The organism is Chryseobacterium artocarpi, assembly GCF_001684975.1.
GTDB classification, from domain to species: domain Bacteria; phylum Bacteroidota; class Bacteroidia; order Flavobacteriales; family Weeksellaceae; genus Chryseobacterium; species Chryseobacterium artocarpi.
The window spans coordinates 461,373-519,043 of sequence record NZ_MAYH01000034.1 but is presented as its reverse complement, the minus strand read 5'-3'; the positions used below and the strand labels follow the sequence as shown (position 1 = coordinate 519,043).

At 35.7% G+C, this 57,671-nt stretch carries 54 protein-coding genes, 1 tRNA gene and 1 riboswitch (1 of these 56 only partly in view); of the genes, 32 read left to right on the top strand and 23 right to left on the bottom strand.

Features of this window, described 5'->3' with window-relative positions; all coding sequences use genetic code 11:
- The 23 genes from BBI01_RS13900 to BBI01_RS13790 form a co-directional block, all read left to right on the top strand.
- Positions 1 to 180 carry the end of an efflux RND transporter periplasmic adaptor subunit gene (locus BBI01_RS13900; protein WP_065395258.1) on the top strand. The gene continues 906 nt to the left of window position 1, outside the view, so the window shows 180 of its 1,086 coding nt (coding positions 907–1,086); the start codon falls outside the window, past its left edge; the stop codon is at positions 178 to 180.
- Positions 181 to 241: 61 nt separating this feature from the next.
- Positions 242 to 3,343: an efflux RND transporter permease subunit gene (locus BBI01_RS13895; protein ID WP_065395257.1), complete on the top strand. Its 3,102-nt coding sequence runs from the start codon at positions 242 to 244 to the stop codon at positions 3,341 to 3,343.
- Between the two features lie 263 nt (positions 3,344 to 3,606).
- Positions 3,607 to 4,812, top strand: a complete 1,206-nt coding sequence (tuf, locus tag BBI01_RS13890; RefSeq protein ID WP_045501120.1) for an elongation factor Tu — start codon at positions 3,607 to 3,609, stop codon at positions 4,810 to 4,812.
- Positions 4,813 to 4,866: 54 nt separating this feature from the next.
- Positions 4,867 to 4,937 (top strand) — tRNA-Trp (locus BBI01_RS13885).
- A 12-nt stretch (positions 4,938 to 4,949) separates the two neighbouring features.
- Positions 4,950 to 5,156, top strand: a complete 207-nt coding sequence (secE, locus tag BBI01_RS13880; RefSeq protein ID WP_002976410.1) for a preprotein translocase subunit SecE — start codon at positions 4,950 to 4,952, stop codon at positions 5,154 to 5,156.
- A 21-nt stretch (positions 5,157 to 5,177) separates the two neighbouring features.
- Positions 5,178 to 5,720 (top strand): transcription termination/antitermination protein NusG, encoded by a 543-nt coding sequence (gene nusG, locus BBI01_RS13875; protein ID WP_065395256.1) that lies wholly within the window; start codon positions 5,178 to 5,180, stop codon positions 5,718 to 5,720.
- Positions 5,721 to 6,353: 633 nt separating this feature from the next.
- The gene (locus BBI01_RS13870) at positions 6,354 to 6,974 is read left to right on the top strand and encodes a hypothetical protein (protein WP_065395255.1); all 621 of its coding nucleotides are present in this window, start codon (positions 6,354 to 6,356) and stop codon (positions 6,972 to 6,974) included.
- Positions 6,975 to 6,991: 17 nt separating this feature from the next.
- Complete coding sequence (locus BBI01_RS13865; RefSeq protein WP_065395254.1) at positions 6,992 to 7,636, top strand: hypothetical protein; 645 nt, start codon at positions 6,992 to 6,994, stop codon at positions 7,634 to 7,636.
- Positions 7,637 to 7,642: 6 nt separating this feature from the next.
- Positions 7,643 to 8,311 (top strand): hypothetical protein, encoded by a 669-nt coding sequence (locus tag BBI01_RS13860; protein ID WP_065395253.1) that lies wholly within the window; start codon positions 7,643 to 7,645, stop codon positions 8,309 to 8,311.
- 359 nt (positions 8,312 to 8,670) lie between these two features.
- Positions 8,671 to 9,117, top strand: coding sequence for a 50S ribosomal protein L11 (rplK, locus tag BBI01_RS13855; protein ID WP_065395252.1), 447 nt, complete (start codon positions 8,671 to 8,673; stop codon positions 9,115 to 9,117).
- A gap of 12 nt (positions 9,118 to 9,129) precedes the next feature.
- Positions 9,130 to 9,822 (top strand): 50S ribosomal protein L1, encoded by a 693-nt coding sequence (gene rplA / locus BBI01_RS13850; protein WP_047099699.1) that lies wholly within the window; start codon positions 9,130 to 9,132, stop codon positions 9,820 to 9,822.
- Positions 9,823 to 9,839: 17 nt separating this feature from the next.
- Positions 9,840 to 10,427, top strand: coding sequence for a 50S ribosomal protein L10 (rplJ, locus tag BBI01_RS13845; protein ID WP_065395251.1), 588 nt, complete (start codon positions 9,840 to 9,842; stop codon positions 10,425 to 10,427).
- 46 nt (positions 10,428 to 10,473) lie between these two features.
- Positions 10,474 to 10,842, top strand: coding sequence for a 50S ribosomal protein L7/L12 (gene rplL, locus BBI01_RS13840; protein ID WP_065395250.1), 369 nt, complete (start codon positions 10,474 to 10,476; stop codon positions 10,840 to 10,842).
- Positions 10,843 to 11,199: 357 nt separating this feature from the next.
- Positions 11,200 to 11,622 carry a hypothetical protein gene (locus BBI01_RS13835; RefSeq protein ID WP_123862151.1) on the top strand — a complete coding sequence of 141 codons (423 nt, stop codon included), beginning with the start codon at positions 11,200 to 11,202 and terminating at the stop codon, positions 11,620 to 11,622.
- A 131-nt stretch (positions 11,623 to 11,753) separates the two neighbouring features.
- A complete protein-coding gene (locus BBI01_RS13830) occupies positions 11,754 to 12,884 on the top strand; it encodes a phage tail-like protein (RefSeq protein ID WP_123862150.1) in 1,131 nt (376 codons plus the stop codon).
- Positions 12,885 to 12,920: 36 nt separating this feature from the next.
- Positions 12,921 to 15,518, top strand: coding sequence for a T9SS type A sorting domain-containing protein (locus BBI01_RS13825; protein WP_065395247.1), 2,598 nt, complete (start codon positions 12,921 to 12,923; stop codon positions 15,516 to 15,518).
- Positions 15,519 to 15,972: 454 nt separating this feature from the next.
- Positions 15,973 to 19,794 (top strand): DNA-directed RNA polymerase subunit beta, encoded by a 3,822-nt coding sequence (gene rpoB / locus BBI01_RS13820; RefSeq protein WP_065395246.1) that lies wholly within the window; start codon positions 15,973 to 15,975, stop codon positions 19,792 to 19,794.
- Between the two features lie 122 nt (positions 19,795 to 19,916).
- Positions 19,917 to 24,182: a DNA-directed RNA polymerase subunit beta' gene (gene rpoC / locus BBI01_RS13815; RefSeq protein WP_065395245.1), complete on the top strand. Its 4,266-nt coding sequence runs from the start codon at positions 19,917 to 19,919 to the stop codon at positions 24,180 to 24,182.
- A gap of 87 nt (positions 24,183 to 24,269) precedes the next feature.
- Positions 24,270 to 24,575, top strand: coding sequence for a DUF3467 domain-containing protein (locus BBI01_RS13810; RefSeq protein ID WP_002976436.1), 306 nt, complete (start codon positions 24,270 to 24,272; stop codon positions 24,573 to 24,575).
- 147 nt (positions 24,576 to 24,722) lie between these two features.
- Entirely contained in the window at positions 24,723 to 25,316 is a 594-nt protein-coding gene (locus BBI01_RS13805; protein WP_065395244.1) for a GrpB family protein, read from the top strand.
- 11 nt (positions 25,317 to 25,327) lie between these two features.
- Positions 25,328 to 25,723, top strand: a complete 396-nt coding sequence (locus BBI01_RS13800) for a cytidine deaminase family protein (RefSeq protein ID WP_065395424.1) — start codon at positions 25,328 to 25,330, stop codon at positions 25,721 to 25,723.
- Between the two features lie 19 nt (positions 25,724 to 25,742).
- On the top strand, positions 25,743 to 26,579 hold the full coding sequence (locus BBI01_RS13795; RefSeq protein WP_065395243.1) for a GNAT family N-acetyltransferase: 837 nt from the start codon (positions 25,743 to 25,745) through the stop codon (positions 26,577 to 26,579).
- Between the two features lie 95 nt (positions 26,580 to 26,674).
- Complete coding sequence (locus BBI01_RS13790) at positions 26,675 to 27,958, top strand: alkaline phosphatase family protein (protein ID WP_065395242.1); 1,284 nt, start codon at positions 26,675 to 26,677, stop codon at positions 27,956 to 27,958.
- A 110-nt stretch (positions 27,959 to 28,068) separates the two neighbouring features.
- Here BBI01_RS13790 and BBI01_RS13785 read toward each other — a convergent pair whose 3' ends face one another.
- Positions 28,069 to 28,947 (bottom strand): NAD(P)H-binding protein, encoded by an 879-nt coding sequence (locus BBI01_RS13785; protein WP_065395241.1) that lies wholly within the window; start codon positions 28,945 to 28,947, stop codon positions 28,069 to 28,071.
- Positions 28,948 to 29,102: 155 nt separating this feature from the next.
- Here BBI01_RS13785 and BBI01_RS13780 point away from each other — a divergent pair, with 155 nt between their 5' ends.
- Complete coding sequence (locus tag BBI01_RS13780) at positions 29,103 to 29,486, top strand: winged helix-turn-helix transcriptional regulator (RefSeq protein ID WP_065395423.1); 384 nt, start codon at positions 29,103 to 29,105, stop codon at positions 29,484 to 29,486.
- Between the two features lie 132 nt (positions 29,487 to 29,618).
- Here BBI01_RS13780 and BBI01_RS13775 read toward each other — a convergent pair whose 3' ends face one another.
- Positions 29,619 to 30,671 (bottom strand): NAD(P)-dependent alcohol dehydrogenase, encoded by a 1,053-nt coding sequence (locus BBI01_RS13775; RefSeq protein ID WP_065395240.1) that lies wholly within the window; start codon positions 30,669 to 30,671, stop codon positions 29,619 to 29,621.
- A gap of 74 nt (positions 30,672 to 30,745) precedes the next feature.
- Positions 30,746 to 31,111, bottom strand: a complete 366-nt coding sequence (locus tag BBI01_RS13770; protein WP_065395239.1) for a cupin domain-containing protein — start codon at positions 31,109 to 31,111, stop codon at positions 30,746 to 30,748.
- A gap of 128 nt (positions 31,112 to 31,239) precedes the next feature.
- Here BBI01_RS13770 and BBI01_RS13765 point away from each other — a divergent pair, with 128 nt between their 5' ends.
- From BBI01_RS13765 to BBI01_RS22835, 3 genes are all read left to right on the top strand, one after another.
- Positions 31,240 to 32,142, top strand: a complete 903-nt coding sequence (locus BBI01_RS13765; protein ID WP_065395238.1) for a helix-turn-helix domain-containing protein — start codon at positions 31,240 to 31,242, stop codon at positions 32,140 to 32,142.
- Positions 32,143 to 32,425: 283 nt separating this feature from the next.
- On the top strand, positions 32,426 to 33,769 hold the full coding sequence (locus BBI01_RS13760) for a carboxylesterase family protein (protein WP_083190107.1): 1,344 nt from the start codon (positions 32,426 to 32,428) through the stop codon (positions 33,767 to 33,769).
- A 148-nt stretch (positions 33,770 to 33,917) separates the two neighbouring features.
- Positions 33,918 to 34,085, top strand: a complete 168-nt coding sequence (locus BBI01_RS22835; protein ID WP_165602251.1) for a hypothetical protein — start codon at positions 33,918 to 33,920, stop codon at positions 34,083 to 34,085.
- 55 nt (positions 34,086 to 34,140) lie between these two features.
- Here BBI01_RS22835 and BBI01_RS13755 read toward each other — a convergent pair whose 3' ends face one another.
- The 6 genes from BBI01_RS13755 to lpxK all read right to left on the bottom strand — a co-directional run bounded on the left by BBI01_RS13755 (position 34,141) and on the right by lpxK (position 39,921).
- On the bottom strand, positions 34,141 to 35,613 hold the full coding sequence (locus BBI01_RS13755) for an alpha-amylase (RefSeq protein WP_065395237.1): 1,473 nt from the start codon (positions 35,611 to 35,613) through the stop codon (positions 34,141 to 34,143).
- 43 nt (positions 35,614 to 35,656) lie between these two features.
- A complete protein-coding gene (gene dinB / locus BBI01_RS13750) occupies positions 35,657 to 36,754 on the bottom strand; it encodes a DNA polymerase IV (protein ID WP_065395236.1) in 1,098 nt (365 codons plus the stop codon).
- A gap of 100 nt (positions 36,755 to 36,854) precedes the next feature.
- Positions 36,855 to 37,310 carry a GNAT family N-acetyltransferase gene (locus tag BBI01_RS13745; protein WP_065395235.1) on the bottom strand — a complete coding sequence of 152 codons (456 nt, stop codon included), beginning with the start codon at positions 37,308 to 37,310 and terminating at the stop codon, positions 36,855 to 36,857.
- A 72-nt stretch (positions 37,311 to 37,382) separates the two neighbouring features.
- Entirely contained in the window at positions 37,383 to 37,898 is a 516-nt protein-coding gene (locus tag BBI01_RS13740) for a TlpA family protein disulfide reductase (RefSeq protein WP_065395234.1), read from the bottom strand.
- Between the two features lie 198 nt (positions 37,899 to 38,096).
- Positions 38,097 to 38,912, bottom strand: a complete 816-nt coding sequence (locus BBI01_RS13735) for a purine-nucleoside phosphorylase (protein ID WP_065395233.1) — start codon at positions 38,910 to 38,912, stop codon at positions 38,097 to 38,099.
- Positions 38,896 to 39,921 carry a tetraacyldisaccharide 4'-kinase gene (gene lpxK, locus BBI01_RS13730; RefSeq protein WP_065395232.1) on the bottom strand — a complete coding sequence of 342 codons (1,026 nt, stop codon included), beginning with the start codon at positions 39,919 to 39,921 and terminating at the stop codon, positions 38,896 to 38,898. Before lpxK ends, BBI01_RS13735 begins: the two co-directional genes overlap by 17 nt.
- A gap of 109 nt (positions 39,922 to 40,030) precedes the next feature.
- On the opposite strand from lpxK, the gene truA reads away from it, so the two are divergent.
- The 3 genes from truA (at position 40,031) to BBI01_RS13715 (ending at position 43,040) form a co-directional block, all read left to right on the top strand.
- Positions 40,031 to 40,762: a tRNA pseudouridine(38-40) synthase TruA gene (gene truA / locus BBI01_RS13725; protein ID WP_065395421.1), complete on the top strand. Its 732-nt coding sequence runs from the start codon at positions 40,031 to 40,033 to the stop codon at positions 40,760 to 40,762.
- A gap of 24 nt (positions 40,763 to 40,786) precedes the next feature.
- Entirely contained in the window at positions 40,787 to 41,131 is a 345-nt protein-coding gene (locus BBI01_RS13720; protein ID WP_065395231.1) for a hypothetical protein, read from the top strand.
- Between the two features lie 151 nt (positions 41,132 to 41,282).
- On the top strand, positions 41,283 to 43,040 hold the full coding sequence (locus BBI01_RS13715; protein ID WP_065395230.1) for an ABC transporter ATP-binding protein: 1,758 nt from the start codon (positions 41,283 to 41,285) through the stop codon (positions 43,038 to 43,040).
- On the opposite strand, the gene BBI01_RS13710 is transcribed toward BBI01_RS13715, so the two are convergent.
- The 6 genes from BBI01_RS13710 to BBI01_RS13685 form a co-directional block, all read right to left on the bottom strand.
- Positions 43,035 to 43,376, bottom strand: coding sequence for an FEKKY domain-containing protein (locus BBI01_RS13710; RefSeq protein WP_065395229.1), 342 nt, complete (start codon positions 43,374 to 43,376; stop codon positions 43,035 to 43,037). The genes BBI01_RS13715 and BBI01_RS13710 overlap by 6 nt on opposite strands.
- Before the next feature lie 95 nt (positions 43,377 to 43,471).
- Positions 43,472 to 45,256, bottom strand: a complete 1,785-nt coding sequence (locus BBI01_RS13705; RefSeq protein ID WP_065395228.1) for a M43 family zinc metalloprotease — start codon at positions 45,254 to 45,256, stop codon at positions 43,472 to 43,474.
- A 57-nt stretch (positions 45,257 to 45,313) separates the two neighbouring features.
- On the bottom strand, positions 45,314 to 45,928 hold the full coding sequence (locus BBI01_RS13700; protein WP_065395227.1) for a class I SAM-dependent methyltransferase: 615 nt from the start codon (positions 45,926 to 45,928) through the stop codon (positions 45,314 to 45,316).
- On the bottom strand, positions 45,925 to 46,518 hold the full coding sequence (locus BBI01_RS13695) for a hypothetical protein (protein WP_065395226.1): 594 nt from the start codon (positions 46,516 to 46,518) through the stop codon (positions 45,925 to 45,927). The genes BBI01_RS13700 and BBI01_RS13695 overlap by 4 nt, the downstream gene beginning before the upstream one ends.
- Complete coding sequence (locus tag BBI01_RS13690; RefSeq protein WP_065395225.1) at positions 46,508 to 46,978, bottom strand: RNA polymerase sigma factor; 471 nt, start codon at positions 46,976 to 46,978, stop codon at positions 46,508 to 46,510. Before BBI01_RS13690 ends, BBI01_RS13695 begins: the two co-directional genes overlap by 11 nt.
- Positions 46,978 to 47,829, bottom strand: a complete 852-nt coding sequence (locus BBI01_RS13685) for an alpha/beta fold hydrolase (protein ID WP_065395224.1) — start codon at positions 47,827 to 47,829, stop codon at positions 46,978 to 46,980. The genes BBI01_RS13690 and BBI01_RS13685 overlap by 1 nt, the downstream gene beginning before the upstream one ends.
- A 392-nt stretch (positions 47,830 to 48,221) precedes the next feature.
- On the opposite strand from BBI01_RS13685, the gene BBI01_RS13680 reads away from it, so the two are divergent.
- Entirely contained in the window at positions 48,222 to 48,437 is a 216-nt protein-coding gene (locus BBI01_RS13680) for a hypothetical protein (RefSeq protein ID WP_065395223.1), read from the top strand.
- Between the two features lie 63 nt (positions 48,438 to 48,500).
- Here BBI01_RS13680 and BBI01_RS13675 read toward each other — a convergent pair whose 3' ends face one another.
- Both BBI01_RS13675 and BBI01_RS13670 read right to left on the bottom strand, forming a co-directional pair.
- Positions 48,501 to 49,793, bottom strand: a complete 1,293-nt coding sequence (locus BBI01_RS13675) for an MFS transporter (protein WP_065395222.1) — start codon at positions 49,791 to 49,793, stop codon at positions 48,501 to 48,503.
- A gap of 108 nt (positions 49,794 to 49,901) precedes the next feature.
- Entirely contained in the window at positions 49,902 to 50,654 is a 753-nt protein-coding gene (locus tag BBI01_RS13670) for a DUF3575 domain-containing protein (protein WP_065395221.1), read from the bottom strand.
- A 182-nt stretch (positions 50,655 to 50,836) separates the two neighbouring features.
- Here BBI01_RS13670 and BBI01_RS13665 point away from each other — a divergent pair, with 182 nt between their 5' ends.
- Positions 50,837 to 52,918, top strand: coding sequence for a TonB-dependent receptor domain-containing protein (locus tag BBI01_RS13665; protein WP_065395220.1), 2,082 nt, complete (start codon positions 50,837 to 50,839; stop codon positions 52,916 to 52,918).
- A 76-nt stretch (positions 52,919 to 52,994) separates the two neighbouring features.
- Here the strand turns inward: BBI01_RS13665 and ribB are convergent, their stop codons facing one another.
- The 6 genes from ribB to BBI01_RS13635 all read right to left on the bottom strand — a co-directional run bounded on the left by ribB (position 52,995) and on the right by BBI01_RS13635 (position 57,651).
- Positions 52,995 to 53,642, bottom strand: coding sequence for a 3,4-dihydroxy-2-butanone-4-phosphate synthase (gene ribB, locus BBI01_RS13660; protein ID WP_065395219.1), 648 nt, complete (start codon positions 53,640 to 53,642; stop codon positions 52,995 to 52,997).
- A 92-nt stretch (positions 53,643 to 53,734) separates the two neighbouring features.
- A riboswitch (FMN riboswitch) is annotated at positions 53,735 to 53,860 on the bottom strand.
- 193 nt (positions 53,861 to 54,053) lie between these two features.
- Complete coding sequence (locus tag BBI01_RS13655; protein WP_065395218.1) at positions 54,054 to 54,542, bottom strand: GDYXXLXY domain-containing protein; 489 nt, start codon at positions 54,540 to 54,542, stop codon at positions 54,054 to 54,056.
- Positions 54,529 to 55,596 carry a DUF4401 domain-containing protein gene (locus tag BBI01_RS13650; RefSeq protein ID WP_065395217.1) on the bottom strand — a complete coding sequence of 356 codons (1,068 nt, stop codon included), beginning with the start codon at positions 55,594 to 55,596 and terminating at the stop codon, positions 54,529 to 54,531. Before BBI01_RS13650 ends, BBI01_RS13655 begins: the two co-directional genes overlap by 14 nt.
- Positions 55,586 to 56,545: a DUF2157 domain-containing protein gene (locus BBI01_RS13645; protein WP_065395216.1), complete on the bottom strand. Its 960-nt coding sequence runs from the start codon at positions 56,543 to 56,545 to the stop codon at positions 55,586 to 55,588. The genes BBI01_RS13650 and BBI01_RS13645 overlap by 11 nt, the downstream gene beginning before the upstream one ends.
- Before the next feature lie 52 nt (positions 56,546 to 56,597).
- Positions 56,598 to 57,263 (bottom strand): DUF4272 domain-containing protein, encoded by a 666-nt coding sequence (locus BBI01_RS13640; RefSeq protein ID WP_065395215.1) that lies wholly within the window; start codon positions 57,261 to 57,263, stop codon positions 56,598 to 56,600.
- A 37-nt stretch (positions 57,264 to 57,300) separates the two neighbouring features.
- The gene (locus BBI01_RS13635; RefSeq protein WP_065395214.1) at positions 57,301 to 57,651 is read right to left on the bottom strand and encodes a DUF2200 domain-containing protein; all 351 of its coding nucleotides are present in this window, start codon (positions 57,649 to 57,651) and stop codon (positions 57,301 to 57,303) included.
- Between the last annotated feature and the right edge of the window lie 20 nt (positions 57,652 to 57,671).

The window sequence follows — 57,671 nt, the reverse complement described above, 5'->3', positions numbered from 1 at the left end:
ATTTTTGATGATAACAAAAGTTTCGTTGTGATTTTTAAATCCAGAACAGATGTGAAGGTGAGAGAGATTAAAGTACTTAAGCAGGTAGGTGATGTTACTTATATTACTGATGGGCTTAAAGAAGGTGAAGAAGTGATTACTGATAATCAGTTGTTGATATACCGTTCTCTGAACAGCTAAAAATTGTATGATTTAAAATAAATTTTTTCAACGGCTTTTTTAGGTCATCAATGTATCTATCATGAATAAATTCATTAAAAATATAATCGCTTTTTCATTAAAGAATAAAGCATTTACCTTTATCTGGGTTGCTATTTTAGCCATTGCAGGTTTTATAAGTTTCAAGAATATGCCCATTGAAGCTTTTCCGGATGTAACCAATACCCAGATTGTAATCATTACCCAATGGAACGGGCGTAGTGCGGAAGAAGTAGAACGTTTTGTCACTACACCCATAGAATTGGCGATGAGCCCGGTTCAGAAGAAAACCAGTGTGAGAAGTACTACGATGTTTGGGCTTTCCATTGTGAAGATTCTGTTTGACGACGGGGTGGATGATACTTTTGCCAGAAATCAGGTCAATAACCAATTAAGAACCATTAGCCTTCCTGATGAGGTAGATCCTGAAGTACAGCCACCCTACGGGCCTACCGGAGAAATCTTCAGATATACGCTGGAGAGTAAAACAAAAGATTCACGTAAGCTGCTTACCTTACAAAATTGGGTGATAGACCGTGCTTTAAGAGGAGTTCCCGGAGTTGCTGATATCAACGTTTTTGGTGGACAGGATAAAGTATTCGAGTTAAGTATTGATCCCAGGGCTTTGGATAAATACAATCTTACACCACTTCAGGTCTATGATGCGGTTACGAAGAGTAATCTGAACGTAGGAGGAGATGTTATTGAAAAGAACGGACAAGCATATGTTGTAAGAGGGATAGGCTTAGTAAAATCTGTTACAGATATTGGAAATATTACCATTCAGAATGATAGCGGAAACCCTGTTCTTGTTAAAAATGTGGCAGAGGTTCATGAAAGTTCTATGCCTAGAGTAGGGCAGGCAGCTTTGAATAATCATGATGATACCGTAGAAGGAATTGTTGTGATGAGAAAAGGAGAAAATCCAAGAGAAGTTCTTGTAGGTGTAAAAGCAAAAATTAAAGAACTCAACGAGAAAATCCTTCCGAAGGATGTAAAAATGGTGACTTTCTATGACAGAGATAACCTGATGGATTTTACCACTCATACTGTAATGCACAACCTTATCGAAGGAATTGTATTGGTAACGGTAATTGTTTTGATTTTTATGGCAGACTGGAGAACAACATTGATTGTTTCCATCATCATACCTTTATCCTTACTATTTGCTTTCCTATGCTTAAAACTTGCAGGAATGAGCGCCAATCTTCTTTCCCTGGGAGCAGTAGACTTCGGGATTATCATTGATGGAGCCGTCGTCATGGTCGAAGGACTCTTTGTAATGCTCGACCATAAAGCCCATAAATATGGAATGGAGAAATTCAATAAACTGGCAAAAGGAGGTTGGATCAAGCAAACCGGAACCGGATTAGGGAAAGCCATCTTCTTTTCAAAGTTAATCATCATAACCTCTTTGATTCCGATCTTCTCATTCCAGAAAGTAGAAGGTAAAATGTTTTCACCGTTAGCATTTACATTAGGATTTGCATTGATAGGCGCTTTGATATTCACTTTAACACTGGTTCCTGTACTTTCTCATCTTCTTTTAAATAAAAATGTTAAAGAAAAGAACAATCCATTTGTGAATTTTTGGGATAGAATTGTATTGAAAGGATTCAATATTACATTCAAACACAAAAAATTAAGTATGATTATTGCTACTTCGTTTTTAGCCATTACTTTATTTTCAGGAAAGTTTCTAGGAACAGAATTCTTACCACAGTTGAATGAAGGTTCACTTTGGATTACTGCTGAAATGCCGATGAGCTCATCTCTAAAAGAATCATTGAAGACAGCCAACCTTCTTAAGAAAGATATTATGAGTTTCTCTGAAGTAACCGATGTTCTGGCACAAACCGGTAGAAGTAACGACGGAACAGACCCGAATGGATTTGGTTTTGTACAGTTTGCGGTGAACCTTAAGCCACGAGAAGAATGGAAAAGAAAAATAACCTACGATGAATTAATCAATGAAATAGATAATAAACTAAGAAATTATCAGGGAATTACTTTTAATTATTCTCAGCCTATTTCAGATAACGTAGCAGAAGCTGTAGCAGGATTTAAAGCAGAAAACGGGATCAAAATATACGGTGATAATCTGGAGACACTTGATAAATTGGCTCATGAGGTATTGGCAAAAATTAAAAATGTAGACGGAGTAAAAGATCCGGGTATCATTAAAAACATAGGTCAGCCCGAGGTAAGTGTAGTTTTGGATAGAGATAAAATGGCAGCTTACGGAGTAATGCCTGATGATGCACAATCTGTTTTGGAAATGGCATTTGGAGGAAAAACAGCTTCAGAAATGTTTGATGGCGAAAGAAAATTCCCGATCCGTCTTCGTTATTCCGAAGAATACAGAAAAAATGAAAATGATATTGCCTCATTGATGGTTCCTACTCAGGATGGTGCAAAAATCCCTTTAAAAGAGATTAGTACTATTGTTAAAGATAATGGAGCAGCCTTTATTTACAGAGATGATATTAAAAGATATATCGGTATAAAATTTTCTATTCGAGACAGAGACTTGGGAAGTACAATTGCCGATGCACAGAAAAAAGTAGAAACTATAGAATTTCCAGACGGTTATTCTGTTGGATGGACAGGGCAGTTTGAAAACCAGCAGCGTGCTTCACATAGGTTGGCTCAGGTAGTTCCTGTGAGTATTCTAATGATTTTCTTCCTTTTATTTATTCTTTTTGGAAATATGAAAGATTCACTTCTTGTACTGGCGAATGTCCCTTTCGCATTGATTGGCGGAATTATTGCGCTCCATGTTACAGGAATGAATTTCGGGATTTCTGCAGGAGTAGGAATGATAGCCCTTTTAGGAATCTGTATACAGAATGGAGTAATTCTCATCACAGAATTCCATCAGAATGTTAAAAACGGACTGGATATAGATAATGCTATATTAAGTGGAGTGAAATCAAGAACCAGACCGGTAATCATGACCGCTCTTATGGCATCTATAGGATTAATGCCGGCAGCTCTATCCACAGGAATCGGTTCTGAATCTCAAAAGCCATTAGCTATTGTAATTATTGGAGGACTTATTACGGCAACAGTACTAACTCTGCTTATTTTTCCAATTATTTTCTGGATCTTTAACATGACAAAAAGGCTAAGTACAGTCTCATAATCTTTCATTTTATATATTAATTGAGCCTGGAATATTCTGTATTTCAGGCTTTTTCATGAAAGGTCATATAAAAGGTCTAAGAAAGATTTTTTCAATCCGGAAAAATGTGTAAATTTGCAGTCTCAATGCATCGAAATATAAGGTTTGTCCTTCATCGGATGAGAATATTGAAAGTTTTTTGAATAAAAAGTTTTTGGTATTTAAAAATTCATTATATTTGCACACCGAAAATTTGAAAAACAATAAATAAATAATTTTAAATCATGGCAAAGGAAACGTTTAATCGTAACAAACCACACTTGAACATTGGTACTATTGGTCACGTTGACCATGGTAAAACTACTCTTACAGCTGCTATTTCTGCTGTATTAGCTAGCAAAGGTCTTGCTGAGAAAAAAGACTTCTCTTCAATTGACTCTGCTCCAGAAGAAAAAGAAAGAGGGATCACTATCAATACTGCTCACATCGAGTATGAAACTGTAAAAAGACACTATGCTCACGTTGACTGTCCAGGTCACGCCGACTATGTTAAGAACATGGTAACTGGTGCTGCTCAGATGGATGGAGCTATCGTAGTATGTGCTGCAACTGATGGTCCAATGCCTCAAACTAGAGAACATATCCTACTTTGCCGTCAGGTAAACGTACCTAAGATCGTTGTTTTCATGAACAAAGTTGACATGGTGGATGATCCAGAATTGTTAGAGCTTGTTGAAATGGAACTTAGAGATCTATTAGCTACTTATGACTTTGATGGAGATAACTCTCCAGTAATCCAAGGTTCAGCTCTTGGAGCACTTACTGCAGCTACTAACGGTGACTCAGAAGATAAGTGGTTCAAAACTGTTGAAGCTCTTATGGATGCAGTTGATGAGTGGATCGACGAGCCAGTAAGAGATACTGACAAGCCATTCTTGATGCCAATCGAAGACGTATTCTCTATTACAGGTAGAGGTACTGTAGCAACTGGTAGAATCGAGGCTGGTGTTATCAACACTGGAGATCCAGTTGATATCGTTGGTATGGGTGAAGAAAAATTAACTTCTACTATTACAGGAGTTGAGATGTTCAGAAAAATCCTAGACAGAGGTGAAGCTGGTGATAACGTAGGTCTATTGTTGAGAGGTATTGAAAAAACTGACATCAAGAGAGGTATGGTAATCGCTAAGAAAGACTCTGTGAAACCTCACAAGAAATTCAAAGCATCTGTTTATATCCTTTCTAAAGAAGAAGGTGGACGTCACACTCCATTCCACAACAAGTACCGTCCTCAGTTCTACGTAAGAACTACTGACGTTACAGGTGAGATCTTCTTACCAGAAGGTGTAGAAATGGTAATGCCTGGTGATAACTTAGAGATCACTGTAGAATTGTTACAACCAATCGCTCTTAACGAGGGTCTTAGATTCGCGATCAGAGAAGGTGGTAGAACAGTTGGTTCAGGTCAGGTTACTGAAATCTTAGACTAATCATCTTAAAATAAATTAAGCTTCCGAAAGGAAACTCTCGGAAGCTTTTTAACTACGGGCATCGTCCAATGGTAGGATACCGGTCTCCAAAACCGTTGATCAGGGTTCGAATCCTTGTGCCCGTGCAAATATAAATTATGAGTTCATTTGTCGATTTTTTAAAAGGTTCTTATAACGAATTCAGACATAAAGTTGAATGGCCGAAATGGGCTGACCTTCAGTCTTCTACAATTGTAGTGACTATTGCGACAGTGATCTTGGCTTTATTTACTTTTGGAGTTGATGAATTGTTTTCAAAAGCAATTAGCAACATCATTGGTATGCTAATCAACTTGTTCAATTAATTATAAAAGTATTTTCCCAAAATGAGCGAATTGAAATGGTATGTGCTGAAAGCTATCAGCGGACAGGAAAATAAAGTGAAAAACTATATTGAGACAGAAATCAAACGTTTAGGGTTTGAGCAGTACGTTACTCAAGTGGTTATTCCTATGGAAAAGGTAATCCAGATTAGAAACGGAAAAAAAGTTCCTAAAGAGAGACCTTACTATCCTGGATACTTGATGATTGAAGCTGAACTGATGGGAGAGATTCCTCACGTTATCAAAAACATCCCTGGTGTTATTTCTTTCTTAAGTTTAACTAAAGGTGGAGATCCTGTTCCAATGAGAAAATCAGAAGTGAACAGAATGCTTGGAAGAATGGATGAACTTTCAGAATTCGCAAGTGATGTTGAAATTCCTTATGTAGTAGGTGAAAACGTAAAAGTGATCGATGGTCCTTTCAACGGATTCAATGGTACAGTTGAAAAAATACTTGAAGATAAAAAGAAAATTGAAGTTTCTGTATTAATCTTCGGTAGAAAAACTCCAATGGAATTAAGCTACATGCAAGTAGAAAAAGTATAAAATCAATACTTTATAAAATATAAAAAGACTGCTATTTAAGCGGTCTTTTTTTGTTTATAAATTTTGTGTAATGCGATCAGTTTAATCAGTTCATTTGTTTTTTTAGAAATATTACTTATTACAAACATATAATTTCATGTATGTGATGTGAAAAATAGGTTGTAGGTATACAGCTTAGATTAGGTTATCATTCATTGATTTCTAATCATGTTCAAGCATATATATGAACAAAATTTAGTAAGATTCAAAAGTTTAATTTTCTATAATAATTAATTATTGAAAAAAAACAGATATATTTTTTAGTGTTTATTTAATTTTAAATAATTTTTTAAATATTTTTTTATTAAAAATTTAAAAACTAAACTAAAGTGTAGTGCCTATACAAAGGGATTAGATGATATTTATTAATCACATAGTTGAGATAAAATTATATTTTCCTTTATTCATGGACTTTCCTAGGCTTTCCTTTCCTATATATGGCATGCTTATTGCAACTTACTCGATAATTAACCCATAAAACTTTCTATTTTCTCATTTAGTACATGGCTCAGCACATGTACGGAACATTCTTGAGTTTTAAATTTAAACCATGGTGTTTTTAAGAGAAACGTTAAAAATTAAACACACTACACAATGACAAAAATTATTTCGACGATTCTTTTTATGAGTACAACAGTATTCATGAGTGCTCAAGTTGGTATTAATACTGAAAAACCGGAAAAGGAACTTACTGTTAATGGGACCATGAAAACGTCAGGAATGGTTTTCAAAAAGCCAATGGAAAAACTGGGTGCTAGCGAAAACTATACTTTCATTATCAAATCCCCGGTACCAGAGAATAAAATTACAGCATATAATGACTCTTTTGTTCCTAATTCACCGGCACCTATTAATATTATTCAGTTTAAGATTGCTTGTGATCCTTCAGATAAAGATTGGGTAAATGAATTTGATACCAAAATTAATTCTAAAAAATTTCTGGTCGTAATCTCTTCTTTCGGATTTACTCAACCAATAAGAACCAATACTGCAGATTGGGTTACTCCGGTACCTCAGATATTTGCTTATTCAACAGGGACAACCTGGAAATTAAAGGCAGATTATGAAGGTTTTTCTCCAGCATCTACATTGCCTACCGGAGAATGGACTCTGAACCTATTGGTTTATGATAGATCATATGCAAGAGAAGTTAATTCTACTCAAGATATGAAAGCTTCCACAACAGGTGCAGCAGCTGCTCCTTTAATTCAATAAAAAAACATAATATCATAATGAAAAAAATTACCGCATTATTCTTTGTGGCTGTTGCCTCTTTTGGCTTAAAAGCTCAGGTTGGAATTAATACAGCTAATCCAAAAGGAACTTTAGATGTTGAAGGTGAAACCTTAGTAGAATCTTATTTAGTGGATACTGAAAATACTACAGCAAAAGGAAATTATTTATTACTTACTCGTTCAAAAGACAGCTCACCAGTAGGAAAAGTTAAACTATTGGATATTACCCTTCGTAATGTAGCTCCGGTAAATATGTATACCGTTGTTTTGAAAAATGTAAAACAAGATGAAGTTGTCAATCTAAATACCGGATTGGATGCTGATAAATATGTAGTTGCTATTACAGGAGCTGTTTTTTCTGATGCCGTATCAGCTACTACTAATTCTACCTCAAGATTATATGGTGCATATTCTACTGAGGTAACAAAAGTACAGAAAGATGGAAAAACTTATCAGGCTATTAATTTAAGTTTTAAAGGAGCGGGTACAGTATCTGCACAAAACGGAACATGGACTCTTACCTTAAATGTATTTGAAAAATCATTGATAAAAGATTGGGGAACAGTTACTGGCTCAGTTTCAGCATCAGCATCACCTTCTTTTTCCGGAGTATCAACCAATACGCCTCTTGGGCTTCAATAATAAAACATGATAAGAAAAATTTATATTACAATGATGATAGGGTTGGGTGTATTTTTCAATGCCCAGACCGGTAGAGTAGGAATCAAAACAGATAAACCTACAGAAACACTTGATGTAAATGGTAAAACATATACTAATTCCTTATACCTTAGAAATCCTGGAGAACCTACGATGACTGGAGGAAGTTTTTTGGCTACATCAGAAAATGCATTACAAATTTATGATCCGAATTTAGAAAGCAGTGGATTATTCAATTATATTAAACTTACCCTTACGAATGTTTCAGGAGACGGTATTGCAGATTATGATACAAAAATAGATACGAATAATTTCCTGGTTGTGCTTCATAACTATTCTTTCAAACTTAATAATTGGAATACAAATGTGATGCTTGATTATGGTAATAATGGAGTGAATGATAATAAACAGGGGTCTCCTGATGTTGTAGCATTCAAAAGTAATGGAACCTGGCATATCAGAGCTAGATTTACAGACAGTAGAATTATTGCCAATACATCTGCAGGTCTGCAAAGAGATTATAACAATTTTACAGTGGATCTTTATCTGATGGTTTATAAAAGATTGATTACAAAACATAACATTAATGATATCAATGCAGATCTGAAAGGAACTGATGGATCAACACAAACTATTAATAAACCATCCGGTTTTTAAATAGGAAAACACAAAAACAAGTATAAAGGAAAAAGCCAGGCTATTGAAAAGTAGTCTGGCTTTTTAATGTAAATAATTGTCACGTCCTAAAATAGCGTTAGATAATTCAGGTAATGTTATGATTTTTTAATTTCACTTCTGAATACTAAACCATAGAGCTTATAAACTATTGAGCTTGAAAATGATTTTCAGAAAAAAAACATAAAACTTTTTAAAAATCAGCGTTATCCGTTTGTAGTTTCAAAAATATTTTATACTTTTGCAGTCCAAAAAGTAGGCTTATCATAGGTGAGTAAGATAACCTGCTGAATAATAAATGCTTCCAAACTCATTAATTATTCAAATTTAAAAAACAAACAATGGCTAAGAAAGTCTTTAAAATGGTAAAGCTTCAGGTGAAAGGTGGCGCAGCTAACCCTTCTCCACCAGTAGGTCCAGCATTGGGTTCTGCAGGTGTGAACATCATGGAGTTTTGTAAGCAATTTAACGGAAGAACCCAAGATAAGCCAGGGCAAGTTTTACCTGTAGTAATTACAGTATACGAAGACAAATCTTTTGAATTCGTTATTAAAACTCCACCTGCAGCGATCCAGTTAATGGATGCGGCTAAAATCAAGGGAGGTTCTGGTGAACCAAACAGAAACAAAGTAGGTTCTGTAACTTGGGAACAAGTAAAGAAAATCGCTGAAGATAAAATGGCGGATCTTAACTGTTTCACAATGGACTCTGCGGTTTCTATGGTTGCAGGTACTGCTAGATCTATGGGATTAAGAGTAACAGGAGCTAAACCAACTTTTAACGCTTAAAACTATTTAGAAATGGCAAAATTGACTAAAAAGCAAAAGGAAGCTTTAAGCAAAGTAGAAAAAGGAAGAATCTATAACCTTGAAGAAGGTTCAGCTCTTGTAAAAGAAGTGAACACTACAAAGTTTGATGCTTCAGTAGATATCGCTGTAAGATTAGGAGTAGACCCTAGAAAAGCAAACCAAATGGTAAGAGGTGTTGTATCTCTTCCTCACGGTACTGGTAAAGATGTTAAAGTTTTAGCTTTAGTAACTCCAGATAAAGAAGCAGAAGCTAAAGCTGCTGGTGCTGATTATGTAGGTCTTGACGAATATTTACAAAAAATTAAAGAAGGTTGGACAGATGTTGACGTTATCGTTACTATGCCAGCTGTAATGGGTAAATTAGGTCCATTAGGTAGAGTGTTAGGTCCAAGAGGTCTAATGCCAAACCCTAAATCAGGAACTGTAACAATGGAAATTGGTAAAGCAGTAACTGAAGTGAAAGCAGGTAAAATTGATTTCAAAGTAGACAAGTATGGTATCATCCACGCTGGTATTGGTAAAGTATCTTTCGATGCTGCTAAGATCAAAGAAAATGCGCAGGAATTGATCTCTACATTGATCAAAATGAAGCCAACTGCTGCTAAAGGAACTTATGTGAAGTCTATCTATTTGTCTTCTACAATGAGCCCAGGTATTGCAATTGATACTAAATCTGTTAACTAATAATAATCCTTAAGACAATGACAAAAGACCAAAAAGTTGTAGCAATACAAGAGATCAAAGATTTGCTTCAGGATGCAAAAGTAGTATACGTAGCAGATTTAGACGGTTTGAACGCTGGTAAATCTTCTGACTTCAGAAGACAGGCTTTCAAGCAAAATATCAAAGTAAAAGTTGTAAAAAATACACTTTTACAGAAAGCAATGGAACAAATTGAAGGAGTAGATTACTCTGAAATGTTCCCTACTTTCAAAGGAAACTCAGCGTTGATGATTGCTGATACAGCAAACGCTCCTGCTAAGTTAATCCAAGGATTCAGAAAGAAAGAAGAAAAGCCAGCTTTAAAGTCTGCTTTTGTTCAGGAAACTTTCTACTTAGGTGACAACAACCTAGACATGTTGGCTAACATCAAGTCTAGAGAAGAAATGATCGGTGAAATCATCGGATTACTTCAGTCTCCAATCCAAAGAGTTGTTTCTGCTCTTCAAAACAAACCTGAAACTGTAGAAGCTAAAGCTGAAGAAGTTGCTCCTGTAGTTGAAGAAACTCCTGCTGCTGAAGCTCCTGAAGCTGCTGCAGAAAGCACTGAAGAAACAAGTGCTGAATAATTATACTCAAAAAATTAAATAAATAATCAACAAAAACATTACAACAATGTCAGATTTAAAAAATTTAGCTGAAACGCTAGTAAACCTAACTGTAAAAGACGTAAACGAATTAGCTACTATCCTTAAGGATGAGTACGGAATTGAGCCAGCTGCTGCTGCTGTAGTTGTTGCTGCAGGTGGAGCAGGTGAAGCTGCTGAAGAAAAGACTGAATTCGACGTAATTCTTAAGTCTGCAGGTGCTTCTAAATTAGCTATCGTTAAATTAGTAAAAGATTTAACTGGTGCTGGTCTTAAAGAAGCTAAAGACATCGTAGACGGTGCTCCTGCTCCAATCAAAGAAGGAGTTTCTAAAGACGAAGCTGAAGCTCTTAAGAAGCAATTAGAAGAAGCTGGTGCTGAAGTAGAATTGAAGTAATTTCAATTTTATTATAAATATAAGAAGCCTGAGCAAAATGCTCAGGCTTTTTTTGTTTGTAATTTTTTAATGATAATTTATTTCTTAAATGTATTAATATATTATTGCACCTTATAATGTAATAATATATTTATTATTATTAATTAATCATTTATTCATTGTTTATTTTGTTTTTAATATTGTGTTTTTGTTTGAATCGATATGTTTTTGTTATTAAAATATTGTTTTGTTTGAAAAAATACTATATTTGTGATAGGAAAAAACACAACACAAATGGATAGAATTTATTTTTTTTCCTGTAGTAGCCTAGCACTCTTATTGCTAATGCTGACTATAGAGAAATTAAGCACTAAATTTTTGCTTGTTACAATATGCAGCTCAGAACTGCAATGCTATGCAGATGTACAAAATAATCTCACCCACTGTACCAATACCTCTTTAACAGACTCTAGAAATCTTTATCAGGGAATGAAAACTTTGAATGGTAAATATGACCAGCATAGAAGCTTTGCTAATATTTCCACTCATAAAATATCTAGTGAAACCAATATTCAGAATAACGTCCCTATTTCCGGTGATACAGAATCTGTCACATATGATCTAGATGATGCTAGATCGACACCCGATAAACAAGGATGGATATTTTTTATGGGTAGCTATTTTACAACAACCGTATTTAAAAAGATCAACAGGTTTAGTATGATTAATTTTAAACTGGTCGATGGCTTTAAATTAATCAATAAAATCCCTGATAAATCCTCGTTAGCCTTCTTAGCTTAACATCTTCTATATTTTTTACGAATCCCAAGTTGGGTTATGAATTTTTCTTTTCATTTATAATTTAAATGAAAAAAGGAGAGAATTATCTTGAAATAAAACACACACAAAAAAACAACAAATATCAACTAGTAATGAAAAACAAATTATTCACATTAACACTTTTGTCTTTTGGTCTTTCTTTAACCGCTCAAGTTGGGATCGGAACAAATGATCCTAAAACTACTCTTGATGTAGTGGGATCTCCATTAGATATTAACAAATTGGATGGTGTTATTGCACCAAGACTTACAGGAATACAGCTAAAAGCAAAGAATTATACAACTGCTCAGACAGGGGCAATTGTATATGTCACCGCAGCTGAATCATCGCCAACAGGTCAAACTGTAGATGTAGTGACTCCGGGATACTACTTTTTCAATGGTACAAAATGGGGGAATTTAAATGACAATTGGCGAACGGTGGGAAATGCCGGGACAACAGCGGCGGCGGTTTCTTTGGGTACAGATATTTCTACTGGAAATTATCTGGGAACAAGTGATGGACAGAATTTAGTGTTTGCTACCCAAAAGAATGTAAAAGGAATACTGGATGTTAATGGAACATTGCAAGGTGGAAACTCTAATAGTACAACAGGTTCTTTTGCTTCATTCACATGGGGTTCCAATAATGTTTTGACAAACAGTACATCATCCAATGTCGCATTAGGTAAAGATAATACAGTTTCTGCTCAAGGCAATTTTCCCGCAGTAGCTATCGGATTATCAAATAAGGCAAATAATGGTGCTAAAGTAATCGGTAATTCCAATACTGCAACTGGAGCCAATAATCTTGTGCTCGGAAACTCAAACATTGTGACAGGAATTACAGGTCTCACGGTTGGAAATAGCAACACGAATAATGGCGGAATTGTTATCGGAACAGGTAATACTGCTTCTACCAATAATATTGCTATTGGTACAGCAGGCAATGCTTCAGGAGTAGAAGCGATGACGGTTGGGTTTACAGGAACAGCATTAGCAGGACAAACAGTTTACGCTAATAAAGCGCATGTCTTTTTTAATAAAGGTAATACTACTAATGCTATTCTGGGAGTTAATATGATCCCTACGGCAGATACGGCTACAGGAGCGGCAATTCAGATCAAAGGAATCTCCAGCCCGTCTTCTTCATGTACAGCCGCAGATGAAGGAGCTATTCGCTATAATGTTACCGCTCATGTACATGAAGGTTGTAATGGGACATCATGGAAACCATTGTATTAATTGATAATAAACACAAACCAAATAAATAAAAAAGAAATGACCAGAAAATTATTCGAGAAATTAGCTGCAATGCTTATGACACTGGTGTTGTCAGTGGTAGTATTTGCGCAGCAAGGCTATGAGCCTATCCGAGGGATGGGAGTAGAAGCGAAACCTGTAAATAATTCAGGAATTTGCCTAGCATGTTACAATGGAAGTATGAATCCGGTGGTGGATGCCAACCTGGATAATAAGGTAAATATGGGGAACTTCGCCTCCCTTGTGAGTGGAAACGGTATATCTGTTAAAAATAACAATACATCATATCCAGCCGGTTATATTACTGGATTTAATGTTGATCTGGGAACAAGTTTTATCACAGTTGCACTTTTAAATTCGTTAAGAATCAGTACGTATAAAAATGGAGTTCTTCAGGAAACCACAACTAACAGTACTTTATTGTCCGTGCCAGCATTCGGAGGAGCGAAAAACAGAATTTTCCTGCACTTTAAAACAACAAAAGGATTTGACGAAGTGAGATTGTATCAGACTAATGTTCTTTCCATATTCAGTTCCATGAATGTATATTACGCATTTGCATTCGATCCCACTAAAGTACCCACAGAGAATAATGGTATTTGTGATGACATCATTGCGGGAAGTGGAGTAGATGGTAATATTTCTGGTGACAGCAGTTTTCTGGCACCCCTTTCCTATGTTGAAAACAAAGAAAATATAGGAGACGGAAATAAAAATTCTTTCGGAAAAATAGTTCTTCCGATTGGAATTTTAGGATCTTATTCTGTAGGTGTTTTGGATAAAAACCAAGTGTATCCTGCAGGCAACAGAACAGGTTTTGTAATAGAGCCCGACGATCAGGGGAAATTATTAAGTGCAGAATTTTTGAAAAATATAACTATTGAAACTTACTTATTCGGTGAACGTCAGGAGTCAAGGCAATTGTCTGATGGAGGCGGCTTGATTAATATTAAAGTTCTTGGCTATGGTTCAGGAAAACAAAAATTGACACTTACGACCACTAAACCATTTAATGAAGTAAGACTGAAAATTACCCAGACCATTGGATTTAATCTGGGAGCACTTAAAGTATTTTATGCCTTTGAAGAACCTATATCTTGTGAATGTGATGATAAAATCCAGACAAGCGGTTCAGCTGTGCTCGGAAATCTAGTGACAGGAGGAAGCTGGACATCAGGACCTGGATTTATAGGTCTTATTTTAGCTAAAATGGTAAATCCTGGAGCAATTGTGGATAATAACCCTTCTAATTATGCAACAGCAACGGTGCCGGCAGCTTCTATTTTCAGTATTTTCTCGGCATATACAACAGTAAGCAGCAATTCAATGTTGCCTGCAAATACAATGGCTGGCTTTACAGTAGAAAAAGCAGGGAATCTTCTCGGAGTAAGTGTTCTGGAAAATATTACAGTAACATTATACAACGGAAATACAGCAACAGATACCTTTACAAGTTCAGGAAGCTTGATTAGTGGGAACTTCTTTACAACAAATTCTAATAAGTTCTATGTAGGCGGTAAAGCTACACGACCTTTCAATCGTATGAAGATTACTTTCAATAGCGGAACAGCAGTTCGTATTCCTCAAAACTATTATATCTATAACGCTTTTGCAAGTAAAGATGATGATAATGACGGCGTTCCAAACTGCTTCGATCGTTGCCCGGGAGGAGATGATAGTATAGATAACAACGGTAATGGTATTCCTGATTGTGCAGAAGGATGTACAGTGGTAAATGATAAATCTCCGGCATTAGATACAGACGGAGACGGTATTGTAGACGCTTGTGATATGGATTCTGATAATGATGGTATTCCTGATAGTATTGAAGACTTTGATCATAATGGTAAGTTCCAGGATGATGATTCAGAAGGAAATATTATAATTACTTCGGTGCTTGGAGACTCAGTTCCGAATTATCTTGATCTGGACTCCGATAATGACGGCATTCTTGATCTTTTTGAATCCGGAATTCCAACCTCGATAATTAATCAGATCGATACAGATCGTAACGGTATTATCGATAATACCGTTGCGGTTGGTAAAAATGGTATTGCAGATATCCTTGAAACTTTCCCTGATTCCGGAGTGTTGAAATATAACATCAGAAACACAAATGGGGATGACAAACCTGATTTCCTTGATGTAATGTCAAATGGAGTAGACCTTGATCTTTATCTGATCGGAAAAGGTAATTTGGATACGTTAGGGGGTGGATTTATTTCTACGATTGATGATCAGGATAAGGACGGTATTCAGGCAGTGGTAGACACTGATCTTGTAAAAAGAGGAGCTCCAAACTCTCCACTTTCTCCATACGCAACCTTACTGAAAACAGCTGCAGCTTCTGCTAAAATTACAAATGCTACAGAAATTGCCGGAGCAGCTAACGATATTAAAATATATCCAAACCCTGTAAAAGCAGGTGAGAATCTTGTAATTTCATCTGTAGAAAAAGGTGTTTATACTTTATTCTCAACAGAAGGAAAAGTGGTTAAGACCGATAAATTTACAGCGCGTACAGGAATTGATACCTCTTCATTACCTGCAGGAATTTATATCATTAAGATTGAAACGAAATCAACGGTGAAATCTTATAAAATTATTGTTCGATAAAAAACATAGTAAAACCTAATATGGATAAGGGCTGCTCAGTAATGAACAGCCCTTTTTATGTTTTAAAACGCTCAAAATGAGGACGATTTATTTGTAATTGTGAATAAATTTTTGTATCTTTGCCCCTCTTTTGGCGCGAAAAATTGTTTGTAAATTTATAAAATACTGAAAATCAACTCTTTCATTGTGTAATAACATGGGAGAGATTTCGTGTTTGTAGATATTACGGGTAATACCGTCTCAAAAGTAAGAAAAATATTTTGCATTACGCTGTGAAAAGATATACCAGTGTTGCAGTTAGGAATAAGATCCTAAGAATTAAGAAAAAAGAATGAAGACTATTTCTAATAGCGCCAAATATTTAAGGTCTTTTATCTTTTCTCTCCTTTCTTTATTCTATTCCTGATATTTTTAAATGAATCAAAATATTTTTTAACCCTTTCTTAAAAGTTTTATGAGTAAAACAAAATCAACAACTCAAGGAAATCCGAGAATTAATTTCTCATCAGCGAAAGGAAAAATCATCACTCCAGACTTCTTGGATATCCAAATTGAGTCTTTCAGAGAATTTTTCCAGCTTGATACACTTCCTGAAGCCAGAAAGACAGAAGCTCTTTACAAGACTTTCCAAGAGAATTTCCCAATTACGGATTCAAGAAACCAATTCGTATTAGAATTCTTAGACTATCTGGTAGATTCTCCACGTTATTCAATCGATGAGTGTGTGGAAAGAGGACTTACTTATTCAGTTCCTCTAAAAGCAAGACTTAAATTGTACTGTACTGACCCGGAACACGAAGATTTCCAAACAGTGGTTCAGGATGTATATTTAGGTCCGGTTCCTTACATGACTCCTTCTGGTTCATTCATTATCAATGGAGCAGAGCGTGTAATCGTAACTCAGTTACACAGATCTCCGGGTGTATTCTTCGGACAGACTTACCACGCAAACGGAACCAAACTTTACTATTCAAGAATTATCCCTTTCAAAGGATCTTGGATGGAATTTACAACAGATATCAACAGCGTAATGTATGCGTATATCGACCGTAAGAAAAAGTTACCATTAACAACTTTATTAAGAGCTATCGGTTACGAATCTGATAAGGACATCCTTCAGATCTTCGACCTTGCTGAAGAAGTGAAAGTTTCTAAAGCGGCACTTAAAAAAGTGGAAGGGAGAACATTGGCTGCGAGAGTATTGAACACTTGGTTCGAAGACTTCGTAGACGAAGATACAGGTGAAGTAGTTTCTATCGAAAGAAACGAAATCATCTTAGATAGAGAGACTATTCTTGAAAAAGAACACTTAGATCTTATCTTGGATGCTGGTGTGAAATCTATCCTGATTCACAAAGAAAACAGCAATGAATTCTCTATCATCCAGAATACATTACAAAAAGACCCTACGAACTCTGAGAAAGAAGCAGTAGAGTACATCTATCGTCAGTTAAGAAACGCAGATCCACCAGATGAGGAAACTGCAAGAGGAATCATTGAAAAATTATTCTTCTCTGAGCAGAGATACTCTTTAGGTGAAGTAGGACGTTACAGACTAAACAAAAAGTTAGGTCTTAACATCCCAACTACAACTGAAGTTCTTACAAAAGAAGATATCATTGCAATCGTAAGACACTTAATCGAGCTTGTAAACTCTAAAGCTGAGGTTGATGATATCGACCACTTATCAAACAGAAGAATTAAAACTGTTGGTGAGCAATTAGCAGGACAGTTCGGAGTAGGTCTTTCAAGAATTGCAAGAACAATCAAGGAGAGAATGAACGTTAGAGATAACGAAATCTTTACTCCACTTGACCTTGTTAATGCTAAGACTTTAACATCTGTTATTAACTCGTTCTTCGGTACCAACCAGCTATCTCAGTTCATGGACCAAACCAACCCTCTATCAGAGATCACTCACAAGAGAAGATTATCTGCACTAGGACCTGGTGGTTTATCAAGAGAAAGAGCAGGTTTCGAGGTTCGTGACGTTCACCATACTCACTACGGAAGAATTTGTCCGATTGAAACTCCGGAAGGACCAAACATCGGTTTGATTTCATCTTTAGGTATTTATGCTAAAATCAACAACCTTGGTTTCATCGAAACTCCATATAGAAAAGTAGAAGATGGTAAGATTAATCTTAACGCTGATCCTATTTACCTTAATGCAGAAGACGAAGAAGACAAAGTAATTGCTCAGGCAAACGTTGAATTGAGTGATAATGGTGATTTCTTAACAGACAGAATTATTGCAAGATTGGATGGTGACTACCCAGTAGTTGAGCCAGCTCAGGTTAACCTTATTGACGTTGCACCAAACCAGATCTCTGGTATTTCCGCTTCATTAATTCCATTCTTGGAGCATGATGATGCGAACCGTGCATTGATGGGATCTAACATGATGCGTCAGGCCGTTCCTCTATTGAAGCCACAGGCTCCGGTTGTAGGTACAGGGCTTGAGCAACAAGTTGCAAGAGACTCTAGAATCTTAATTAACGCTGAAGGTACAGGTACTGTAGAGTACGTAGATGCTGACAGAATCGTTATTAAATATGAAAGAAGCGAAGACGAAGATTTAGTACAATTCGAGTCTGCTACTAAAACATATAAACTTACTAAGTTCAGAAAAACTAACCAGAGTACAACAATCACGCTAAGACCAAACGTAAGAGTAGGTGATGTAGTGGAGAAAGGACAAGTACTTTGCGACGGTTATGCTACTGAAAAAGGAGAATTGGCTCTTGGTAGAAACTTAGTAGTAGCGTTCATGCCTTGGAAAGGATACAACTTCGAGGATGCGATCGTAATCAACGAAAAAGTTGTACGTGAAGACTGGTTTACTTCAATCCACGTAGATGAATATTCACTGGAAGTTCGTGATACTAAATTAGGTATGGAAGAACTTACAGCAGATATTCCAAACGTATCTGAAGAAGCTACCAAAGATCTTGACGAGAACGGTATGATCAGAATCGGTGCTGAAGTGAAGCCTGGAGATATCATGATTGGTAAAATTACTCCAAAAGGTGAATCTGACCCGACTCCTGAAGAAAAACTTCTTAGAGCTATCTTCGGTGACAAAGCTGGTGATGTAAAAGACGCATCATTAAAAGCTGACTCTTCACTAAGAGGAGTTGTTATCAACAAGAAATTGTTCTCTAGAAACATTAAAGACAAAAAGAAAAGAACTGAAGAAAAACTTAAACTTGAAGAAATTGAAAACACTTACAAGGCTAAGTTTGACGAGTTGAGAAACACTTTAATTGAAAAATTAAATACACTGGTAAGCGGTAAAACTTCTCAAGGGGTACAAAACGACCTTGATGAAGAAATCATCGGTAAAGGTGTGAAGTTCACTCACAAGTTATTAACATCAGTTGAAGATTATGTAAACGTTAGTGGTGCAGACTGGACAGTTGACGCTGACAAGAATGAATTGATCAAACAATTGATTCACAATTACAAAATCAAATATAACGACATTCAGGGAGTTAAAAACCGTGAGAAATTTGCAATTTCAATCGGAGATGAGCTTCCAGCAGGTATCATGAAGTTGGCTAAAGTTTACATCGCTAAGAAACGTAAACTGAATGTAGGAGATAAAATGGCAGGACGTCACGGTAACAAAGGTATCGTATCAAGAATCGTTCGTGAAGAAGATATGCCATTCCTAGAAGACGGAACACCAGTAGATATCGTATTGAATCCACTAGGGGTACCTTCTCGTATGAACATCGGACAGATTTATGAAACAGTTCTTGGATGGGCTGGTCAGAAATTAGGAATGAAGTTCGCTACGCCAATCTTTGATGGAGCAACTCTTGATCAGATTACTGAGTACACTGAGAAAGCAGGTCTTCCTAAATTCGGTCACACTCACCTTTATGATGGTGGTACCGGAGAAAGATTTACACAGGCAGCTACAGTGGGTGTTATCTACATGCTGAAACTAGGACACATGGTTGATGATAAGATGCACGCACGTTCTATCGGTCCTTACTCATTGATTACTCAGCAGCCGTTAGGAGGTAAAGCTCAGTTCGGTGGTCAGAGATTCGGAGAGATGGAGGTTTGGGCACTTGAAGCATTCGGTGCATCTAACATCCTGAGAGAGATCTTGACTGTGAAGTCGGATGACGTGATTGGTAGAGCAAAAACTTATGAAGCAATTGCGAAAGGTGAATCTATGCCTGAACCAGGTATTCCAGAATCATTCAACGTATTACTTCACGAGTTACAAGGACTTGGATTAGACGTAAGATTAGAGGAGTAAGATATCAGATGTCAGACACAAGATGTCAGACTATGACACTCTAAGAATTTTATAATCCTTGAATTTGGAATGATGATTTCGTCTGAAATCTGAAATCTGAAATCTAAAATCTAAAAAAAATTATGTCAAATAAAAATAAATCAAGTAGATTTAATAAAATAACCATCGGTTTAGCTTCACCCGAGTCTATTTTACAAGACTCAAGAGGGGAGGTTTTAAAACCGGAAACTATTAACTACAGAACTCACAAGCCTGAAAGAGACGGGCTATTCTGTGAGAAAATCTTTGGTCCTGTAAAGGATTACGAATGTGCTTGTGGTAAATACAAGAGAATTCGTTACAAAGGAATCGTTTGTGACCGTTGTGGAGTAGAAGTTACTGAGAAAAAAGTAAGAAGAGAGAGAATCGGGCACATCAACCTTGTAGTTCCAATTGCACACATCTGGTATTTCCGTTCATTACCAAACAAAATCGGATACCTTCTTGGAATTCCTTCTAAGAAATTAGATATGATCATCTACTACGAAAGATATGTAGTGATTCAACAAGGTATTGCTAAGAAATTAGACGGTTCTGATTTCGAGAACATGGAATTCCTTACAGAAGAAGAGTATCTTGATATCATGGAAACTCTTCCAATCGAGAACCAATATCTTGATGATTCTGATCCAAACAAATTCATCGCTAAAATGGGTGCTGAAGCTGTTGAAGAATTATTAAAGAGAATTGACCTTGATGCATTGTCTTTCGACTTGAGACATAAAGCTCACAACGAAGGATCTAAGCAAAGAAGAACTGAAGCTCTTAAGAGATTGAACGTTGTAGAAGCATTAAGAGGTGCTAATACAAGAATGATCAACAGACCAGAGTGGATGATTATGCGTGTACTTCCAGTTATCCCACCAGAACTAAGACCATTAGTTCCATTGGATGGAGGACGTTTCGCAACTTCTGACTTAAATGACCTTTATAGAAGAGTTATTATCAGAAATAACCGTTTGAAGAGATTATTGGAGATCAAAGCTCCTGAAGTAATCTTGAGAAACGAGAAGCGTATGCTTCAGGAATCAGTAGATTCATTATTCGATAACACAAGAAAATCTTCTGCAGTAAAATCTGAATCAAACAGACCATTGAAATCACTTTCTGATTCATTGAAAGGTAAGCAAGGTCGTTTCCGTCAGAACTTACTAGGGAAAAGGGTAGACTACTCTGCGCGTTCGGTAATTGTTGTAGGTCCAAACTTACAGCTTCACGAATGTGGTATCCCTAAAGATATGGCAGCTGAACTTTACAAACCATTTATCATTAGAAAACTAATCGAGAGAGGTATTGTAAAAACAGTAAAATCTGCGAAGAGAATTATCGATAGAAAAGAACCAGTAGTTTATGATATCCTAGAAAACGTGATGAAAGGTCACCCTGTTCTATTGAACAGAGCACCTACTCTTCACAGACTTGGTATTCAGGCTTTCCAACCTAAGATGATCGAAGGTAAAGCTATCCAACTACACCCGTTAGTAACAACAGCATTCAACGCCGATTTCGATGGTGACCAGATGGCGGTACACTTACCGTTAGGACCAGAAGCGATCCTTGAAGCTCAGTTATTGATGTTAGGTTCTCAAAACATCTTGAACCCTGCAAACGGTTCTCCAATTACAGTACCATCTCAGGACATGGTTCTTGGTCTTTATTTCATGACCAAAGAATTAAGCTCTACAGAAGAGATGAAAGTAAAAGGTGAAGGTCTTGCATTCTATTCTCCTGAAGAAGCGGAAATCGCTTACGCAGAAGGTAGAGTTTCATTAAATGCTAAGGTAAGATGTAGACTACCAGTGAAAGAAGACGGAGTAATCGTAACAAGATTGATCGAAACTTCTGTAGGTAGAATCTTATTCAACCAAATTGTACCTAAGCAAGTAGGATATATCAATGAACTTCTTACTAAGAAATCATTGAGAAACGTTATCGGTAAGATCCTTGCTGATACAGATTTCCCTACAACAGTGAAGTTCTTGGATGCAATGAAAGATCTAGGGTATTCAAACGCATTCAAAGGAGGTCTATCATTCTCTCTTGGAGATATCGTAGTACCTGTGGAGAAAAAGCAGATGATTGCTACTTCAATTGAAACTGTAGACGAAATTAGAGCTAACTATAACATGGGTCTAATTACCGATACAGAACGTTATAACCAGGTAATCGACGTTTGGACTAACACCAACGCTGGATTAACTGAAATGATCATGAGCAGAATGAAAACTGACCAAGGTGGTTTCAACTCTGTATACATGATGCTTGACTCTGGGGCGAGGGGTTCTAAGGAACAGATCCGTCAGTTATCAGGGATGAGAGGTTTGATGGCGAAACCGCAAAAAGCTGGTTCTACCGGTGCGGAGATCATCGAAAACCCGATCCTTGCAAACTTTAAGGAAGGTCTTTCCATCTTAGAGTACTTTATCTCTACCCACGGTGCTCGTAAGGGTCTTGCGGATACCGCTCTTAAAACTGCCGATGCTGGTTACCTAACCAGAAGATTGGTAGACGTTGCACAGGACGTTATCGTTACAGAAGATGACTGTGGAACGTTGAGAGGAACAGAAGTTACTGCACTTAAGAAAAATGACGAGATCGTTGAAAGAATCTCTGAAAGAATCTTAGGTAGAGTTTCTTTACATAATATCTATGATCCTGAAAGTGATGAAATCATTATTGAAGCAGATCAGGTAATCAACGAAGCATTAGCTAAGAGAATTGAAGAAGCAGGATTGGAAGCGGTTGAAGTTCGTTCACCACTTACTTGTGAAGCTAAGAAAGGTATCTGTGCAAAATGTTATGGTAGAAACCTAGCTACTGGTAAAACAATCCACATGGGTGAAGCAGTAGGAGTAATTGCAGCACAATCTATTGGTGAACCGGGAACTCAGCTTACGTTGAGAACTTTCCACCAAGGGGGTACTGCAGGTAACGTTTCTGAAAACCCATCTATAGTTGCAAGAAGAGATGGTATCGTTGAAATGGATGAGGTAAGAACTATTAGCTCTGAAGATGAAAACGGTAATATCACTGAGGTTGTTGTTTCTCGTTCAACGGAATTCAGATTAGTTGCTGATAATGAGTCTAGAACTCCATTAATGGTAGCTAACGTACCTTACGGTTCAATATTATCTGTAAAACCAGGTGATAAAGTTAAAAAAGGAGATACAATCTGTAAGTGGGATGCGTATAACGCGGTTATCATTGCAGAGACTTCTGGTAAGGTAGAATACGAGGATATCATCCAGGGTATTTCATTCCAGTTAGAAATCGATGAAGCTACAGGATTCGAAGAGAAAGTAATCTCTGAATCTAGAAATAAGAAAGCCGTACCTACCCTGAAGGTGGTAGACTCTAAAGGAGTTGAGCAAAAAGCTTACAACTTACCGGTAGGAGCCCACTTAATGGTAAACGATGGTGAAAAAATTAAGGCTGGTAAAGTCCTAATCAAGATCCCAAGAAAATCTGCAAAAGCAGGGGATATCACCGGAGGTCTTCCGAGAGTTACCGAATTATTCGAAGCAAGAAACCCTTCAAACCCAGCGGTTGTTACTGAAATCGACGGGGTAGTTTCTTACGGAAAAATTAAGAGAGGTAACCGTGAATTGATCGTTGAAGCTAAAACTGGAGAAAGAAAAATTTACTTAGTTAAATTATCAAACCAGATCTTAGTACAGGAGAATGACTTCGTAAGAGCTGGTTCGCCACTTTCTGACGGTTCAATCACTCCAGACGATATCTTAAGAATTAAAGGTCCAACAGCTGTTCAGGAATACTTAGTAAACGAAATCCAGGAAGTTTACCGTCTACAGGGGGTAAAAATCGACGACAAGCACTTCGAAATCATCGTAAGACAGATGATGACAAAAGTATCTATCGTGGATGGAGGTGATACTCAGTTCCTTGAAGGAGCTCTTGAGCACAAATATGACTTCTTAGAAGAAAACAACAGAGTATTCGGTCTTAAAGTAGTAGTAGATGCTGGTGATTCTAAAGAATTCAAACCAGGTCAGATGATTACTGCAAGAGAATTAAGAGATGAAAACTCTAAATTGAAGCGTGAAGATCAAGCTTTAGTAGAAGTAAGAGAAGCTTTACCGGCTACTGCAACACCAGTATTACAAGGTATTACAAGAGCAGCTCTTCAAACTAAATCGTTCATGTCTGCAGCATCCTTCCAGGAAACTACTAAAGTTCTAAACGAAGCAGCTGTAGCAGGTAAGATCGATGATCTTAACGGTCTTAAAGAAAATGTAATTGTAGGACACAGAATTCCTGCAGGTACAGGTCTTAAAGAGTATCAGAACGTTATCGTTGGTTCTAAGAAAGAATTCGAAGACCTTAACTAAATTTAATGATTTGAAATTTGGGATTTGAAATTATTTTTATATTTTCACAATCTCAAATTTCGAATTTTAAAAACATAATTTATAACAATGGACAACAATCAAAATCCACAAGACGGAAACATCAACATCGAATTAAACGAAATGGTAGCTGCTGGAATCTATGCTAACTTAGCATTAGTAAACCACTCTCCATCTGAATTTGTAGTAGACTTTATTCAGTTGATGCCAGGTGTTCAGCAAGCTAAAGTAAGATCAAGAGTAATTCTTGCTCCACTTCATGCTAAAAGAGTATTAAACGCTCTTCAACAGAACATCGCTAACTACGAGCAGCAGTTCGGAGAAATCAAAGAAGTTGAGCCTTTCGTATTAGGAGGAAACAACGTACAAGCTTAAGATTTTTCTTACAATAAATAAGATACCTCGGTTTTTACCGGGGTATTTTTTTTGTGATTTATAGTTTAATTTTTTCAAACTATTGAAATTTCCTTTTCATGGCTCTATCAGAGGTTTTTCATATATTTGTTAATCACCAGAATTTCCATGAAAGTTACTTTTGAAAAATACAATCCGGTTTGGAAAGAACAATTTGAATCCATTAAAAAAGAACTGGAAAAAAGCATTGGTTTCTTACACCCGGAAATTGAACATATCGGAAGTACCTCAGTAGAGGGCTTGTCTGCAAAACCGATTATTGATATTATGATCGGTGTGAAAAATGAAACAGAATTAGATCATATTCCGCTTTTATTACAGGGACAGGATTGTATTTATTATGAAAAGTATAACGAAGAAATGCCTTACCGACGTTTTTTCATTAAACTTAAAGATAAACCCTTGTCTCTAGACTTTCCCGAAATTATTCATTCAGGTGATGAAATTCCTAAAGAACTACACAATCATGAGCTTCGTATAGCACATATTCATACAATTCTAACATCATCAGAACACTGGCTTCGTCACATTGCCTTTAGGGACTATCTTCGGTCTCATTCAAAAGTTAAAGAAGAATATCAGCAATTAAAGGAAAAACTCAGTCAGATGGAATGGATTGATGGTAATGATTATAATGACGGAAAAGATCCGTTTATCAAAAGAGAAGAGCAAAATGCCCTTAAATGGTATTCAAAAAAATAATAAATAGTTCTATGAGAAAAGATTTGAAGGAAATTGCCAGCCAATTTGCGAAATCAACGACGTTGAATGATTTTATAGAATACGGTGGAGTAGCGGCAGCTATTGAAACTGTAGATGGGAATGTATATACAGGGATCAGTATAGATACAGCTTGTTCCATGGGGTTTTGTGCAGAGCATAGTGCTGTAGCTGAAATGCTGAAGAATGGAGAACGTTATATCAAGGCTGTTGTAGCTGTGGGAGATGACGGAAATGCAGTACCTCCATGTGGGCGTTGCAGAGAGCTGATGAGCCAGCTATCGAAAGAGAACCTAAATGCAGTAATCGAAGTGAAAAACGGAGTATTTGTAACCTTAAAAGAACTGATACCCTACGACTGGAAAGAAGATCTTGACAGAGAATGGTAATAATTTAAAATAAAGAGTAATGGAGTTTAGAACTTTGACAAATGTAAGTGTAGATGAGATTTTAGAAGTATTTAATCTGTCTTTTTCAGATTATATTGTTCCTTTTCATTTAACTAAAGAGATGCTTACCTCAAAAATTGCTGCTGAAAAACTGGATATGGATATTTCGGTAGGCGGTTTTGAAGATGGAAAACTAGTAAGCTTTATTCTTCAGTCGGAAAAGATTGAGGAGGGGCAGAAAATCATTTATAATGGAGGAACCGGAGTAGTTCCGGAAAGTAGAGGAAAAGGTCTGGTTAGGAAAATGTATGACTTTATTATTCCTGTTTTAAAAGAAAGAAATGCAGACATATTGCTTTTGGAGGTTATTGAAGGAAATGCAGCTGCAATCAGAGCTTATGAAAACTTAGGATTTACAATTGTCAGAAAACTTCTTTGCTTTAAAGGAAATATTAGTTCAGGAAAAGAAAATAAGGAGATCACGATAAAAGAGATGGATGAATTTCCATGGGATAGCCTTCGTTCTTTCTGGGACATTGAGCCTTCCTGGCAGGGATGTGTTTATGTATTGGATCCTATGCCCGAAAGTTATACAACCATAGGGGCTTATGCTGATGAAAAGCTGGTAGGATATATTATTTACAATCCTTTAGCAAGAAAAATTCATCAGATTGCAGTAGACAAAAACTATAGAAAACAAGGAATAGGCAGTATTCTTTTCAATACTATTGCTGACGGAAAACCAATTGCCATCAATAATGTAGATGATATTTCCGTAGAAACCAGAAGGTTTTTAGACCAGAAAATCGGACTTGAAAACTGGTTGTCACAGTTTGAAATGAAAAGAGCTATTTAATTTAAATTCAAAAATAATTGGTTTTAATATACTTTTAACCTCTGAAACTTTTCAGGGAGCAGTAGAGAATGTAACTTTGCCAAAAATTTTAAATAATGAAGCGAGGAATACATTTTTTACTGCTGTTTATTTCCTTAACGGTTTGTGCCCAGCAGGTAAATGTGGATACGACTCAGGTAGTCGTTCCGGGCAGACAAAATAGTGTGGAAGCCCAATCAAAACCATATGTTATCATGATCTCAACAGATGGTTTCCGATATGATTACGCAAAGAAATACAACGCTGAAAATCTGCTGAAACTTTCTGGTAGTGGTGTGAAAGCACAAGCAATGATTCCAAGTTATCCAAGTATTACTTTCCCCAACCACTGGAGTCTTATTACAGGAATGTATCCGGCACATCACGGTTTAATAGATAATTTTTTCTATGATTATAAGCGAAAGGAAACTTACGCGATGAGCAATAAAAAAAATGCAGAAGATGGGAGCTGGTACGGAGGAACTCCACTTTGGGGGCTAGCTGAAAAACAAGGTATAGTATCTGCTTCATTAATGTGGGTAGGTTCGGCAAGTGATGCAGGCGGAATGAGACCTTCTTATTACTATCCATATCACGAAAAATTTACACCGTCAGAAAAAGTTGAAAAAGTTGTCAACTGGTTAAAGCTTCCTGACGATAAAAGACCTCACTTTATTTCACTGTATTTCCCTGAAGTAGATGGGAGCGGACATCATTACGGTCCTGATACCAAAGAAACGGAAGCCGCTGTACATCTGATTGATAAGGCAATAGGGGATCTTGTTCAGAAAGTCAATGATTTAGGGTTGAAAAATGTCAACTTTGTATTCGTTTCCGATCACGGAATGATAAAAGTAGACGGTGGTACTCCACTGGAAATTCCGGCTCTTCTTTTTGATAAAAACAGATTTGACTTTTATAATTCTCAGACACTTTTAAGAGTATATGTGAAAAATCCGGATGAGGTAAAATCAGTTTACAAGCAATTAAAAGCCAATAAAACAGCTGACTACGAAGTGTATCTGGATAAAAAGCTTCCTAAATACTTACATTTTGCAACAAGAGATGATCAATACAACAGAATAGGACAAATTCTTTTATTACCAAAAGCCCCGAAGATTTTCCTGGAAAAAGGAAAGAAAACATCAGTAGGAAAACATGGTTATAACCCAAAAACAGTTCCTGAAATGAAGGCAACATTCTACGCTTGGGGACCGGAATTTAAAAACAATCTGGTGATCGATGAATTTGCTAATGTAAACGTTTATCCGCTTGTTGCTGATATTTTAGGGTTAAAAATTGATCAGCCTATCGATGGAAAAATCAAAGTATTGAAAAAGATATTGAAAGAGAATAAATAATATAATTATTCTAAAATATAAAGAATTTCGGCGCACCTTTGGTGCGCCGAAACTCGTATTTAAAATCGTCTAATAAGAAATACAATTTCTATTATTGAGTATAAATTTATTTAAAACTGAGAAGCAAATTCTTTAGCGAAATCTTCTAATTTTACACTTCCGTTTACTGGTGATCCATGCTCAATAAAATCTTTTTGTACAGTTCCAGTTTTCATTCCCAATCCCATTTCCACATAAAGTTCAGCCATATCCTGAGGCAAACCAGCCTGTAGCATTCCGTTTAAAGAATCTTCATCCGAAAACTCTACCCATGGAAGTTCAGGTTTTTCTACTGAGGTTCCAAGCACTTTTGCGAAATCAGATGCCTTTCGGGAATCACTTACAATATATCTGATATTTTTTCCGGTTTCATTTTTTACCAATTCCTCTGCTGCTGCTTTAGCAATATCAGTTGGATGTACTACAGGAATTTCTGTATTTTCAGGATAATTTCCACCGATAATTCCAGCATTTTTAATCAATGGAATATCATTAAAGAAATTCGTGTAAAAATATCCCGCTCTTAAGAATGTAAATGAGGTGTTTTCAATTTCCTGATAAAGCTTTTCAATATGATGTAGCCCTTTTATCGGACCATTTTCTACAGGAGATCCGGCTCCTACGCTACTTAGCATTACCGCTCTTTTTACTCCTGTTTTTTTTAATGCCTCAGCATAATTTTTTCCGGCATCAATGGTATTCTGAACAATATGGTCTGCACTGATTGCGGGAGGAGTCATAACAAATACAGCGTCGGCTCCGTTAAATGTTTGAGTTAAAAAATCAACATCAGTAATGGATCCGATAGCAGGTTTTGCTCCTAAAGATTCAATGTCTTGTCTTTTTGACTCGTTGCTGCTGATTACTGTGATATCATGCCCTTGCTCTACCAGTTGCATTGCTAAAGGTTTAGCTACATTTCCAAGTGATCCTGTGATTATAATTTTCATATTTAAATTTTTTTATTGTTTGTAATTGTTGATTATTAATATCTTAAAACTGATTTCGGTGAAGAAATTTCATGAAAAATATTTTTTTATTTCCTGAGACAAAGTTATATTTGTACTTACTTTTATACAAGTACTTACCCTAAAGTATGTATGTTATGACAGCGATTAAAGAAAGTTCTACCATTCAGGAAAACAAAAAAATAGTGCAGGATTGTCCTGTGATGTATGTCATGGAAAGGATCGGTGGTTTCTGGAAACCTATTATCCTGTTCAATCTTTCTACTGGAGAGAAAAGATATAGTGAACTGAAGAAAGCTATTCCAGCCGTAACGGAAAAAATGTTGATTCAGCATTTAAAACAGCTTGAGGCAGACGGATTGATTATAAGAACAGCCAGACCTGTTGTTCCGCCACATGTTACTTATAAACTGAGTAAAGCAGGTAACGAACTCGCTCCTGTTATTGATGCTATGGCAGATTGGGCATTTCAGGATATGGAAAGGAATAATATAGAATGTACAAGCGTATATAAAGGATAATATTCTTAATCTATGTAACTTTAGGAAGGAATTTAAGCCTCATAAGCAAATAAGTTTATTAGTGAATTCGTGGCAAAAAAAGACTACCTCACCTGAGGTAGCCATCTTTTCTAAAAAAATCTTATACGTAAATTATAAAGACTGCATATCAATTACAAAACGATATCTCACATCACTTTTCAGCATTCTTTCGTACGCTTTGTTGATGTCTTGCATTTTGATCATTTCAATTTCAGAAACAATATTATGCTCTCCGCAGAAATCTAACATTTCCTGAGTTTCAGCAATACCTCCAATTACGGATCCTGCTACAGATTTTCTTCCAAGAATCATAGGAACTGTATTCAGAATAGGTTCAAGCCCGCCCAGATAACCTACAAGAACATGCGTTCCGTTGATATTTAAAGTTGTTACATAAGGATTTACATCATGTACATAAGGAACTGTATCAATGATTAAATCAAATTTTCCTTTTACAGAATCCATTTGCGATTCATCTGTAGAAATGATAACATGATCAGCTCCCAATTGTTTTGCATCCTCAGTTTTCCCTGGAGTTCTTGAAAATAAAGTCACTTCTGCTCCTAATCCTTTTGCCAGCTTAATCGCCATATGCCCTAATCCTCCTAAACCTACAACCGCTACTTTAGAATTTGGTCCAACATTCCAATGTCTTAATGGTGACCAGGTCGTGATTCCTGCGCAAAGAAGAGGTGCTACAGCAGCCAGATCAAGATTTTCAGGAACTTTTAAAACATGGTGAGAATCCACAACTACTTTTTGGGAATATCCACCAAAAGTATGACCACCTAAGTGTTCGTCTTTTCCATTATAAGTCCCCGTGAATCCATTCTCACAATATTGCTCAAGATCATGCTTACAGCTATTACAGTGTCCACAAGAATCCACGATGCATCCTACTCCTGCAATATCACCTACTTTAAACTTACTAACTTCACTTCCAACCTTGGTAATTCTTCCCACGATTTCATGCCCCGGAACAGCAGGGTAGATGGTTCCGCCCCAGTCATTTCTTGCTGTATGAAGATCAGAGTGACATACTCCACAATATAGAATTTCAATTTCTACATCCTTTGATGTGATCTCTCTTCTTTCAATATTCATTTCTTTCAGATCTGCCGTGGTAGATTCTGCTCCATAGGCTTTTACTGTAAATGTGTTCATTTGATTATTTTTTGTTAGATTAATAAACTCTACTTATATAAATTGTTATACTCTTCATCTGTTACAGGATCCAGCTATTCTACAATTCCGTTTTGGGTATTGGTATTGATGGCAATATGAGTAAACTCACTGTTTGGAGCTGCCCCGTGCCAGTGAATAACATTGGGAAGAATATTAACAATATCTCCAGTATGTAAAACCTGAACGGGCTTGTTTTTCTCCTGATAAAATCCTGATCCTGAAGTTACTATTAAAATCTGTCCGCCCCCATGAAAATGCCAATTATTTCTACAACTCGGTTCAAACGTTACATTTCCGATCTGGCAGTTGAGCTGATCCTCATTGGGTTTTATGATGTGAACCCATGCTGTTCCTCCTGAAAAATAGTCCGACGGAGCTTTTTCTCCCTTCGGAAAAATGTTTGTATTAAAAGTTTCCATAACGGTACAAAAGTCGAAACTTTCAGAGATATCTTACTTATACAGATTACCGAATTACTTACCAATTTCACAGGCACAATATCTGTTATGCTAGAAATTGGTAATTTTGAATCATAAAAATATACTTCATGGAAAATCAGGAGGTTGAAATCTATAACAGCGTCTCGGAATATAATAAAATGGCAAATCATGAAACACAGCATCCATTGGTAAGTGTAATTGATTTTTCCAAGTCAGCTCCCGTCTGCCAATACAGGAGAACATTTGGCTTTTATACCGTTTTCCTTAAAGATGTGATGTGCGGAGATATACAATACGGAAAACACAGCTATGATTACCAGGAAGGAACATTGGTTTTCATCGCACCGGGACAGACTTACGGAATTTATAATCATGGAAACTATGTGCAACCCGCAGGCTTTGCCTTGATTTTTCATCCGGACCTGTTAAAAGGAACCAATCTTGGAAAAAACATGAAAGAGTATAGTTTCTTTTCCTACGATGTACATGAAGCGCTGCATCTTTCAGAAAGAGAAAGGGAAATTGTCCTAGAATGTTTTAAAAATATAAAACTTGAGTTGGAGCAATCTATTGATAAACATAGTAAATCATTAATTGTAAATAATATTGAACTCTTCCTGAACTATTGTATGCGTTTCTACGATCGCCAGTTCATCACAAGAGATCATATCAATCAGGGGGTGATCGGTAAATTTGAAAATCTGGTTGATGATTACTTAAAGTCTGATAATCCAAAGAATATAGGTTTTCCAATGGTGAATTATTTTGCAGAAAAATTAAACCTGTCGGCAAATTATTTTGGCGACCTTATCAAAAAAGAACTGGGAATTTCTCCACAGGAATTGATCCACAACAAATTGATAGATATTGCCAAAGAACAGATTTTAGATCATGGAAAATCTATAAGTGAAATTTCTTACGATTTAGGATTCAAATATCCACAACATTTTACAAGATTGTTCAAAACTAAAGTAGGAGTTTCACCCAGCGAATATAAAACCCTGAATTGATTGTAACCAGAACTCCCACCAATCATTCTTTAAAGAAACAAATTCATTAAAATTTTAAAATAAACATAAAGAAAAAATTCGTGCATTCGTGGCATAAAAAGTCTAGCCACGGATGCACGAATTTTCAAGGGTATCTCATCCAAATTAAGACTTATCAAGAACAAATTATTTTTCTGGAAATCAATGTATTCATTAAGAGCATTGGTATTTAAAAAGACAAGTTTAATTTTTTATTCTCAAAAAACAGAATTATCTTTAATGGTAAAAGTTTTCAACATTTAGCATGAAACCACAGCAGAAAGAAACTTATGTTTTCAATACCAGATTCGGAAAAGTTATAGCATTGAAAGAAGAAGGCGTGATCAAGGCAAAAAGTATTCGCTATGCCCGTTCCGAAAGATTTCAAAAACCTGTTCCTGTAGAATATTCCGGTATGGATATTTCTTTTCCGGATAAAACTCCGGTTTGTCCACAGAAGCTGAGTCCACTGGTTGAAAAAATGATTGGAACAACCCCGGTTGATGAATTTGAACCAGATGAATCTACTCAATTTCTTTCTATAACCCGTCCGGAACATATTATTGAAAATGAAAAACTTCCCGTTATAATCTGGATTCATGGGGGATCTCATGAAATAGGCTGCGGAGATTTATCTACTGCTGACCCTGCCGAATGGGTAAAAGAACAGAATATCATTGTGGTAACTGTTTCGTACCGTCTGGGACTTTTCGGTTTTTTAGGCGGAGATGAAAAAAGACCTCCGAATCTGGGCTTGTTGGATATGATTGAAGCTTTAAAATGGATCAAAAATTATATCGAAGACTTTGGTGGAAATGCAGATAATATTACAATGCTTGGGCAGTCTTCCGGTGGGGATGCTATCGCACATTTGATGATTTCTGAGGGTGTGGAAAATTTATTTAAAAGAGTAATTATTCAAAGTGCACCATTAGGGTTACGTCATAAAAGACAAAAAATGTCTGCTGAATTTTTGAAGAAAACAGAAATCATTAAAGACGAAACTGATGTTTATAAAATGATGGATGATTATGGACAATTTGTTCCGTCTGTTATAAAATATGGTTTGAAAGCAGCAATGCCTTTTGGTACTCAATATGGTTTCCCTCCTTTATGCAGTGAAGAAGAATCTGTAGGAAAGTGGAGATCGAATGCGAAAAAATATGACGTATTGATAGGATTGAATAATGATGAAACCGCATTTTACCTCAAAACCTCAGAAGCTTTAAATAAATATTTTGGGAAAGGTCTGGGATTAAAAATAATGGATAAAACGGTTGAAAAAACTACCGATCTCATCTACGGAACTCCCGCTAAGATATTCGCAGAAAATCATGCAAAAGGTGGCGGAAATGTGTATTTATTCAGAATACATTCAAGGTTAAAAGAGAATCATATCGGGGCTCCTCACTGTATTGATCTTCCATTGATCTTTGGAAATGAAGACGCATGGAAATCTTCAGAGATGTTAAAAGATATTCCATGGAAAAATATCCAAGAGCATGGAAAGAAGCTGAGAGCACTTTGGGCTGAATTTGCCAGAACAGGAAAAATTTCTGATGAATCTGAGCGTCCGGAAATCTTAAAAATCCAGAAGATAGAATTGTAATTAATGATGAATGAATTGTTGTTAATTTAAATAAAAATGTATTATCTGTATGATTTTGTGTTCTTATTTCGTTGTTTTATAGATGATTGTAATTTTTAATAGAGATTTTTTATTATATTTATAAGACCAAATTCTAAAACAGTGAACTATGAAAACAAAAAATCTTCAGAACTCAAGAAAAGTTAACAGAGAAGAACTTAAACACCTACAAGGAGGAATTATCATCAGAGACAGAATATGCTGTTTTTATAACGAAGACAATTATTGCTGTGAATGGGCTATGGATCTATGGAACTGCCGAGGTATTAAATGCTAATATTACGGTAGGATAAAAAACAAAGCGTATATCACCTGATGTACGCTTTTATATTTTATTCCGGAACCCATACACTTACATTTCCGGCTGGCACAGAAAAATCTCCCCAACCGTTTTCGTCAATGATTACTTTATTTTTAAATCTTTTCAATAAGTCTTTAAACTTCTTTCCTGAATAGTTTTTACCCATTTCCATAGGTTTGTTGTAAGCATCTTTATTACTTAAAACAACAGCACATCCTAAATGTTGATCATCACCTTTGCGAACCCAGCCAAGGCAATTGGCGTCTTCAAAATAATCTTGTTGCTCTCCGTAAGCATATTCTTTTCTGGCTTTTAAAAGTGCTTCAATACCATCCACTTTCGGCATGAATATTTCCTGTTCATTTCCCTCGCGGTCCTTATCAATATAATGAGCACCATACAAATCAGGGTAAAAAACACATGGATAACCATCCTTTCGTAGCAGAATTAAAGCATAGGCAATAGGTTTAAACCATGGTTCAACCGGTGCTTCCAGATCCTGAAGAGGCTGTGTATCATGATTGGCTACCAAACTTACAGAATGCATCGGATCAGCCTGCGTAAGAGTTTCATCAAAAACTCGTCTTAAATCATAAGATGCACCTTCTTTTGATGCATTATGAAAGTTATTCTGTAGTGAACTGTCGAAAAGACTCATACAGCCTTCCGTTACTTCAATATATTTCTGAAGCAGATGAAGGTATCCCGGAGCCCAGTATTCTCCCACTGCAAAAATATTTTTTCCTGTATTGGAGCGGAGTAGAGTAAGCCATTCCTTGTAAAAATCAAAAGAAATATGTTTCAAAGCATCCAGTCGGACTCCATCAAAATCAGTCTGATCAAAATACCATTTTGCCCAATCGTTAAGCTCCTCTCTTACAAAAGGGTTCCGGTGTTCAATATCATTATACATCAGGTAATCATAATTACCTTTCTCATCATCGATCATTTCTTCCCAATCATTGCCATACTCAGATTGTATTTTATAAATATTCGAATCCATTCCTTCTGCATAATCTACGCCACTGAAACAAGTGAAATTCCATTCAAAATCAGAATATTTTTTTCCTCTTCCGGGGAAGGTAAACTTGGTGTAGGATTCTATTTCAAGAACTTCAGAAATTACTTTTTCCCTATTATTCTCATCTACTTTTACCACTTTGAACTTTTCCAGTTCATCACCACCTGCTTTATGTCCCAGTACAATATCTACAATGACCTCTATATTTTGCTTTTTTAAAGCGTTGATGGCTTTTAAATAATCATTTTTAGTTCCGTATCTGGTCGCTGTAGTTCCTTTTTGATCAAACTCTCCAAGGTCATAAAGATCATAAGCATCGTAGCCAACCGAATATCCTCCATTCGTTCCTTTATAGGCGGGAGGGAACCATACAGAAGTGATTCCGAGTTTTGCTAAATATTTGGCTTGTTTCTGAGCTTCGTTCCATAATTTTCCATCTCCTTCAGAATACCAGTGGAAAAACTGAATCATTGTTGGGTTCATAATTTGCTGATTTGGTGAATACAAGTTAGCAAAAAAATATTACCTATAAATTTTCAAATTCCTTAAACGGTATTTTTAGTTGAACGGAAACCAGTTTTTTTTCTTCTGTATTAAGGTGAGAAAGAGAGAGTCCGAGCAAACGGACAGCTTTATCAAACGGGCGGAGTTCCCAAAGCTTTTTTCCGGTATTGAAATACTGCTCAGGAGAATTAAAATATTCTTCGCGAGTTATACTTCTTGTAAAAAGAGAGAAATCTTTATACTTAATTTTTAAAGTTAAAGTTCTTCCGAGGATATTGTTTTTCTGTAAACGCTGGTGAAGTTCCTGGCTTAAACTTTCCAGTTTTTCATTGATCTGCTGTTCATCAAAAAGATCTTCAAAAAATGTCCTTTCCACTGCCACACTTTTCTGAATACGATGAGGTTTTACTTCAGAAGTATGAATACCGCGCACCACATTGTAATAATGCTGCCCGGATTTTCCAAAAATTCTCACCAGATCTTCCAGTGATCTTTTCTTTAAATCTTTTCCTTTGTAAATTCCTAAGCTAAACATTTTGTTAGCCGTAACTTTCCCAACGCCATAAAACTTTTCTACAGGCAATTCTTCAAGGAAGCCTTCCACTTTATCAGGATGAATAGTTTTTTGACCGTTAGGTTTATTGATGTCAGAAGCTACTTTTGCCAGAAATTTATTTACAGAAATCCCGGCGGAAGCAGTTAATCCCGTTTTTTCAAATATTTTCTGACGGATTTCTTTGGCAATCAGATTGGCAGATTCCATTCCTTTTTTATTTTCGGTGACATCCAGATAAGCTTCATCTAAAGATAATGGTTCTACCAGATCGGTATATTCATAGAAAATTTCACGGATCTGTTTAGAAATCTCTTTATATCGGGCAAAACGAGGTGGAACAAATATAAGTTCCGGACATCTCTCTTTTGCCGTTTTACTGGGCATAGCAGAACGTACGCCAAACTTTCTTGCTTCATAACTAGCTGCGGCTACCACACCTCGGTGCTGACCTCCTACAGCAATTGCCTTTCCTTTCAATGTTGGATTATCATGCTGCTCCACGGAAGCATAGAATGCATCCATATCTACGTGAATAATTTTACGAAGGGGCAAAGAAAAATCCATATACAAAGATATGGATTCCTTTATTTACGGTAAATTTTTTATAGAATGAAAAAAGAATTAGATAAAAAGATTACTTTCTATTTCTGTTTTCATACCTTATTTATTCTTTCAATCTCATTGTGAGTAATAATGGTTCAAAACCTGCTTTTTCATATGCTTTGATGGCAGATTCATTTTGTGCATATACATCCAGTCTTATTTCTGAGATATTTCTGGATTTAGCCCAATTTACAAGCTCATTGGTAATAATTTTATTAATTCCTTTTCCTCTGTATTCAGGTTTTACAAACATAAATCCTAAGTAAGCGTATTTTTTAAAATTATAATAATCCTTTTCTGTTTCTCTGATTAATGCATAACCGGACGCGACAATTTCATCCTTATCCTCTACAACAATTAAAGTAGCATCCGGAGACGTAATAAAATGACTCAGATCATAATAATGGATCTCTCCGTTAATCAATGTACTGTTGAAAGGTCTTTCTGCAGTAACAATTCCCTGTTCAAATTCTAAAAGAATTTTTAAATCCTGTTCTGTGGCTTCTCTTGTGATCATGGTTTAAATTAATATAGATAAAAAATTTAAGCACTTGATGTAAGTGCTTAATAATATGTTTGTTATTTAAAGTTATTGTAAAAGTTTGTCTATGGTTTGCTGAATTTCAGGGTCCTCCGGAGAAATAGCATAATATTTGGCAATAGACGATTTCTGGTCGATAATCATATATCGTGGAATCCAGTTCAGATCAATATAATTATTGAAGTTGTTTTTCCATCCGGATGCAAACCAATAATTATCCTTATCCTTCATATTGAATCTTACAAGGCTTTTATCAAATCCTTCTTTAGATCTTTCCAGAGATAGGAACACAAAGTCTACATTCGGATTGTTTTTTTCCAATACCTCAGCCTTTGGAAGTGCAAGTAAACAGTCTCTGCACCATCCTGCCCAAAAATCGATTACTAAAACTTTTCCTTTATGCTGATCAAGAATCTGTTGGATTGTAATTGCTTTTCCTTCTTCATCTTCCAGTTTTTGAGCTAAGGCTTCCTTGGAAAAACCGGTTTTAAGAACGGTAGGGACTTTTTGTGAATAACTTAGTCCAAATAATCCTACCATAAATATTAATAACAACTTTTTCATTTCTTACAATTTCATTTATACAAATCTAAACAATGCTTTGCAATCTTAGATTGATTTTTTATGAATTGGTAAAAATTTATGTTATTGAAATTTTCTATGGATGTTGATGGAAGATGGTTTACTTCTGCGATATTTTACTGCCACGAATGCACGAATAAAATGAAAAAACTTGTATTCGTAGCGATAAATAAAGTGTTTCTATTGATAATTTTTAATCAATCCTTTTACTACTGTGATTACATTCGGCATGGCTTTGTTGGCTGCATTTAAAACTTCTTCGTGAGAAACAGCAAAAGCAATGTCCGGTCCGCCAAGATCGGTAATAACAGACATACAGAAAACGTCCATTCCCATATGTTTTGCTACGATAACTTCGGGAACGGTACTCATTCCTACCATATCGCCACCAATGGCTTTGATCATTCCGTACTCGGCAGGAGTTTCAAAAGTAGGACCTTGCAGAGCAACGTAAATTCCTTGGTGGATGTTAATATTTTGTTCTGAAGCAACTTTTTCAGCTACGGTGATCATTTTTTTGTTATAAGGTTCACTCATATCCACGAATCGTGGTCCGAGTTCATCAATATTTTTACCTCGAAGCGGGTGCTCAGGCATCATATTGATATGATCTTTTAAAATAACAATATCAGCAATGTTGTATGCAGGATTCACTCCGCCACAAGCATTGGAAAGAATTAAGTTTTTGATTCCCAATAAATGGAAAACTCTGATCGGAAAAGTTACTGTTTCCATAGAATGTCCTTCATAGTAATGAAAGCGCCCACTCATCATTAAAACTTTTTTTCCTTCCAGAATTCCGTAAATAAGTTTCCCGGTATGTCCTACTACCGTAGTCTGTGGGAAATTTGGAATGTCTTGGTATTCTAAAACGTGGATCGGTTCTACTTCATTCTGCAATTTTCCAAGCCCGGATCCTAAAACAACCGCAAAATCAGGAGTTTCCTGAATTATATTTTTGATAAAATCAGCTGTCTCTTTAATTTTTTCTAACATAATCTAAGATGATTTGATTGAATTCTTCCTTTTTATCAATGATGACATTGATTGGCCAGTAGTAAACAATTTCTCTAAGATAGTCAAAAGTTTTCAGACGAACATAATCTTTCTCTGTGGTTAATATCAGCTTATATTCTCCTAATTTTTTATACTCAGCAAGAATTTTTTTAATATCATCATCCGTGAAATTATGATGATCTCTGAATTTTAAATGCTTAACTCTTTTTGAGAATTTTGCCAGATGCTCCAAAAGCGGTTTAGGATTAGCAATTCCCGTGATCAGTAAAATATCATAATAATTCAGGTTGTTATCCGGAAGTATTTTATCTTTTCCGTACACGTTTTCATCGTATCCTATAGATGAAAAGAAGACTTTTTGGTTATAAGCAGGTCTTATCCTTGAGATATAATATCTTTTCGTTTCCTCAGTCAGTTCATCAGGACATTTGCTGACCATGATAATATCTGCTCTTTTATATCCTGACCTGGATTCTCTAAGGTCTCCGGCTGGAAGTAAATAATCTTTGAAGAAAGGATCATTAAAATCAGTCATCAAAATATTAAATCCTGGCTTGATGGCTCTGTGCTGCATAGCATCATCCAAAACCAAAACTTCCAGGTCCATATCTTCAATCACTTTCTTGGCACCGGGAACGCGTTCTTCTGATACAGCAATGACAAAACGGTTTTTGAAACGTTCAAAAAGCTGCATGGCTTCGTCACCTACCATCTTATAGTTGCTGTCATAATTGGTCACTTCGTACCCCTTAGTCAGTCTTCCGTAGCCACGTGAAAGGACTCCGGTTCTATAGTGTTTGGATAGATATTGGGCAAGATACATCACCATTGGTGATTTTCCGCTTCCGCCCACAGAAAGGTTCCCGACATTGATAATCGGTGTCTTAAATTTTGTTGACTTAAAAATTCCCCAATCATACATTGTGTTTCGGATACCCGTTACCAAATGATAACCAAGGGAAAAAGGATAAAGGTACCATCTTTTCATACGATTGCAAAAATAGGAATTTTCATAGGGATTCAATGTAATATTATCAAAGACTTTTCAACAAATATTTCGTTAAATTAAAGTATTTTTGTGGAGTTATTATAATACTTTGAGATACTTTATTGAATTTTCTTACAACGGAAAGAATTATTTCGGCTACCAGATCCAGCCGGATGCCATTTCTGTGCAGGAAGAACTGGAAAAAGCGCTTTCCACCATTTTAAGAGAAGAGATTAAAACTACCGGTGCCGGAAGAACGGATACCGGAGTTCATGCCAAGAAAATATTTGCCCATTTCGATACTGAAAAGGAGCTTAGTGATGAGCTTCCACGCAGACTGAACAGTTTTCTGCCTCAGGATATTTCCATCGAAAGGATTTTTAAGGTGAAAGATGATTTTCATGCCCGTTTTGATGCAACTTACAGAACGTATGAATATTATATCTCCTTGTCAAAAAATCCATTTACCCAGGAATCTGCATGGCAACACTGGAAAAGACCACTGGATATCGATAAAATGAACGAGGCGTGTAAGATCTTATTCGAATACGAGGATTTTACAAGTTTTGCAAAATTAAAAACCGACAATAAGACCAATATCTGTAAAATGTATAAAGCAGAATGGGAACAGAATGGGACTGAACTTAAATTCACTGTCTCTGCCAACCGTTTTCTGAGAAATATGGTTCGTGCTATTGTAGGAACAATGGTAGAGATCGGTACTGGAAAACTGAAACCGGAAGATATGCGTAAAGTCATTGAAGACAAAAACCGTAATGCTGCCGGAACTTCTGCACCTGCCCACGGATTGTATCTTGTGGATGTAGGCTACGAATTCTAATAAAAACTAAAAAACTATTTAATCATGTTATCAATTATTATTCTTATCGGTGCTTATCGGTATTATGCGCAATTAGCTGAGAGATTTGGGAAAGTAAAGTGGCACTTCGGGCTTCTTGCCATAGGTGTATATTTAGGAACTCAGGTTATTTTAGGACTTTCTTATGGGTTTTATTTGGCTTCTACTAATCCTGATTCTTTGGATAATGTAAATTATACAGGGTTTTCCGCGGTAAATATTGTCAGCTGGTTGATTTCCCTTGTTGCAGTTTGGGCTGTTTATGAGGTGCTTGCCAGAAAATTTAAAAGAGAGAAACTTTATAAGCCTTCTATTGATATACAAAAGATCGGAGAAATTTCAGAGGATTAAATAATAGAACTTTTCACAGACGAAAGATATTCATTCTGTAAATGATAGGTATCTGGAATTTTCTATAATGATTTGCAAAAGTTGTAAAGGCTGAGAATTTATAAAGTCTTATTTTTGCATAGAATTTTAATTCTTTTCTTCAATTCGAATAATGAAAAAACAAGATACCTGGGGAATTGTAAAAAGGCTGTTCTTTATTGGAATGAAATTTCGTTCATGGTTCATCCTTACCTTAATAATTTCCGTAATACTTTCAATAGTTTCTACTTACAGACCATATCTTACCATGGAAGTAGTGGATAATGACATCACCAAGCTACAGGATAAAGCTTTGATGATGAAACATATCTATATTTTGGTGGGATTAGTGTTTGCAGAAACCGTTCTTAACTTCTTTTTAGTTTATTTTTCAAACTTTATCTCTCAAAATGTAATCAGAGATATCAGGGAGAGATTGTATTCTAAACTGATCTATTTTAAAACATCATTTTTTGATAAAACTCCGATTGGGCAATTGGTAACCCGTGCCGTAGGAGATGTGGAAACTATTGCAACCGTTTATACAGACGGTTTCCTGATGGTTTTTGGGGATATTCTGAGAATTGTCTTTGTTTTGGTAATGATGTTCAGTACAAATGTTCACCTGAGTTATATTACGCTGGCAATTTTACCTTTAATGGTAGTGATCACCAGATTTTTCCAGAAGAGACTTAAAAAAGCTTTTGGTGACGAAAGAAACTGGACGGCTACTCAAAACTCTTTTGTACAGGAAAGATTGGCAGGGATGCCAATTATTCAGGTTTTCAACAGGCAGGAATCTGAGTTCAAGAAGTTTGATGAGATCAATATTACTTTGAAAGGAGCTTTATTGAGAACGGTATTTATCTTTTCATTGTTTTTCCCTGTTGTAGAACTTATTTCATCATTATTTATCGGATTTATCTTGTTTTATGGAGGATATATTACGATCAGTGCAGGGGTTGTTATTGCCTTTATTCAATATATTTCAATGTTAATTCGTCCTTTAAGACAGATTGCAGATCGTTTTAATAATATCCAAAGAGGTATTGTAGGTGCAGAAAGAGTGTTGGGATTAATGGATGAAGAAATTTCGATGCCGAATACTGGTACAGTGAAAAAAGATCATTTTGCAGGTAAAATAGAATTCCAGAAAGTACATTTTGCTTATGACGAAAAACAGGAAGTACTGAAAGGCATTGATTTTAAAGTAAATCCAGGAGAGACCGTTGCTATTGTAGGTGCTACTGGTGCAGGAAAATCTACTATTATCAGTCTGATCACAAGGCTTTATGATATCAATTCCGGGAATATTCTTATCGATGATGTGAATTTAAAGGATTATGAGCTTTATAATCTGAGAAGCCATATCGGAGTGGTATTGCAGGATGTATTCCTTTTCCATGGAAGTATTTTTGAAAACTTATCTTTCGGAGATGAAACGATTACTTTAGAAAAAATAAAAGCGGGAGCCAAAGAAATTGAAGTAGATCAGTTTATTGAGCAGCTTCCTGGAGGATATGATTATGTGGTAAGTGAAAGAGGTTCTTCCATCTCTTTAGGGCAAAGACAATTACTGTCTTTTCTGAGAGCCTATTTATCAGATCCGAAAATATTGATTCTGGATGAGGCAACTTCTTCTATTGATCATGAAAGTGAAAAACTGATTCAGAGAGCAACAGAAAAAATTACCAAAAACAGAACATCAATCATTATTGCTCACAGACTTTCCACCATTGAAAAAGCGGATAAGATTATTGTGATGGAGCACGGTAAGATTGTGGAAGAAGGAAAGCATCTTGATCTTTTAGATAAAAACGGATATTATTCTACTCTTTACAAAGCTCAGCTGCGTCATGAAGTAGAATTGGAAGAAGAGAAAAAATCATAATCCATAAGGAATAAATCCAAGATCATTTTTCCAGGCATTACCATATTTTTCAGTTAAAATTTTAGCAATCGCAAGATTATTTTCCGAAGCTTGCTTTGAGATTTCAGGGCTTATCACGCAGTTTTGATATACTACACCTGTCTGGTATTTTTTCTTGAATTCTTCGTGGCTTTTTGAAAGAAGTCCAAATTGAATAAAGTGAGGAATATTTTCTTCTTTTATTTCATGTTTCTTTCCTTTTTGCTGAGTAAGAACAACAATTTCATTTGTCTTCTGAGCAGAAATAAACCCTGAAAAAGAAAATGTAATGAAAAGGAATAATTTGTAGTTTTTCATGGATGGTTAATTTATAGGTCTGATGAAAAAATATTAAAGAAGTTAAATTAATACTAAAAAAGAGAGCAATCGCTCTCTTTTTTATTTACAAATTGTTAGAATTTTATTTTCTGAGTAACAGTTTTTCCATCCTTTAAAACAACTGCAACTGTTATGATTGTATTGGTTTGATCTATCGGAATTCTTACTTCTGATAAATTTACATTGGTTTTGTAAGTAAGTAATCTTCCTGAAGCATCATAAATATGTAATGTCGAAATTTTTGCATCACTTTTTACATATACGGAGCTTCCATCTTTCACAATGAATGAATCTTTTGCCTTCATATTATTTTGTACCGATAATGAAGCCTGTGGTTCAATAATTACTGTATAGTCTTCTACTTGCCCATATCTAGGAGTATAACATCCTGTAATACTACTACCGTTAAGATCTCCAATAATTCTCATTCTTAAAGGAGTGTTGGTTACAGCATTTGCAGGAGGTGTTACAGAAGCCGTAGCAAATGAGCCATAGTTTATTCCACTTTGATTAAGAATTAATTCTGTAGATTCATCAAACTGTCCGTTATTATTGTAATCGATGTATGCTTTTATCGTGTGGGCATTATATGTTCCAGGAGCAACAGTAATCGTTGTTGCCGTATTTTGTGGAATGGTTGTTTTTGTAGTTCCTAAGCAATAGGTTCCTGTAAAATTTTCGTAGAAATTATTGGCTGCAGAGGTATAATTGGCAGAGTAGTTATTGATGTTTGCAAACTTTACAGACGTAATACCAATACTATAATTTCCAGGGTTTGTTATAGATGCAGGTACACATGCTGTAGTAAGTGAAGCATTATTGTCAATAGCGGTTGTAGAAGCAACTGGAGAATCTATCAACGATTGTCTGTAATGGAGAAGCTGTGCAGTGGCTCTGTCTGCTTGCCCCTGTGTGAATAAATTTCTAAAGCAGTATGTGTAAGCCATGATATTTCTCTCTCCTCCTGCATAGGTTTGGTTAGTACATGGATTAATTTGCCCGGTTTGGCAGGTAGAAGGTACTGTAGGATGATAAAGGCTCTTCATTGGTTCTGTATCACAAACAAGGTCACCATCCAGCGTACAATCGTTATTGGTAGGGCAAGCTCCTGTAGTTGCATTATACCCGTCATGGGTATGCTTGAGCCCTAATGCATGACCAAATTCATGGGCTAAAGTTTGTGCATTTACAGCTGAAGCACTTGATGACATGAAAGCATAATCGAGGCTGTTTCCAGGATAATAGGCGAAACCATTTAAAGCTCCTGAATTAGATGTAAGTTTTTTAACAACATAAATATTGTAATATTTACTGGTATTCCATTGTCCCATTGATGTGATTTCTGCAGCGGTTACGGCATTGGTGGTATTATCGTTATTCACCCCACCACTTACGTATTTAGGGAGATTGGATGCATCAATTCGGTTGATTCCGCTGGTAGGGTTGCAATTTGGGTTTATTTTTGCAAAAACAAACTTTACAGGTAAAACAGAGCTTGTAGATGCCATTCCGCTGGAAGAATTTCCTGCAAAAACACCATTGGTATAATTAACCCAGGCAATAATATCAGCATCAGATTTATTATAAGCCGTTCCTATCGGACTTCCGTCTCCTACAACGTGTACTACGATAGGAATTTCATACACTGCATTTCTGTTTAGTTTTGAAGCCAGTTTTCCGCTTTTGATCATTTGAGATAATTCCCGATTAAATGCATCTTCATTAGCTTTTTGTTCCGGGAATCTGGCGTAATGTTTTTGCATTAATTCATCAGTTCCACATAATTGAAATTCTCCTGTTTGTGAATACAGGGATGTAGATAAAGTCCCTGCTAGACAGAGAAATAATAGTTTTTTCATTGCTTTTTATTTAATGTTTTTTGTTTTTTAAAGATAAATAAAAAGTGCAATAATTCACTAAACCTTTTTAAAATTGCAGAATATAAAATTTTGAATAGTATCAAAAGGTGTTGTATGATCTTCAGTGGTACATTTTATTTTTTCAAAACCGGATTTGAATTTTTCACTTAAAGATGGTTCGTTATATTGTGTAATTTGCAAGCCACTACATTTTGTAGGTCCGTTTTTAGAAAAAGTACCCAGAATCATATATCCGGTGACATATTTTGTTGCAATATCGACATATTTTGAAATTTGTTCAGGAGTTGTAAGAAAATGAAATGCTGCCCTGTCATGCCAGATATCATAAGTTTCCGTGGGTTCAAATGCGGTAATGTCTGTTGAGATCCATTTTACTTTTAGAGCAGCATCTCCCAATCTTTTCTGTGCTCTTTCCAGAGCTTTGGATGAAATATCCAAAACGGTAATATTTTGATAACCTTCTGCAAGAAGAAAATCTACTAAGTTACTGTCTCCACCACCTACATCAATGATTTTTGCATCTTTCCCCAATCCGGAAGAGTAGATGAATTCAAGTGAGGTAACAGGTTTTTTTTGCGTCCAGCTTACCTGATCAGGAGTTTTGGTTTCGTATACGGTTTCCCAATGGTTTTTATTTTCAGAAGAATTCATAAATCCTTTAATTGTTTATTTATTTCTTCAAATTTATTAATTAATCCATCAATTTTTGCTTCTTGCTTTTTTATCGTTTTGGGTCTTATATAAAACCAATTGATAGCAATCCATGAAAAGGTAGCAGCATAAGCAATAACAGCGGAAGTAAATGTCATGAGTGAGGCGTATTCATACATGTAAAGACAAATTCCGAGGAAGAGTATGATAAAATAAGTGTTAAGCATTGTAGTCTGCATGAATTTCTGCTTGTTCTTTACCGTATATAAGCTCTGTAGATATTCGCTGTTAGATTGTGTATTGTCAATTTTATAAAATACCATAAACATTTTATTATATGCGAAGAGAAAGATGATCATTGCAAGGATAACGAGTATAATGCCTGTTTTGGTAGTTATTAACTGAGGTTGATAACGATACCAGATAAAAGCAATTCCTAAAGATGTAGTGATGAGTAAAATATTCATAATGATGATCTTACGTAGATTTTCATTCTTGAATTTCTTAAGCTTTCCCAAAAGTTCTTTTAAGTCTGGCTTGTTGGAAGTCTGTTGTTTCCATATATTTTTGAAATCTATATTAGTATCCATTTTGCTTAAATTTTTGTGTTAATTTTTCTTTTATCCTGTGAATTTTCACCCTGATATTTGCCTCCGAAAGTCCTGTAATCAGTGCAATTTCAGCTTGTTTCACTTCTTCCAGTTCAAGGGAAATGATAATTCTGTCGGTTTCAGGCAGCTCAGAGATAAACTGATACAGCATTTGGATCTGAGGTTCCATAGATTCCTGTTTCTTTTCTTCAAGATTGATTGGTAAATCAGTTTTTGAAAATCTTTTTTCTTTTTCAATCTGCCGGAGACAATTATTCGAGGAAATTCTGAATATCCAGGTTCCGATACTTGATTCATTCCTGAATTTCGGAAGCTGTTGCCATACAATGATAAAGGTTTCCTGAGCAAGATCCTGAGCCATTTCGGAATCATTCACATATCCCATGCACAAACGGAATATCTTTTGCCAGTAAAGCTCGTATATATCCTCAAATACCATTATTTCGCAGATAAGAATTTATTCAACTGATCAAAATACCAATCTTTGTCGTCATACATAATGAAATGAAGTCCTTTGGTAGAATATTGAAGATCGGCATTCTTAAGGTTTTTATACTGTGTTTCAATAGCAGGTTTCATGAATGCAAAGTAAGATTCTAAAAGAATAAGAGACGGACACTGTATGTTTTTAATCTTTTCTCTAAGGTCAGTATTGGAAAAATCACAATACATTTTTGCGAATGTTTTTCGGTCTGATTTCATGCTCCAGTCAATAACGGTATTCTGCATAGAAGTATCAGCCAAAAGACGTGGAATCGATTGAGTCTGCATCTGAAGAAACTGATCATCAGGCATTGCTGTAAATTTACTGATAGTAGAAGAACAGTCATTATTTTCTTTAGCTGCAAAGCTAGGATCAGAAATTGCGGCAAGACAAGGTAAAGTATCTACAATAACAATTTTACCTACCAAGTCAGGATAATCTGATGCAATCGCAAGGGCAAAACCGCCACCCATACTATGTCCGATGATAATTGGTTTTTCAATTTTATGATCTTTAATATAAGCTGCAATTCCTTTTTCCCATTCTTTAAAGCTTGGATCTGTTTCTGGTTTTGTACCGGCAAATCCTGCCATAGTCAAAGTGTAACATGTGAAATCCTTTTCAAATTTTGCTGCTGTTTCATTCCATACATCTCCTGAAGAAGCAAAACCTGGAATAAAAATTAAAGATTGTTTTCCTTTTCCTGTCTTTTTTACTTCAAAAGGATAAGTTTTTGTTTGTCCGAATATATTGCATATAGCAGCAAAAAATAACATGATGATAAGAAGGAATGTAAATTTTTTCATGATTTCTAAAGTTTTAAGGTTTATTTGTCTTTTAGAGACGAACCTTTTTAAAATGTTACACTTTGCTTGAATTTTTTTTTCAAAAAAAATGTCTCACTTCCTTCAAATGCTTTCCAGTAAAGGTAAAACGGCAACAAAAATATTTTTGATTAAAGCAATAATCACTCATATTCATAGTGGTTTTACAAATTTTGACAAGATTAAAAATACGGAATGTGTATAGATATTTTAAAATAAACTTACTATTTGTAAAAAAATCAACAAAATATTATTAAAGTGTTATGTTGATATTGATAAATTTATTAACTTTAATCGAAATTTTAGATGGTACCCCTGATATCAGAAGGGTGTCTGGTGTAAATAATATTTTTTAATTAAATCCAAAAATATAAATGAGCAATAATATCCAAGACGAATTTAAAGTCTTTAAAGACGAATTGAAAAAATTGAATATCGAAGTACAGAGAGTGGTAAAAGTAGGAAACGGAAGTATGGATTTTCATGAAGTTTTCTATAAATCTCCAAGGTATGAAGAGGTAAAGAGTGTGTATGTTCAGCGTCATAATCTGGACAGTATGATAGAAAAATTTAAACAAGCTTATCATTAAAAATATAATATGCGCCACAGAGAATCTGTAGCGCATATTTGTTTGAACTAAATATTATAGATTTTAATCCTTATCCAGTGTTGAAGTCTTTTTAGTATCCTTCATTCCCATATACACTACAAGAGAAAATAGTATACAGCCAGTGATATACCAATAGAAGTATTCTTCTGATCCGATCTTTTTAAACCAAAGTGCAATATATTCTGCCGTTCCTCCAAAAACAGCTACTGTAATTGCATAGGGTAGACCTACGCCAAGCGCTCTGATCTCAGACGGGAAAAGTTCAGCCTTTACTACTGCGTTGATAGAGGTGTAGCCACTAACAATAATGAGTGCTGCCATAATCAGTAAAAATGCACCCCACATGGAAGTGGTTGTACTAAGTGCGGTGAGAAGCGGGACTGTACATAATGTTCCGAGAATACCGAAACCAAGAAGAAGCGGACGTCTCCCGATTCTATCGGACAATCCTCCAAATACAGGTTGAAGACAAGCAAAAATGAATAAAGTGATAAATGAGATTAAAGTAGATTCTTCCTTGGTAAGATGAACTGTATTGACCAGGAATTTCTGCATATAGGTTGTGTAAGTATAAAAAGCCAATGTTCCCCCTAATGTTAATCCTACAACGGTAAGTAAAGCTTTAGGATGTTTTAAAAGTTCTTTTACCGTTCCTTTTTTCTTTTCATCAACCTTCTTTTTGTTTTCAAAAGCTTCTGTTTCATGAAGGTTTGCTCTCAAATATAAAGCAATAACGGAAAGTAAGGCTCCGATTACAAAAGGTATTCTCCATCCCCAATCTTCCAGTTGAGCTTCTGTCAATAATAACTTCTGTAAAATAAGCTGGATTCCAAGAGCGATAAGTTGCCCGCCAATTAGCGTTACATATTGAAAACTGGAATAAAATCCTCTTCTGTCCTGTGTTGCCATTTCGCTGAGGTACGTGGCAGAAACTCCATATTCTCCACCCACACTTAATCCTTGAAGAAGCCTAGCCAAAAGTAGTATCAATGGAGCAAGTATTCCGATAGATTTGTAAGTGGGAGTCAAAGCTATAAGCAATGAGCCAAAGGACATCAATAAAACAGAGAGAGTCATTGCTCTTTTTCTTCCGATCTTATCAGCAATACTTCCGAACATCCATCCCCCAATGGGACGCATGAGAAATCCGACGGCAAATATTCCGGCAGTATTCATCAATTGAGCATTCAGATCCGAATCCGGAAAAAAGGAATTAGAAAAATAGATTGCAAATGCAGCATAAGCATACCAGTCGTACCATTCTACAAGATTTCCGATAGATCCGCCTACAATGGCTTTGATTCTTTGACCTGTGGTGATGGAAGATGAGTTCATAGTTTTAATATATTGCGGTGCTGAAGATACAAATTTTCAGAATTGACGATCAAGCTTAAGATTTATTGCATAAAAAATAACGAACAGCAACGCTCAATCAAAACTATTTTAAAACCTATATCCTAAAGAAAGCCCACTTCTGAAACCAGCCCAGGGACCATCCACTTTTATTTTAGCTCCATTGGCATTGGTTTCCACGGTATATTTTACAAACGGAATATCCAGATTTTCGATTTCCTTTTTTAATTGAGACTGCATATCAGGAGTAAGAACATAATCGGAGGTCATTGCAAAATCACCTTTGCCGCTTCCGTAGTGAGCACCTGCAATCCAGAAATCCAGCACAAGATTTTGACTTCGGGTAAGAAAAAACTGCACACCTACCATCAGCCCACCACTGTTTCCACTGGTGTTTCCTTGACCTTTAAGCGGGATCTGATAAGTAACTCCATTGGGTCCGTTATAATCATAGTAGAAATCAAACGTATTGGAAGAAACGTCTGAATATCGGTAGTAAGGAGCAAAATAAAATCCTTTTCCATAACCTTTTCCGATATAGAATCTGGGTTCAATCGTGAAATTGGTAGCTTTTACTCTTAGATTTTCAAATCTTTTTTCATCTTTATCTTTTAGAAAAGCATTGATAAAAGGAACTTTTCCTTCCGGCATAGTCCCGAAACCAATGTTTACAGAAAACCATTGATTAATGGCGCGTTCATAAGACAAGTTGATATTCCTGAATGCGTAAGCGGTAACATTCGTCTTGATAATATTCATCTTTTCAGACGAAATTTCCTGATTCTCCTGTGCTCCTAATGTTGAAAATAATAGACAGGGAATAAATAGAATCACTTTTTTCATAATCTTATATTTTGAGGTGTAAAAAAGTAGCAGCAAAAAGTGGGCTGAATTTAACATAATAATTTAGATAGTCAAGAAAATGTTTTTATTCTTAATGATAAAACGCTTTTACGATTAAAATAAAACTCAATGTAATGGATTTCGGGAATTGATTGTCATAAAAGTATAATTCGATTTCTGATATGAAAAAAACGATATATACCATGTTTATCCTTTGTGGAACTTTTATGTTGGCACAGGAGGCGAAGAGTGATACAGCAGAGGTTTCCAATACCAAAGAAATTCAGGAAGTAATTGTAAAGGCACAACGAAAAAAGCAATTTGCTGATAAAGCGGTATACACTTTTGATAAAGAAGCCTTAGAACGGGCGCGATATGCAAAAGACTTACTGCAAACTCTTCCCGAATTGCAACTGGACCCGGTGGGAAATACCATTACCAGTACAAAAGGCGGAACCATATTGTTTCTTATCAATGGAGTAGAAGCCACGGATTTACAGATCAGAAGTGTGACTCCCGGTGAAGTGGTAAAAGTGGAATATTATGATATTCCGCCGGCAAGATGGGCAACGAGAGCTGATACGGTGGTTAATATTCTTACGAGATCTACAGAAACAGGATATGTTTTTGGTACAGAAGTTTTTTCAGCTTTGAATACTGGATTTATTAACGGTTCAGCTTATGCCAATTATACCAAAGGAAAAAATAATTTTGGTCTTGAATATTCTCTGAGCCTGAGAGATTATAATGACAGAAGAGTAAGCAGTATCTATGATTATCAATTGAACGGAAGCCATTATCGTTCGGATGAAAACCGAAAAGATCACTTTGGATATACTTTTCAGAATATTGCCTTACGATATACGAGAATGGTTCCGGATGATTATGCTTTTCAGGCAAAATTAAATATGGATATTTTCAGCAGGTTTTCAAAAGGTGTAGGACAAAGTATTTTTACACAGGATAACTTGGGTGAAGAGCATTCAATGTTTAAAAACAACGGATCAGACTATATGATTCCTAAGCTGGATCTGTATTATTCCAAAAAGATGGGTGAAAAAGATGAATTGAGTATCAATCTCGTCGGTTCTCATTATACAACCAATACTTCTGAAACAGCGAAAGAATGGATTACGGCTTCAGGACTTTCAGTATATGATAACGATATGATGCTGAAGGCAAAACAAACAAGTTTTGTAGGAGAATTAGCTCATGTTCATGATTTTAAAGCAGGAAAACTTTCGTCAGGCTATCGTATTTCAAGGTCTTCTATTTCAAATGATCTGAATAATCTTACAGGATATTCTCAGTACAATGTTAATTATCTGGAACAGTATTTTTATACGGAATTCTCTGGAAAGGTAGATCAGTTCAGTTATAGGGTAGGGGCAGGGCTTACCAATATTCATAATAAAAGTGCAGAAAATATTTTTGATGAATGGACCTTTACCCCAAAAGTTATTCTTGGATATCAGCTGAAAAATAATCATAATCTCCGTTTTACAGGAAGTTATAGCCCGGTAAGCCCGTGGAGTAATGCATTGAGCAGTAATGTTGTGCAGCTGGCTCCGAATATTGTACAGCGCGGAAATCCCTTTCTGAAATCTCAACAGGTATTCTCCAATAATCTGACGTATTCTTTTAATAATAAATATTTCGACTTTAATGCTGCTTTATTTTACCGTTATACGGATAGAATAATCAATCAATATTATGTTTTGGATGAATCGGGTGGCTATGCTTTAACTTATGAAAATGGAAAAAGCGGACAGCGGTACGGAATACAGCTTACAGGATCTTATAAGCCTTTTGGAAATAATTTACTGGTTGTAAAAGCTGTGATTACACCTACTTCCGAAATGGTAAAAACAAGTACCGGAGCACTGATTAAAAATGATTTCCTGGGAAATTATTTTGTACTGTCTTCAGAGTATAAAGCTTTTTCTCTGCAATATCAGTTTAATATTCCAACCTATAGTCTCAGTGGAGCATTTCTTAATACCAATGAAAACCAGAATAATATTTTTATACGCTATAAACATAAAAACTGGACCTTCTCCACAGGAATGTACTGGATGGGAATGCCATCAGAGTATAAAACGAAAAGCTTACCTGAAAGCTTGGTAGATTATAAAATTCATACCCAAATTATGAACAATAAATCTATGTTTGTATTAGGCTTAAGTTATGATTTCTCTAAAGGAAAGAAAACCGAAATCCAGAAAAAACTGAACAATGATACAGCTCCGGCTGCTACTTTTTAAAATATCTGATCATAAAATAAAACCGCCTGATAAGTTTTTATCAGGCGGTTTTTCTGTGCATTAAATTGTTGTATGTCTAGTTACTCATAATCATTTTGCGGTACGCATAAATATCTTCAATAGTAACAACGCTCATTCCTTTTTTGATGGCAAAATCCACGATTTCCGGAAGTCTTGCCATAGAACCGTCTTCATTAGTCAGTTCACATAGAACAGCATCGTCACCCAGATTTGCCATTTTTACAAGATCTACACTGCCTTCAGTATGTCCGCGTCTTTCAAAGACTCCTTCTTTCTTCGCGATTAAAGGGAAAACGTGTCCTGGGCTTGCAATATGTTCTGCCTGAGCATTTGCTGCTACAGCCGTTCTGATTGTAGTGACACGATCTTTTGCTGAAACTCCTGATTCTACACCTTCTTTAGCTTCAATAGAGATGGTAAATGCTGTTTGGTTTTTTGAATTGTTGTTTTCCACCATCGGACGTAAGTTCAGATGCTTACTTTTTTCCTCGGAAATACATAAACAAACGATGCCGCTGCATTCGCGGATCAAAAGTGCCATGTCCTGTTCTGTAATAGTGGAAGCGGGAAAGATGATATCGCCTTCGTTTTCACGGTTTTCGTCATCTACTAAAAGAATACCTTTTCCTTGTTGTAAAGTTGAAAGTGCTTTTTCTACACGTTCTTTGGAGGTTACTCCGAATTGTTCTAATAATTTTTCCATGTTATTTTACTTTTAAAAGTTAAAATAGTCTTCGGTACATGGAAATGAAATACGCCACAATAAGAGCCCATAAGGAATCTTACTGTTCGTCTCATTTTCTTCTCCCATCCAGACTTTAACTGTCGGTTTTGGAATTTCACCAAATCAGTCCCTTCAAAAGAAAGGAGTCGCGGACTGTAACCGCCGGTAGGGAATTTCACCCCGCCCCGAAGAAAACTTATACTAAGTTTTACTGTATGTTTTGATTTAAATTTTTATTTCATTGAATAAATTTAATGCACAGGCTGCTAATTTCGGGAAGTTTTTTGAAATGGCGAAGCTTCTTGAATGTTTTTTATGAATAAATAAAGAAAACCTATACTATTGATAACAGTATAGGTTTTGAATTTTAGTGAAATAAATTTTAACTATTTATTTAATTTGTTTTAATTGTTCATCATACAATCCTATCAATAGGCTGTTTCCGTCTTTATCTGTTTTTATTCCACCATATTTAGCATTGCTATATTTTTCTGCATGTCCTTCCTGAAAAAAGAAAGATTCTGCGCCAATATTGATATTCCACGAGTTGGGAGAAGTATATTTGATAAGGTGTTCTCCGGTTTTTAATGGAGTTGGATCTTTTTGAAAACGCACGAATTGGGCAATACCTTTCGGATCAAGCGTTACCACACAATAGCCTCGTTTTGGTATTTGTTCAGCGTTAATATTATTTGAAATATCATATCTCAGATTCATGTAATCACCCTGCATGAGTGATCGGGGATCAACGGGGGCAAGCTTTAATAAAATTGGCTGTCCTTCTTTTAATAAAGTCTCTTTTTCTGCTACGGAATAATTGAAGTATACAAGTAGCAGTACTAAATTTAAAAGTATGATGATCCATTTATATTTTTTCATTTTCTGTCAGTTTTTTGTGAGTGAAGAAATAAATTGCTAAAAAGATAACTCCGGAAACAAACAGAATTATGGATTTTGTCAACAAAGTAAAATGTAGATCATAGTAGAATTTACCAATAAAGTAAATAAGAGCAATGATCGCCAGTACGAATCCTGTCTTGTAATTAACAAAAAAACTTAACAGAAGAATAAGAATCGCTCCCGCTATGGTAGGAGTTAATAAAGTAGGTAATAACATTGAAACAGTTGAAATGTAGATAATAACCTTATTGGGTGTATTAGTAATTTCTAGTTTTTTAAATAAAAGTGAGACTACATACAGAATTGTCAGAACGATAATAGCAGAAGGAATCCAGTTAAAAGAAATATCAATATTTCTGATAAGATTTATTCCTAAAGTAGCCAAAGTAAAAATAAATGAAAACATCATTCCCGTTCGGATAGGGTCGTAAAGCTTTGAAAATATTTTGTTGGCAGTAATTATTTTTGCTTCCTGTAAAAATAGGAATGTAATAAACAGTGCCTGAATAGCAATAATGATATGTAACAAGGTATTAAGATCGTTGCTTATTGCAAATGTTACGATGCATCCATTTATAATCAATATTGAGATAAAAGAAAGTATGTAGCTCTGTACAAAGAATATTGTACATAATGCCAGAATACTGAAAGAGATGTAAATACTGTTCTCATCCTTAGATAAACCAAAAGCAAGCAATGCAAATCCGGTGATGAAAAAAGTGACACTCAAGGTATCCATAATTGTTTTTCTGGATAATCTGCTGACAAGAGAAGATCCTGTAATACAGATAAGCCCGGTTATTACCATTCCTGTCTCCGATTCAAACATGTTGGTTGCGAACATGAATGCCAGGAACGTAATACAGGCTAGCAGCCCACCAAAAATGGATAATATTTTAATGGATAATGATTGATGGTTCGTATTTTTTTCTTCGTAAGCTGCAAAAATGGCTTCTTCATCAAAACGAATCTCTTTATGACTTCCTGTCTGAAGCTCATTCATCAGATTTTTTATATCTTCTTTATTTCTCATTTTTCCATTTTTTTTGAAGGTTCATCAGGTTTTTAATGATAAGAGTAATGCTTACAATCACAAGTAAAGAAACGACAAGGTATGTTCCTTCATTTTCTGCCACTCTAAATATTGCTGAACAAATAATAAACACAATACTGAAAGGAATAATGGCAAAATAAAAACTGTTTTTAGTTCTCAGCCCATACCAGATTCCCAATGCATATGTGATAATGCTGAGAACACTTAAAATAAAAAATGATGAAGAAGTGTGTCTGTCTATAATTCCTAAGGACACCCCAAAAGTTGCTATGCAGACAATTGCTAATGACAAAATATTGGAAAACCAGTTCGGAACCTGAACAGACTTTTTATAATGTGAAAGAAGAAGTGAACCAATAAGAACCACCGTATTCAAAACAAAAAGCAAAGTCGTGACAATTGCCCCGTCCCAATCTTTAACGACTTGTTGAGAATATAAAACCAGTGTTGTATTCAGCAGGGCAATAAACATAAGCCATAAAGGAGCAAACTCTGCTACAATTACCCAAAGAGTGATAAAAATAGTCCATGCCAGAAAGAAATCATAGGCATTGGCTCCTGTTTGATAAATCTGCCCAAATACAGCAAATAAAACTCCTACAAGCGCAGATGCTCCGGTAAGAATAATGTTCCGGATATTATTATTGATTTTCAGAAATAAAGCTAAGACGGTAGTTGCTATAACTAATGCTTCCGTTAATCCGATTTTTGCAAACTTTGGTAATTCTGCCCAGTTGTAGGCAAAAAAGAAAATAATCCCGGATACAGTAAAACCTATACCAAGGCTTATAAAAATCAGCTTTAAGAATTTTTCCCAAGCTGGTTTTTGATTGTAAATATTCTGGTTAAGAATTTCACTGACATCTTTCTCAGACAAGTCACTGTATTGACTCAAGATCTGAATGTCTTCTCGTTGTAATTTTTTCATTTAATATTGTAATGTCTATTGTGTTTTTTTATCATTTCTATACTAAATCTGATTATGTGTCACAGGAAATATCATCCCAATCCTGATCCATATAATTGATCAGCCAGTTAAGGGCATAATGTCTTTCGTATACAATTCCGGGGTGTATCTGTGTTATTTCCCTGTTATTTATTCTCGCATCCACACAAGCCCAGTCGTATCTGTAATATAGATCATTGGCATCAAGGATTTCAGATTTGGACCGAATCTCATGTTTTGCATTAATGAAATCATTCGGATCTCTGTCGCCTCCTACAGGATATTTTTCAAAAGGAATATTGTTCAGATCACATAGCGTATCTGGGAACGGAAGGGTGTCTACGATTTTTAAAGCCCACATCAAAATCCATATGCATTCACATTTCCAGGTTTCCTGAAACTTTTTTTCTTCCGTAGGATTCGCAATAAACTCCCTTTCATCGGGCGTTACATATTCCCAAAGGTTATAATCAAGAAGATAATCCGAAGCTGTTTCCGAATCTATAGTATTGAAAGCGACAAAATTGGTTATAGCAAGAATAGCCACACGTGCTGCTATTTCCTTTGGGGTTCTTAAAGTCGTTTCTTCTTCAGATTCGATATGAGGAAGATTGAAATTTATTTTAATTCCTTCTTTTTTCAAAATTTCTTCTGTCCTCTCTTTTCTGGTAAGATTTTCGTTATTAAATAAATCAGACATGATAGTAAATTTAAAGTTTAATTATGATCGTAAAAAACTATTCCCTCAAAATTTTTTCCATTTTTTTTCCTTTCGCCAGCTCATCGATCATTTTATCCAGATATCTGATATTTCTCATCAGTTCATCCTCTATTTCTTCTACACGATAACCACAGATCATGCCTTTGATCAATGATGCATTGGGATTCATTTGAGGAGCCTGTTCAAAAAAAGTTTTAAAATCAGTTCTTTTATCCAGTTGGTCTTGCAAGCTCTTTTCATCATATCCGGTGAGCCAGCAGATAATTTCATCTACTTCCTGTTTGGTTCGTTCTTTCTTTTCTGCTTTCTGAACATAATGTGGATAAACACTTGCAAAAGCGGTGGTAAATATCTTCGTGTTTTGCATGATTTGCAGTCGTGAATTGA

What these genes read in the sequence shown, in the direction of transcription:
- secE (WP_002976410.1), top strand. Translation starts at nt 4,950, where the DNA reads ATGAGTTCATTTGTCGATTTTTTAAAAGGTTCTTATAACGAATTCAGA.
- BBI01_RS13770 (WP_065395239.1), bottom strand. Translation starts at nt 31,111, where the DNA reads ATGGAAACTTTTAATACAAACATTTTTCCGAAGGGAGAAAAAGCTCCG.
- BBI01_RS22835 (WP_165602251.1), top strand. Translation starts at nt 33,918, where the DNA reads ATGAAAACAAAAAATCTTCAGAACTCAAGAAAAGTTAACAGAGAAGAA.
- BBI01_RS13735 (WP_065395233.1), bottom strand. Translation starts at nt 38,912, where the DNA reads ATGTTAGAAAAAATTAAAGAGACAGCTGATTTTATCAAAAATATAATT.
- BBI01_RS13665 (WP_065395220.1), top strand. Translation starts at nt 50,837, where the DNA reads ATGAAAAAAACGATATATACCATGTTTATCCTTTGTGGAACTTTTATG.
- BBI01_RS13680 (WP_065395223.1), top strand. Translation starts at nt 48,222, where the DNA reads ATGAGCAATAATATCCAAGACGAATTTAAAGTCTTTAAAGACGAATTG.
- BBI01_RS13810 (WP_002976436.1), top strand. Translation starts at nt 24,270, where the DNA reads ATGGACAACAATCAAAATCCACAAGACGGAAACATCAACATCGAATTA.
- BBI01_RS13740 (WP_065395234.1), bottom strand. Translation starts at nt 37,898, where the DNA reads ATGAAAAAGTTGTTATTAATATTTATGGTAGGATTATTTGGACTAAGT.
- BBI01_RS13825 (WP_065395247.1), top strand. Translation starts at nt 12,921, where the DNA reads ATGACCAGAAAATTATTCGAGAAATTAGCTGCAATGCTTATGACACTG.
- BBI01_RS13780 (WP_065395423.1), top strand. Translation starts at nt 29,103, where the DNA reads ATGACAGCGATTAAAGAAAGTTCTACCATTCAGGAAAACAAAAAAATA.
- tuf (WP_045501120.1), top strand. Translation starts at nt 3,607, where the DNA reads ATGGCAAAGGAAACGTTTAATCGTAACAAACCACACTTGAACATTGGT.
- BBI01_RS13870 (WP_065395255.1), top strand. Translation starts at nt 6,354, where the DNA reads ATGACAAAAATTATTTCGACGATTCTTTTTATGAGTACAACAGTATTC.
- BBI01_RS13785 (WP_065395241.1), bottom strand. Translation starts at nt 28,947, where the DNA reads ATGAAAATTATAATCACAGGATCACTTGGAAATGTAGCTAAACCTTTA.
- rpoC (WP_065395245.1), top strand. Translation starts at nt 19,917, where the DNA reads ATGTCAAATAAAAATAAATCAAGTAGATTTAATAAAATAACCATCGGT.
- BBI01_RS13865 (WP_065395254.1), top strand. Translation starts at nt 6,992, where the DNA reads ATGAAAAAAATTACCGCATTATTCTTTGTGGCTGTTGCCTCTTTTGGC.
- BBI01_RS13635 (WP_065395214.1), bottom strand. Translation starts at nt 57,651, where the DNA reads ATGCAAAACACGAAGATATTTACCACCGCTTTTGCAAGTGTTTATCCA.
- dinB (WP_065395236.1), bottom strand. Translation starts at nt 36,754, where the DNA reads ATGGATTTTTCTTTGCCCCTTCGTAAAATTATTCACGTAGATATGGAT.
- rplL (WP_065395250.1), top strand. Translation starts at nt 10,474, where the DNA reads ATGTCAGATTTAAAAAATTTAGCTGAAACGCTAGTAAACCTAACTGTA.
- BBI01_RS13775 (WP_065395240.1), bottom strand. Translation starts at nt 30,671, where the DNA reads ATGAACACATTTACAGTAAAAGCCTATGGAGCAGAATCTACCACGGCA.
- BBI01_RS13760 (WP_083190107.1), top strand. Translation starts at nt 32,426, where the DNA reads ATGAAACCACAGCAGAAAGAAACTTATGTTTTCAATACCAGATTCGGA.
- BBI01_RS13860 (WP_065395253.1), top strand. Translation starts at nt 7,643, where the DNA reads ATGATAAGAAAAATTTATATTACAATGATGATAGGGTTGGGTGTATTT.
- BBI01_RS13765 (WP_065395238.1), top strand. Translation starts at nt 31,240, where the DNA reads ATGGAAAATCAGGAGGTTGAAATCTATAACAGCGTCTCGGAATATAAT.
- BBI01_RS13790 (WP_065395242.1), top strand. Translation starts at nt 26,675, where the DNA reads ATGAAGCGAGGAATACATTTTTTACTGCTGTTTATTTCCTTAACGGTT.
- BBI01_RS13715 (WP_065395230.1), top strand. Translation starts at nt 41,283, where the DNA reads ATGAAAAAACAAGATACCTGGGGAATTGTAAAAAGGCTGTTCTTTATT.
- BBI01_RS13700 (WP_065395227.1), bottom strand. Translation starts at nt 45,928, where the DNA reads ATGAATTCTTCTGAAAATAAAAACCATTGGGAAACCGTATACGAAACC.
- BBI01_RS13645 (WP_065395216.1), bottom strand. Translation starts at nt 56,545, where the DNA reads ATGAAAAAATTACAACGAGAAGACATTCAGATCTTGAGTCAATACAGT.
- rplA (WP_047099699.1), top strand. Translation starts at nt 9,130, where the DNA reads ATGGCAAAATTGACTAAAAAGCAAAAGGAAGCTTTAAGCAAAGTAGAA.
- BBI01_RS13830 (WP_123862150.1), top strand. Translation starts at nt 11,754, where the DNA reads ATGAAAAACAAATTATTCACATTAACACTTTTGTCTTTTGGTCTTTCT.
- BBI01_RS13710 (WP_065395229.1), bottom strand. Translation starts at nt 43,376, where the DNA reads ATGAAAAACTACAAATTATTCCTTTTCATTACATTTTCTTTTTCAGGG.
- BBI01_RS13695 (WP_065395226.1), bottom strand. Translation starts at nt 46,518, where the DNA reads ATGGATACTAATATAGATTTCAAAAATATATGGAAACAACAGACTTCC.
- BBI01_RS13745 (WP_065395235.1), bottom strand. Translation starts at nt 37,310, where the DNA reads ATGATCACAAGAGAAGCCACAGAACAGGATTTAAAAATTCTTTTAGAA.
- BBI01_RS13650 (WP_065395217.1), bottom strand. Translation starts at nt 55,596, where the DNA reads ATGAGAAATAAAGAAGATATAAAAAATCTGATGAATGAGCTTCAGACA.
- BBI01_RS13800 (WP_065395424.1), top strand. Translation starts at nt 25,328, where the DNA reads ATGAGAAAAGATTTGAAGGAAATTGCCAGCCAATTTGCGAAATCAACG.
- BBI01_RS13670 (WP_065395221.1), bottom strand. Translation starts at nt 50,654, where the DNA reads ATGAAAAAAGTGATTCTATTTATTCCCTGTCTATTATTTTCAACATTA.
- BBI01_RS13675 (WP_065395222.1), bottom strand. Translation starts at nt 49,793, where the DNA reads ATGAACTCATCTTCCATCACCACAGGTCAAAGAATCAAAGCCATTGTA.
- BBI01_RS13805 (WP_065395244.1), top strand. Translation starts at nt 24,723, where the DNA reads ATGAAAGTTACTTTTGAAAAATACAATCCGGTTTGGAAAGAACAATTT.
- nusG (WP_065395256.1), top strand. Translation starts at nt 5,178, where the DNA reads ATGAGCGAATTGAAATGGTATGTGCTGAAAGCTATCAGCGGACAGGAA.
- rplK (WP_065395252.1), top strand. Translation starts at nt 8,671, where the DNA reads ATGGCTAAGAAAGTCTTTAAAATGGTAAAGCTTCAGGTGAAAGGTGGC.
- BBI01_RS13655 (WP_065395218.1), bottom strand. Translation starts at nt 54,542, where the DNA reads ATGAAAAAATATAAATGGATCATCATACTTTTAAATTTAGTACTGCTA.
- BBI01_RS13685 (WP_065395224.1), bottom strand. Translation starts at nt 47,829, where the DNA reads ATGAAAAAATTTACATTCCTTCTTATCATCATGTTATTTTTTGCTGCT.
- rplJ (WP_065395251.1), top strand. Translation starts at nt 9,840, where the DNA reads ATGACAAAAGACCAAAAAGTTGTAGCAATACAAGAGATCAAAGATTTG.
- BBI01_RS13705 (WP_065395228.1), bottom strand. Translation starts at nt 45,256, where the DNA reads ATGAAAAAACTATTATTTCTCTGTCTAGCAGGGACTTTATCTACATCC.
- BBI01_RS13755 (WP_065395237.1), bottom strand. Translation starts at nt 35,613, where the DNA reads ATGAACCCAACAATGATTCAGTTTTTCCACTGGTATTCTGAAGGAGAT.
- BBI01_RS13690 (WP_065395225.1), bottom strand. Translation starts at nt 46,978, where the DNA reads ATGGTATTTGAGGATATATACGAGCTTTACTGGCAAAAGATATTCCGT.
- BBI01_RS13795 (WP_065395243.1), top strand. Translation starts at nt 25,743, where the DNA reads ATGGAGTTTAGAACTTTGACAAATGTAAGTGTAGATGAGATTTTAGAA.
- BBI01_RS13895 (WP_065395257.1), top strand. Translation starts at nt 242, where the DNA reads ATGAATAAATTCATTAAAAATATAATCGCTTTTTCATTAAAGAATAAA.
- rpoB (WP_065395246.1), top strand. Translation starts at nt 15,973, where the DNA reads ATGAGTAAAACAAAATCAACAACTCAAGGAAATCCGAGAATTAATTTC.
- lpxK (WP_065395232.1), bottom strand. Translation starts at nt 39,921, where the DNA reads ATGAAAAGATGGTACCTTTATCCTTTTTCCCTTGGTTATCATTTGGTA.
- ribB (WP_065395219.1), bottom strand. Translation starts at nt 53,642, where the DNA reads ATGGAAAAATTATTAGAACAATTCGGAGTAACCTCCAAAGAACGTGTA.
- BBI01_RS13720 (WP_065395231.1), top strand. Translation starts at nt 40,787, where the DNA reads ATGTTATCAATTATTATTCTTATCGGTGCTTATCGGTATTATGCGCAA.
- BBI01_RS13640 (WP_065395215.1), bottom strand. Translation starts at nt 57,263, where the DNA reads ATGTCTGATTTATTTAATAACGAAAATCTTACCAGAAAAGAGAGGACA.